Origin of the sequence: Streptomyces sp. NPDC058239, from assembly GCF_042882185.1 — a bacterium.
Classification (GTDB): Bacteria; Actinomycetota; Actinomycetes; order Streptomycetales; family Streptomycetaceae; genus Streptomyces.
The window spans coordinates 20,141-76,089 of the sequence record NZ_JBHVWS010000048.1; the positions used below are offsets into that span (position 1 = coordinate 20,141).

Consider the following 55,949-nt stretch of genomic DNA (forward strand, 5'->3'; position numbering starts at 1 on the left):
TGGGCGAGGCGGTCCCAACGGGTCGCGGTTTGGCCGGTGCGGCCCGTCCCACGGCGCGCCGGCCCGCACGGTCCTGGAGATCAGGGCTGTGGCCGGTCAGCCGTTGGGGAGGATGACCGCGCGGCCGTTGATCTTGCCGTGGTGCAGCCGCTCGTACGCCAGTGGCGCCTCGTCCAGCGTGTAGGTCTCGACGTGGACCTCGACCGATCCGGCACGGGCGAGGTCGAGTACCTCGGCGAGCTCGGAGCGCGATCCCCAGTACGGGGAGGTCACCGTCGTGCTGTACGGCAGTGAGCCGAAGCCGACCGGCAGCGCACCGCCGCCGATGCCGACGATCGTGACATCGGAGTCGATGGCGGCCACGGCCCCCGCCGTGGCGACGGTGGGAGGCGCTCCGACGAAGTCGAGGACGACCTGCGCGCCGATACCGCCGGTCAGGTCACGGACCTTCGCAGCGGCGTGTTCGTCGGAGAGCACGGTTTCGTGGGCGCCGACGGCACGGGCCAGGGCGAGCTTGTCCTCCGAGACGTCCAGGGCGATGACCCGGACGGCCGTCATGACGCGCAGCAGCTGGATCGCGACGTGGCCGAGGCCGCCGGTGCCGATGACGACTGCGGTGGCACCGGGCACCAACTTGGGCAGGGACCGCTTGATCGCGTGGTACGGGGTGAGGCCCGCGTCGGTGAGCGGCACGGCCTGGACCGGGTCGAGGTCGCCGAGCGGCACCAGGTGGCGGGGGTCGTCGACGATCATGTACTCGGCCATGGCGCCGGGCGAGCCGAGTCCGGGCGGGGTGATGCCGAGTTCCTTGGCGCGCAGACAGTAGTTCTCCTTGCCCTCGGCGCACTTGATGCACGTACCGCAGCCCCAGGGGCCGTAGACCGCGACGGATTCGCCGGTCGAGAGGCCCCTCACTCCGTCGCCGAGCGCGGCGACAGTGCCGACGCCCTCATGGCCGAGGGTGAGCGGCAGAGGGAAGGGGATCTGCTCCGCGGGCCGGCTCATCACGGCGATGTCGGAGTGACAGACACCTGCGGCGGTGACCTTCAGCAGCACCTGGCCGGGGCCGGGCTCCGGGGCGGGCACGGTGACGACTTCGGGTGCTGAGCCGACGGCACGGTACTGAACGGCCTTCATGGGGTTCTCCTCACTGCTTTCTTTGTGTTCTGTTGCTCGCCCCCGTTCCCCCGTCCGCCGATCAGGAGGCGGAGTAGCCACCGTCCACCAGGTGGTAGCTGCCGTGGATGAACGAGGCGCGGTCGGAGAGCAGGAAGGCGGCGAGTTCGGCGACTTCCTCCGCCTTGCCGAGGCGTCCGGCCGGGTGCAGCGAGATGAGGCGGTCGCGGGCCGGGCTGTCCGTGTTGCGCAGCAGCGGCGTGTCGATGAAGCCGGGGCCGACGGCGTTGACCCGGACGTTCTGTGCCGCGTATTCGAGGGCGGCCGTCTTGGTGAGGCCGACGACACCGTGCTTGGCGGCCACGTAGGCGGGCGATCCGGCGAAGCCGTTGGTGCCGAGGATCGACGACATGTTGACGACGGCGCCGCCGCCCGCCGCGACGATTGCGGGAAGCTCGTAGCGCATCGAGTGGAAGACACCGCTGAGGTTGGTGGCGACGACCCGGTTCCAGTCCTCGATCGCGTACTCACCGGTGGGGTTGCTGGGGCCGCCGATGCCCGCGTTGTTGACGGCGAGGTGCAGGGCGCCGAACGTGTCGACGGCGAATCGCACGCCCGCTTCGACGGACGCCGGGTCGGTCACATCCATGGCGACCGCGGCGGCCTTGGCTCCGGCGCTCTCCAGTTCGGCGACCGTCTTGCGGGCGCCTGCCTCGTCGTAGTCGGCGACGACGACGGACGCGCCGCCTGCGGCCAGCCGGTGGGCCAGGGCCAGTCCTATGCCGGAGGCGCCGCCGGTTACGAGGGCGGTCCGGCCGGCGAACTCCTGGTCGGCGGGGGTGAGGGGGGTGCTCATCGGGTTGTGTTTCCTTCCGTGATGCTGTGCGGCGCCGGCCCGGCGGGAAGCTGCGTGAGCAGTTGTCCGGAGAGGGCGTCGAAGGCCTGCCCGACCAGTCGGGGCAGGTTGTCCGGATGTCCGCCGCGTACCCAGGCGGCCTGGGCCGCGATGAGTGCCCCGGCGCCCGCTGCGACCGTGACGGCGGGTCGGATGTCCAGCCGCGGGTCGACTCCGAGCCGGTCCGCGACGATGGCGACCGAGTCCTCCTGGGCGTCCACCCGGATGTGGTGGAACGCGGCGTAGAGGGTCGGCTCCTGCTCGGCGAGGACCAGCAGGTCGAAGATCCGGTCGCGGCGGTGCCAGGCCTGGGCGTCGGGGTCGTCCAGCCAGGCGACAACGGCGCGGCGGTACGCGACGAGCGGGGGCTCGTCGGCGGGGCGTACTCGCAGTGCGTCGTTGATCCGGTCGCCGTCGCCCCGGAGCGAGTCCAGGACTGCGGCTTCCTTGCTGGTGAAGTACCGGCTGAAGGTCCGCCGGTCGACGTCCGCGCGTTGCGCGATCTCCTCGACCGTCACATTCTTCAGGCCTCGCTCGAGTACGAGCTCGATCGCGGCCTGCGCCAGTGTGTCCCGGGTCCTGCGGGCCTTGCGGCTCCGTCGCTCCGGGGTCTTTCGTTCCGGATTCATGAGTGCACCGTACACCTAAAAATGTCCCGACGCGACAGAAGTCTCGTCGGGACATTGGATCGGCGCTCGGCTGCCCTATCGGCCGCTGAAGGCCTCAGCGGCGCGGCGAGCACCGTGACCCGTCGCCACGGGCCGGTGGCGACTGCCTGCCGGCGCCCGACGCAGGGCGAGGGCGGCGATGTCGTCACGTCGCACACCTCCGGAGAAGGACTCCAGGTCGGCGTGGAGCGCATCCAGCACCTCGCGCGGCCCGCGCTCTGCCCAGTGGCCCAGCCGGGCGTCCAGCGGATAGAAGGCGCCCGATACGTCGCGGGCCTCGGTGACCCCGTCGGTGAAGACCAGAAGCGTCGCGCCAGGCGGGAAGTCCAGCCATTCCGCGACGCGTGCCTCCGTGCTGAGCTCCGCCATGCCCAAGGGAACAGATGTGCGCCGCAGCGGAACCGGGCAGGCCACACCGTCGTGCAGCAGCCGGGGCGGCAGATGGCCGCAGTTCACGGCCTGCACCCGGTCCTCCCCGTCGAAGCCGAGCACCAGAGCGGTGACGAAGCGTTCGATCTCGCCGGTCTGGGCGGAGAACGCGTTGTGCCGGGCGACGGCGTCCTCCAGCGCATCGACCACTCCGGTCAGGGTGGGCTCGCGGATGGCCGCTTCCCGGAACGCTCCGAGCACGGCGAAGCCTGCCCCGATCGCGGCGAGCCCCTTGCCCTGGACATCCCCGATGATCACCCGGGTTCCGTAGGGTGACTGCACGACCTCGTAGATGTCACCGCCGACCAGGCGGTCCTCCTCGATCGGCGTATAGATGCCGTGGGCGAAGATCTGCTCGGTCAGGATGGGCAACGGGCGCAGAATCTGCCGCTGGAGTGCAACGGCGGCGGAGCGCAGTCTGGCTATCTCGGCGGCATGACGGAGCCGCAGCGCACAGGAGCCGACGCCCAGGAAGCAAGCCAGCACGGTGAAGGCGACGCTGCTGGTGATGTCCCAGAACGTCCCCCCGGTCACCAGCCGGGAGCAGACGACAACGGTCATGACCGAGGTGGCCACGCCGACGGTCTGCCGGATGGTTCCGAAGACCGAGACGAGTGCGGGCACGACCACGAGAAGCGGTATGAGGCGCAGCTCGTCGCCGGTCCGGATGTCCAGGAAGCCGACCAGGGCGGTCAGCAGTGCCAGCCCGCCGAACAGTGCCCCGTTCCCGATCCGGGGGGCGAAAACGGCTGCCTCCCCCGCGTCCGTACCAGGGAGCATCGTCGCTCCACGCGTCGCCGCTCGGTGCTGGAGCCCGATCGTCACGGCCCATCCTCCCGGGATCTGCCGGCCCCACGCCGGCGTTCATTCCCAGTCCATCCGGTTCAAAGGGGGCAGCACACGAGGCTTATGGCCTCTTGGAGCGCGCCGAAGGTCCCGGAACTGGAAATGGCAGTGACCTTCGGCCCGGAAGTCGCGGGACGAAGGTCACTGTGTTGCGGTTCAGCGCACGGCTGCCGCACGGGCTTCGCCGTCGCGGCGGACGTCACCGGTTCCCGGCAGGCGTATCGCCGGGTGTTCCGGTACGAGCGCCGAGAGGAACGACGTCCGGCGACGGAGCACGAATCCCAGCGATTCGTAGAGCCGGACGGCATTGGTGTTGGAGGCGGAGGCATGCAGGAACGGTGTTTCGCCGCGCTGCCTGATCTCGTGGGCGACAGCGAGGACGAGCCCGCTGCCGAGCCCCTGCCCGCGCACGGACTCGTCCGTGCAGACGCCGCTGATCTCGCTCCAGCCGGGTGGGTGGAGGCGTTCGCCCGCCATCGCGACGAGCGTTCCTTCGCGGCGGATGCCGAGGTAGGTGCCGAGCTCGACCGTACGGGGCAGGAACGGTCCCGGGCGGGTGCGGGCGACCAGGTCGAGCATCTCGGGCACATCATCGGGTCCGAGCCGTACGGCCTGCGGATACGGGGCCGCCTCGACCCCGGCGTCGACGAGCTGGACGCCCTCGGCGTGAAAAGTGATCTCCCAGTCGTCCGGCGGCGGTTCGCGGAAAGCGGTGATGGTGACGGCGCCGCCGGGGCCGGCAAGCGCTGCTGCGTCGGCCCAGTCCTCGGCCTGCGGCGCGTCCGGGATCGCGACCCAGGGGGCCACGTCCGACGGGTAGCGCAGGATGCGGCCACGGTGCTCGGCGAAGTGGGCGTGCGGGCCGGTCAGTGCGGCGCGGACCGGGTTGTCCAGCGGGTGCGCGTCCTCCCCGGTGAGATGCGGCGCGCTCACGCGATCACCTCGATCACGATCTTTCCGCGCGCATGTCCGCTCTCCACGGCGCGCAGCGCTTCTCCCGCCTCGGCGAGCGGGAAGGCCCCGGTCACATGCGTCCGCAGGGCTCCGGTGACGACGAGGTTCGCCACCTCGTCGAGGACCGCCGCGGTGCGGGCCCGTGCGACGGCCGCCCCTCCGAGCTCCACCGCCAGTGGCTTGCCTCCGGCGCTGATCAGCGTGGCCGGGTCCGTGAGCAGCGGGGCCACGGCCCTCAGGGTGTCGCCGCCGACCAGGTCGAAGACCGCGTCGATGCCGTCGGGTGCCGCTGCCCGGACCCGGTCGGCGAGACCGGCGCCGGATTCGACGTGCACAGCGCCGAGCGACTCGATGAAGTCCTTCTTGGCCGCGCTCGCGGTACCGATGACATGGACGCCGGCGTGGCGGGCGAGCTGTGCCGCGGCCGTTCCGACTCCGCCGCCGGCCCCGGTGATCAGCAGGGTCGAACCAGGGGCGAGTCCGAGCTGGCGGACGCCGTCGTACGCGGTGGCCGGCGCGACCGGCAGCACGGCCGCGTCGGTGAACGACAGCCCGGCCGGCTTGTGCGCGGTCACGGCGACGGGCAGCAGCGTGTACTCGGCGTACCCGCCGGTCACCGGATTGCCGAAGACCTCGTCCCCGACCGCGAATCCTTCGACATCCGGGCCCACGCCCTCGACTACTCCGGCGGCCTCGCTGCCGAAGACGGTGGGAAACGGCTGCGGCTCACTGCCGGGCCTGGTGTACCCCGTACGCAGCTTCCAGTCGACCGGGTTGACCCCGGCCGCCCGGACGGCGACAAGCAGCTCGCCGGGGCCCGGCACCGGCACGTCCTGGTCGATGAGGGCCTCCACCTCCGGTCCGCCGTTGCGGGTGAACACGTACGCCTTGGGCATGAGCTCCCTCTCTCCTGGTCATGGCAGCGACGGCTCACGGCACCGACGGCCGGGCCGTTCACCGGTCGCTACAGCAGCAGGAAGGTCCTTTTCCGTGCACATATTCCCGGGCCGGTGCAGTGTTCATCGGGCCGCAATGATTCAGCGGACGCCACCCGTGACCGGGTCCACGACCTTGTTCACGAGGAGTTCGAGAAGCCTCCGGTCGTCGCCCGCCGTGCCGCGTTCGGCGGGTGTGTCCGGGTTGACGTCGAGCAGCACGTGGGTGGCGCCCAGCTCGCCGAGCTCTGTCAGATCCGTCCGGATCCGGTCGATCGTGCCGTGTCCGGCGGGGCGTTCACTGCCGAGGAGTGCGTCGGTGACGCGGATCTGCAACCGCGGTACGAGCGCGGGAGCGGGGCGCCGGACCCGTTCGGCCTCCTCCGTGATCACCGGCAGCCCGGCCCGGATCGCATCGAGCGGCAGCCGGTACGGGTGCCAGCCCTCACCGAACCGGGCGGCGCGGCGCTGGGCAGCGGCCGAGTTGCCACCGACCCAGACGGGCAGGCAGGGGGCGGATGCGGGCGCGGGCGCGGTCCGTACCCCTTGGTACGACACGCGCTCGCCCCGGAACGTCGTGGGGTCCTCGGTCCATGCGGCGCGGATGGCGGCCAGGTATTCGTCGGTGATCCGTCCCCGCTCGGCGAAGGGCACGCCCAGCGCCTCGTACTCGGCCCTGGACCAGCCGATCCCCGCGCCGAGGATGAACCCGTCGGCGTTCAGGTTGTCGATATTGGCGGCGAGCCGGGCCGTCTGCAGAGGGTGCCGGTAGGGAATCACGGTGACGGTCGTGCCGAGCACCAGACCTGGTACCCGCCCGGCGATGTGCGCGGCGAGTACGAACTGGTCGTAGAACGGGGCGGGATACGTCTCGTGCACATCGGGAGTGACCGCGATGTGATCGGAGATCATCGCGAAGGAGTACCCCAACTCACGTGCGTCCACGGCCTGTTGAAGGAGACTTGCCGGGGTGGCGCCGACACCGAAATTGAGTATGTTCACGCCGAATTTCACGATCGGAGCCTAACAACCGGAGCGATCGGCCCGGCGAAGTCGTAGCGGCGGCGGGCGGCTTCGGCGCCCTGGAGGCGCCGGCGGGTCCGGTCGCACATCCCATTCACCCTGGAATGCAGCGCCCGCTCCGCCGGCACATTGATCAGCAGGAGCGCCCATTCGGTGGCGACGCCGGACCGATCTCGACGCGTTCGTCGACAGCCTCGCGGCTCACGGGCCGACGATCACGACACCGGAGAGCATGCGCGGGACGGGCCACTGTCTCTACGCGCGGCACGCGGGCGGGGCCGAGTCCGGGTACGTCGAGTGGAGGCCCGAGCCGGTCCAGCAGATCGTCGCCCGAAGAATCCCTGCCGAATGTCCACGTCCTGGACATTTATAAGCCGTCCTTTGACGACCTCAAGGGCTTCGGATACTGTCCACGCCCAGTTGGGCAGCTTCAGTGGACAGATGCGAGATGGGTGGTTCCCGATGACATCGGAACCGGATGGCAACCTCAGCCGACGGCGACTGCTGCGCCTTGCCGGCGCGGGAATGGGCGCGCTCGCCGCGTCCGGTGTGCTCGCCGCCTGTGCGCCACAGCCGGCGAAAGGCTCCGGTGACGGCCGGGCCGGTTCGGGCGCCCGGGCCCTGGGCGCGGATGTGCCGATCAGCAGCCTCACCCTCGCCCTGCCCTCCTCCATCTCCAGCCTCGATGTGGGCCGCGAGTCGGGCGTGCTCAATTACCTGGTCGCGGTGCTGGCCCAGGAGTCCCTGCTCTCGGTCGACCCGTCCGGCAAGCTGAAGCCCGGCCTCGCATCGTCCTGGAAGCAGCCCGATGCCACGACGTACGTGTACACACTCCGCCGCGGTGTCACGTTCACCGACGGCACCCCGTTCACCGCGGACGACGTGGTGGCCTCCATCGAGGCCATCCGGGATCCGAAGAACGGCTCCACCCTCGGTTACGCCTACGCGGGTGTGCAGTCGGTGAAGGCCACCGGCGACCACGAGGTGACGATCCGGCTCAAGGCGCCCGACGCGATGTTCGCGTGGACGACGACCGCGGGCGGGCTCCTCATCAGCAGCCGTGCGTTCCTGACCCGCAATCGGGGACGGATCGGCACGGCGAAGACGCTGCTGCTCGGCACCGGTCCGTACCGGATCACGGAGTTCGCCGCCGACGACCATGTGCTGCTGGAGCGCAACGACGCCTGGTGGGGCGAGAAGCCCGCCGTCCGGAAGCTCAAGCTGTCTTTCGTCCCGGACGCCGGGACGCGGCTGGTCGCGATGAAGTCCGGCGCGGTGGACGGCGCCCTGAGCCTGGCGTCGGACGAGGCCCGCGGCTGGGAATCGACCGCGGATGTCACATACACCGGCGACCGTTCGGTGGTGTCGCTGGCGTTCGACACGGCGAAGGCCCCGTTCGACGACGTCCACGTCCGGCGTGCCATCGCCCACGCCACCGACCGCGAGGGCATGGTGAAGGGCATCCTGCACGGCAGGGCCGAGGTCGCCGATGCGCTGCCCTCGCGCGACATGTGGGGCGATCTGATGTCTGCGGACGAGGTCCGCTCCGGCTACGACGCGATCCCCACGCTGCCGTACGACCTGGACGCCGCCCGTGCGGAGCTGGCCAAGTCCTCGGCGAAGGACGGCTTCACCGCGGAACTGCACTACCCCAACAGCGGGCCTCAGCTGGGCAAGGCGGCACTCGCGCTCGCCGCTTCGCTCAAGAAGATCGGCGTCACACTGAACGTCAAGGAGATCACCCTGGAGCAGTGGGTGGCGGAGCTCGGCTCAGGCAAGCAGCCGCTGCAGTTCCTGTGGTACTTCCCCGTCACCGGCGACCCGGCCGAACTCGCCGACCCGTATCTCAATGCCGCGGCCACGGCGACGGACATCGCGCACTACGACAACGAGACCGTCAACACCGCGCTGAACACCGCGAAGGCCGCCACCGACAAGGACAAGCGCGCCCGGGAACTCATGAAGGCGGTGCAGACGGCCGGTGCCGATCTGCCGTACCTGCCCCTGTGGTGGGCGCAGACCGCGACCGCGCTCTCCAAGGAGATCGTGCTGCTGGACCAGGGGCCGTTCGCATTCATCGGACCGTGGGCGACCAGGATCCGCAAGGCCGCCTGAACCCACCGCACTCCCCCGGCTTCCGGGGCCAGTCCCAGCACAAGGAACGGACCACCATGCCCAGTACCGCCGCGCCCAGCCCGCCGCAGCGGCGCGCCGCGATCGTCGTGCGGCGTGTCCGCGAGGCGATGCTGCGGCTGGTCCATCCGGTCGAGGCCCGGATCAGTCCCGACGGGCGCGCGGTCGCCGTGGCGGCAGCCGGTCCGAAGAACGTCGGACTGGTCCTGGCTCCGGTCCCGGCCGGGCCGCAGGGCCCGGAGGAAGATGCGCAGCCCCCCGTGTTCCTCGCACCGCCGGAGCCGTCCGCGCCCACGGACCGTCACAGCCCGCGCTGGCTGCCGGACTCCCGGACGCTGCTGCACATCGCCGAAGTCGAAGGACCCACCGGTACCGAGGTGCGGCTCGCGGCTCTGGACACGGCCTCCGGAGCCGTACGCACCGTCGCCGCCGCCCCCGGTGCGGTGGAGGAGCTGCTGGTCTCCGACGACGGTAAGCAGGCGCTGCTGCTCTGTGCGCAGGACGGCGCGGAACGCGACGGCATGAATCTCGGTGTGCCGGTACGTCTCAAACCCGCACCCGCGCCCGAACGCTTCGCGCCGGGTGCCGGCCGTCGTTCGCTGCATCTCGTCGATCTCGCGGAGGGCTCGATGCACGAGGCCGGGCCGGCCGGGCTGACCGTGTGGAACGTCGCCTGGCGCGGCGGAGCCACTGCCGTCGCCACCGTCTCCGAGGACACCCTGCCCGCCGGGTACTACGCTGCGCGGTTCGCCGCCCTGGATCTCGAAGCCCGCACGGCCAGGACCGTGCACACGCCCCGGGGGCAGCTGGGCGCTCCCGCCGTCTCGGCGGACGGCCGGTCCGCTGCGGTCTGCGAAGGCATCTCCATCGTGGCCGGGCAGCCGGTGGTGGTCGATCTGACGACCGGGCACACAGAGCTCGTGCCGGGTGTCGAGGACGCGACCTGGTTGCGGTTCGACGGCTCCGCGGACACCGCACCCCGCTCGCTCTGGTTCGCGGGCTGGGACGGGACGGGCTCCCGCGTCGGACACACCGGGCGCCCCGCCGGCACGCTCTGGTCGGGCCCGGTGGCCCTCGGCGGGGCCGGCTATCAGCCCGAGCTGTCGCTCAGCGACGACGGGCGGCTGGCCGCGACCGTGCTCGACGCGCCGGGCCGCCCGGCCGAGGCCGTCGTCGCCCGCACCGAAGGACCGGACGCCTGGGACTGGGCGCCCGTCACCGCACTGAACGCTCCCGCCGACGCCACGCTCGCCGGAGTCCGTACCGAGGACACCGCCTGGTCCGCGGCCGACGGACGTACGGTGCAGGGGCTCCTTCTCTCGTACGGTGAGAGCGCAGGTCCCCGGCCCCTCGCCGTTCTCGTGCACGGCGGCCCCGCCTGGCTCTGGTCCGCCGGATACGCGCCCGGCGATGTACTGGGCCTCGCACCCGCGCTTGCCGCCGCCGGATATCTGGTCCTGCTGCCCAATCCGCGCGGCAGCAGCGGCCGAGGGCTGGAGCACGCCCGTGCCGTGGTCGGCGACATCGGCGGCGCCGACCTGGACGATGTGCTGTCCGGCGTGCGCCACCTCGTCGACGCCGGTCTCGCCGACTCGGACCGTACCGCCGTCCTGGGACACAGCTACGGCGGCTACCTCGCCGCGCTGGCCGCGGCCCGCACCGATGTCTTCCGGGCGGCGGTGGTGGTCTCCGCACCGACCGACTGGCTGAGCTTCACGCACACCAGCAACATCGGCGGCGGCTACGACCGTGCATACGGGATCGGCGGTGTGGACTCGCCCGCCGAACTCATCCGGCGCTCGGCGGTCTTCGCCCGCGGAGGCAGCGGAACCCCGACGCTCATTGTGCACGGGGCCGCGGACCGGGTCACTCCGGTCGGCCAGGCCCACGAGCTGTACCGGTCGCTGCTGCGCGCCGGACGCGCCCCCGTCGAGTTGTACGTGTACCCGGACGAGGGTCATGAGTTCACCGACGGCGCCCATCTCCTCGATGCCGCCGCCCGGGTCGAGGAGTGGCTCGGCACCCACCTGGGCCCGCGCGCCTCGGCCGCCCAACAGCCCGCCGTGCCGGGGGACGCATCCCCCGAGCCGATCCCCTGCACGGCTCCCGAGGCCGGGCCGGAAGGTGTCGCCCCCCGAACACCCTCCGCCCCGGCCACCCTCGACCCGGCCGGGGGTGACCGATGAAGCCCGCCGCCCGCTCGCGGCTGCGCGCGGCTCTCCCCCTCGGCCATGTGATGCGCCGCCTCGGCGGCACGCTCGGGCTGCTGATCGTCCTGTCCGTCGCCGTGTTCGCCCTGCTGCAGGCCGCCCCGGGCGACCCGGCCCAGACGCTCCTCGGCCCGCGCAGCGCGACTCCCCAGGCGCTGGCCGCCGTACGGGCCCGCTACCACCTCGACAGCCCGCTGGCCGTGCAGTACTGGTACTGGCTCAGCGACGCCGTCCGCTTCGATCTCGGTACGTCGATCCGCACCGGCGAGGGTGTCGCCGCGGCGCTGGGCGACCGGCTCGTGCTCACCGGACAACTGGTCGGTCTCGGATTCGCCGTGGCGCTGCTGCTCGGACTGCCTCTGGGGGTCCTGGCGGGCCTGCGGGGCCGGCGGGTCACCGACCGGGTCGTACAGAGTCTCGGCGTGGTGGCGCTGTCCACCCCCGCGTTCGCGGGCGGTCTGCTGCTCATCTATGTGTTCGCGCTGATGCTCGGCTGGTTCCCGGCGTTCGGACCCGGCGAGGGCTCGGGCACCGACCGGCTGATGCATCTGGTGCTGCCCGCTCTGGCGCTCGGCCTCGCCGTCACCGCCGTCCTTCTGAAGCTGACCAGAGCCGCGGTGATCCGCGAACTCGACCGGGAGCACGTCACGTTCGCACGTGCCCGGGGTGTCCGTGAGCGGGACATCCTGCTGCGCTACGTGCTGCGCGGCACCTTCGTCCCCGTCCTCACCGGGATCGGTCTGATCCTCGCCTATCTCCTCGCGGGGACCGTCCTGGTGGAGCAGGTCTTCGCGCTGCCCGGCCTCGGTTCCCTGCTCGTCGATTCGGTCACCTTCCGGGACATTCCCGTCGTCCAGGCCGAGGCGTTGCTCGTCGCCGCCCTCGTCTGTCTGGCGAACCTCGTCACCGATCTCGTACAGCCGCTGCTGGATCCACGGCTGCGGACCGCACCCGTGGCGAAGGCATCGCCCGTGGCCCGGTCGTCCGAAGTCCGTGAGAAGGAAGGCCGATGAAGACCCGCACACCCCGCCGCCGGTTCTCGCCGCTCACCGTCTGCTGCTCGGTCCTGCTGGTGCTGTTCGCGCTGGCCGCGGCCGTGGGCCGGCTGGTCCTGCCCGACTGGGACGCGCAGGATCTCGCCACCGGTGCCACCATGCCGGGCGGCGGGCATCCGCTCGGCACCGATGAACTCGGCCGGGACATCGTTCAGATGGTGATCGCCGGGGCACGGAGCACACTGGCCGGGGCGGCGCTGGTGGCGCTCGGGTCGATGGCCATCGGCAATGTGCTCGGGCTCCTCGCAGGCTACCGGGGCGGCTGGATCGACACCGCCGTGCGCCGCTGGGCCGATCTGCTGCTGGCGCTGCCCGCCCTTCTCGTGACGATCGTCGTCGCGGGTATCGGCGGTGGCGGTTACGCCCTGGCCGTCGGTGTCCTCGTCGTGCTGACGTCGCCCGCCGACATCCGGCTGGTGCGGTCCGCCGTGCTGGAGCAGCGGCACCGCGCCTATGTCGAGGCGGCCGAGACGCTGGGGCTGTCCCGGTTCACGGTGATGACCCGGCACATCTGGCCCAATGTGCTGCCCGTCGTGGTGGCCAATACCCTCCTCAACTTCGCCGGGGCGATCGTCGCTCTGAGCTCGCTCTCCTTCCTGGGGCTCGGTGTACCGCCGGGCGCCCCGGACTGGGGCCGGATGCTCTCCGAGAACCGCACCCTGCTGTACGACAACCCGTCCGCCGCCCTTGCACCGGCCCTGCTGATCATCGCGGCGGCCGTGGCACTCAACCTCCTCGGCGACCGGTTGTTCGAGGCATTCTCCGACCGCGGGAGGTCCTGATGGTGGCAGCGCACCCGGCAACGGACAGCCGTACCGCCGCTTTTCCGGCACCGCCCACCGGCCCGCTGCTCGCGGTGGACGGTCTGAGGGTCGCCGCGACGGCGGGTGCGGGCGCCCCGGTGCCGATCCTGGACGGCATTTCGCTGGAGGTCGGCAGGGGCGAGTGCATCGGCATCGTCGGCGAGTCCGGCAGCGGCAAGTCCCTGGCGATGCGGGCCGTGGCGGGACTGCTGCCGACAGGGACCGATGTGACGGGCGGGTCCGTACGGATCGACGGCCAGGAGGTCCTCACCCTGACACCGCGCGAGCGGCACGCCCTTCGGGGCCGGCGTGTCACGCTGCTGATGCAGGACCCGTTCACCATGCTGCACCCGCAGCTCACCTGCGGCCGGCAGATCGCCGACGGGCTGCGCGACCCCGACGGCGGTCTCCGTGGACGCAAGGGGAAGGCGGCCGGGCGTGCGGAGGTGGAGCGGCGGCTCGTCGAGGTCGGGCTCGGCCCCGATGTCGCCGACCGCTACCCGCACGAGCTGTCCGGAGGCATGCGGCAGCGGGTGGCCGCGGCTGCGGCGCTCGCGGGCGACCCGGAGCTGTTGATCGCGGATGAACCGACGACCGCGCTGGACGCCGCCAACCAGCGCGCCGTACTCGATCTGCTGCGCGGCCTCCAGCAGAGCCGGGGCATGGGCCTGGTCCTGATCACGCACGATCTGCGGGTGGCGTTCTCCGCCTGTGACCGGGTGTATGTGCTGTACGCGGGCAGTGTGCTGGAGCACGGGCGTTCCCACGAGCTGGAGTCCGGCCCGTTGCATCCGTACACGGCCGGCCTGCTGGCCTCCGAACCGTCCGTACGCGAGCGGTACGCCGAACTCCCGGCAATTCCCGGCTCCGTGCCGGCGCCGGGCACCCGGGTCGGCGGCTGCGCGTTCGCCGACCGGTGCGCCCATGCGGCCGATGTGTGCCGCACCGAACCGGTCGTACTGCTGACACCGCCGCCGCCCGCTGCCGGGGCCGGGGTATCCGCCGCGAATTCGCGCGGTACGGGGCGGATGTCCGCCTGTGTGCGGATCTCCGAGATCGGCGATGCGCTCACCGCGCCGTCGGTACGGGCCGCAGCCGTGCCCCCCGCGGTGCCCGAGCCGGGCCCGGACGGGGTGCACGGGCAGGACGCGGCACTGGTAGCCGGCTCCGTCGACCGTACGTTCCGGTCGTCGGCCGGAGATCATGCCGCGCTGCGCGATGTGAGTCTGGCGGTCCCCCGTGACAGCGTCGTGGCCCTGGTCGGCGAGTCCGGCTCGGGCAAGACGACACTCGCCAGGATCGCGGTCGGTCTTGAGACCTTCGACAGCGGCACGGTCACGGTGGGCGGCATTCCCCTGTCCGCCGGGCGTCGCCCCGGCACCGCGGACCGGCGGCGCCTGGCCGAACAGGTGCAGATCGTCTTCCAGGACCCGTACTCCTCGCTCAACCCGCTCCGTACCGTGGGCGCGACCCTGCGCGAGGCCCTGGTCGCCGCGACCGGCCGGCGGGGGCGCGACACGTCCGGGGCCGAGGTACGCACGCTGCTCGAACAGGTTGGGCTACCGGGGGCGTACGCCTCACGGCGCCCGGCCGCGCTCTCCGGCGGCGAGCGTCAACGAGTGGCCCTGGCGCGGGCGCTGGCCGCCCGGCCCCGGCTGCTGATCTGCGACGAGGCGGTGGCGGCGCTGGATGTGTCGGTCCAGGCGCAGCTGCTCAATCTGCTCGCCTCGCTCCAGCGGAGCGAGGGCTTCGCGGTACTGTTCATCACCCATGACCTCGGTGTGGTGCGGCAGATCGCCGACCGGGTGGCCGTGATGCACCAGGGGCGGATCGTCGAGCAGGGCGCGACGGCCGATGTGCTGGACGCCCCGCAACACCCCTGGACCCGGCGCATGATCGACGCGCTGCCCGAGGTCGCGGGCAGCGGCGACCAGGATCTGACCGACCGGCAGCCGCGCCGGTAGAGTGTCCCGCTGACCTGCGCATACCACCGAGAGCGAGGAGGAACGGTGTCCGAGCCGCCCGTCACCGTCGGCCCGCCCGCGCCCCCGCGTCCACCGGATGCGCAGCAGTCCGCCGCCGTCGGCGTGCGGACAGCTCTGGCCGGAAATCTCAACCGCCGTCGGCTGGCCCGTGGCTGGAGCCTGCGCGAACTGTCGGCGGCGACCGGTGTCAGCAAGGGGCTGCTGTCCCAGATCGAACGCGCCGAAGCCAATCCGACGGTCGATGTACTGGTGCGGATCGCCGACGTGCTGGACACGAATTGCACGGATCTGCTCCGTCAGCCGCTGCTGCAGCCGGAGATCGTCCGCGCAGCCTCGCTGGACGAACCCGAGGACGAGACCTCGGTCAACCTGCTGTACTCAGGCCACGAGCAGGGCCGCATCGAGATCTACCGTACCCGTCTGCATCCGCACGCCCAGAGCCAAGTCAGTTCGCACGGTGCGGACTCGGTGGAGTACGTGCTGGTGATGTCGGGCCAGGTGACACTGGTCGTGAACGATGTCCCGCATCTTCTGGAGGCGGGGGACACGGCCCGGTTCTCGGGGCTCAGCAGCCACTACTACACCACCGAGGATTCTCCCGCCGTCACGCACACCATCGTGGGCTACCCGCGCGACTGAGCAGTCAGGGCATCGGTCCGAGTCGAGGCACCGTCGATTTCGACTCAACTATCGCTGGATATACGCCGGTCGGCCCCGATGCGCCGCCGGCTGTGGCAACCTGGAGGCGATCGCCCCACCGGGCTCCCCCGTACCGGTGGGGCGATTCCGGTCTCCGGCGCGCCTCGCCTGCACGGATATCGCGCCTCGTCTGCACAGATATGGCGAGGGATCACGATGATTCCCGGCCATTGATGCCGTGTGACCTGATCAACTTCCACTTTTCCGCATGGGAGCCTCCTCCGGGGGCAGACGCATACACCTCACCTACGACCAGGGGAGCGTGACGAGATGACGGCGCACACTGCGCGGACTGCCGGTGCGGAGCGAGCGGAGAGTGCACGGTCGGCGCCGACGGGAGAGGCTGCCGGGGACATGGGCGACCTGCCGTGGATCGAGGACGCGGGGAAGATCGCCCCGCCGGATGCACGTGAACTGTCCAGGCTGTTCTTCGACCGGCTGCAGGTCCTGGAGGAGGGAACCCACGCCCATCAGTACGCGCGCAACACCCTCATCGAGATGAACCTCTCCCTTGTCCGGTTCGCCGCAGGGCGGTTCCGGAACCGGGGCGGCGGCGACATGGAGGACATCGTCCAGGTAGGCACCATCGGGCTGATCAAGGCCATCGACCGGTTCGATCTCTCTCGCGAGGTCGAGTTCACCTCCTTCGCGGTCCCTTACATCACCGGCGAGATAAAACGGTTCTTCCGTGACACCAGCTGGGCGGTGCATGTCCCGCGCCGACTCCAGGAGTTGCGGGTCGACATCGCCAGGACCAAGGAGTCCCTGGCCACGCAGCTCGACCGCGACCCCACCGTTCCGGAGCTGGCCGAACAACTGGGCCTCAGCGAGGGCGAGGTCACCGAGGGCATCGTGGCGGCCAACGGGTACACGGCGGGTTCGCTGGACATGCCGGCCGATCCGGCGGACGCGGGCCGGCGAAACGCACCGGGGCGCACCTTCGCCGATGTTCTGGGCGGACCCGATCCCGCGATGGAGACGGTCGAGAATCTGCATACGCTCGCGCCGCTGCTCGGCGATCTCGACGATCGTGAACGTCGCATCATCGGCATGCGTTTCGGCCAGGAGATGACCCAGTCCCAGATCGGCACGGAGCTCGGCATCTCGCAGATGCATGTGTCGCGGCTGATAAGCAGGATTCTGCGGAAGCTCCGTAGCGGAATGCTCGTCGAGGAGTGATCCGAGCGGACGCCGTCTCCGGCTGATGCATCAGCCGGAGTCTCCATCGCCCGCCTGCCCCGTGATCGCGCTCGTACATTGCGGCCGAATGAAATCGGGCGCCCGCATCGGGCCACTCGGTGACCCGCCTGCGGCGGTCCCGTACGGCTGCGCAATGGGTTCGTCCACGCAGGTCGGAGCCGATACGGAGACATGGCGGGCGGTACCGTGACCAGTGACTGAACCGCGTGCGACACGCCGTGCAGCCGCACTGAAGAGCGGTTGACGTCCTCCGGAGCCGCTGTCACGCTCACGCCATGCCAGCGACTGCGGTTCTTGTCTCGCGGCGCCACGTCGATCTGGGTCGCCTCGCGTCCGCGGCGTGTCGCCCGGGCCCCTGCTGCGGCCGGCGCCGTTGAGCAGCTGAGCTGCACCGGGCGCCGCACCCAGCACCACGGCGTGGACGACTCCGACAGCCACGACCGCAAGCTGCGCCGGGTCATGTTCGACGGCGACGTCCCGGTCGGGACGGACGGCCGTCGCTCCGTCCTGATCAGCCCCGACGAGGTCCCGGCACCGGGCTTCGGCATCGCATCGGGTGCCTCCACCGCCGCCCGACCTCCCCCTCCGGACAGCCGGTCCCGCCGCACGCCGCAAAGTGCGCCGCCCGCGCTCCCGCCACGGAAGCGGCAGGCCGCGCTTCCACCGACTCGTCACCGTGCGAGGAACACCATGAGCCAGCCCGTCGACGCCGTCACCGCAGGCCACACCCCCGATGACCACGACCTGCGGGACGCCGGAGCCGCCTGGGGCGTCCGGTGGCGGCGTGCGCGGCTGTGCGACGATCCGAGGAGCGGCACGAGGTGCAGGTCGTCTGACGGCTCCACGGGGTTCGGCGGTGCCGGAGCGGATTGCTCCGGCACCCTGAGCGGGCCGTCCGGCGGCAATCAGTCGCCGTCCTTCTCCTCGGCGCGGCCCGCGTAGTAGGTGGCGATCATGTCCTCGCCGCCGTGCCCTGCCGCCTCGGCACGCGCGAAACGGTCTGCCGAAGCGGCGACCAGGTCCAGGCGTACCCCCGACTTCTCCGCCGCGTCCAGGATGAGGCGGGTGTCCTTCAGCGCAGTGGACAGGGCGAAGCTCGGGGTGAGGTCACCGGAGAGAACCGCGGCGGACTTGCCCTGGAGATAGGCGGAGTCCAGCGGGCCGCCCTTCATGACGCCGAGGAACGTCTGCGGGTCGATCCCCAGTCCTTCGGCGAGGTTGAGGCATTCCGCGATGTTGTTGACCATGGTGATGACCCAGGTGTTGACCACGAGCTTCAACCGCGAGGCCGCCCCGGGGGTCTCCGCGACCCAGACCGTGCGCTGTCCGATCGCGTCCAGGACGGGGTTCACCACCGCCCGGGCGGTGGAGGGGCCGGAGACGAAGACTGTCAACGTGCCCTGCTCCGCGGGCTGTTTGGTACCGGAGACCGGTGCGTCGAGGTAGACCAGACCCGCGTCCATCGCCTGCCGGGCGAGATCGGAGGTGGCGTCGAGTCCGACGGTCGAGCTCTGGAGGAGCACCTGGCCGGTGTGCAGCCCCGGCTGCGCGGCGGTGAGCGCGGCGGCGACGGCGGGACCGTCGTTGAGCATGGTGACGATGACATCGGCGCCGCGTACGGCTTCCTCCTCCGTGTCCGTGACCGTGGCACCGTCGGCGGTGAGCGGGGCCGCCTTGGCCTGCGTGCGGTTCCAGGCACGGACGTCGAGGCCGGCCCGGAGCAGACTCCGGGCCATGCCGGATCCCATGATTCCGGTGCCGAGGACGGCGACGGTCGGCCGCTGCGGGGCGGCGTCGGCAGCGCTTGAGGTCATGAGAGGACTCCCTTCATCGGCCGCGCCCCGGTCGGCTCGCGGCGCGGTGGGTTCTCAGGATTGCCGCAGCGCACCTTCCAGGACGGCAGCGTGTACGGCCCTGGCGAGTCGCGCACCCCAGCGGGAGCGGGGTCCCGCGAAGGGTTCGCCGACGGCGGGCCCCGGGGAAGGGGCGGCGACGCAGACGGCGTCGGTGGGAGTGCCGGAGCAGTCGAGTCCCGCGTCCAGGAGTGCCTGGACCTTGGCCTCGGTCGCCGTGGCGACCGCGTTGACGAGTGCGGCGTCGGAGAGTGCCACCGGCAGGGTGACGACGATATTGACCGTGCCCGGCCGCGGCGGCGTCCCGGTGCCCTCGTCCGGGGCCGCGGCCCAGCCGCGTACGCCGAGTCCGCAGGTGGCGGTTGCCGTCACGCCCTCGTCGGCCGCGGCGGTGTACGCGGTGACATCGGCGGCCGTCATCAGTCCGGCGCCGGGTCCGGTGAGGTGTTCCGCGGCGGCGATCTCGGCGAGATGGCGGTCGGGGTCCAGGCGCGGATAGCCGCCGGGCACCTGGGCGTTGAGGATCCAGGCGCGCGGTCCGATGCCTCCGCCGAGCACGGCACTGCTGCACACCCGCCACCCCGGCCCGAGCCGCCACACCAGATGGGGAAGGTCCAGACCGTCCTCGTGCCGGGTCAGCAGTTCACCGCGCTGTTCGGGGAGCCGGATGCGTACGGAACGGATGGGGCACCCCCGGTGGCGCGGCAGGACGACGGGACGACGGTCGGCGGTTGGCCCGTCGATCATATGTGCCAGGGCCGTCAGGCCGCGCCGGGCGGGGTGCCGGGGCGCAGACGTACCGGAAGCGTCGCGGTGCTGTTGCCGACGAAGCCCGCGCGGTGGGGCAGCGCCGTCGCGGGTACGGCGAGGTCCAGGCCGGGGAATCGGGTGAACAGCCGCTCCAGGGCGATCGTGGCCTCCATCCGGGCGAGCGGCGCACCCAGGCAGTAGTGCGGTCCGTGGCCGAGCGAAAGGTGCCGGGCCGCGGTGTCCCCGGCCGGTCCGGTCACGTCGAACCGGTCGGCGTCGGGGCCGTGTGCGGCCTTGTCCCGGCCGGCGGCCGAGTATCCCGCCAGCACGGGTGTGCCCTTCGGGATGACGGTCCCGTCGAGGGTGAGGTCGCGGGTCGGATAGCGGAACGGGAAGTAGCTGACCGGGCTGTCCCAGCGCAGTGTCTCCTCCACCACGTCCGCCCAGCGTGCCCGGCCGGACCTGACCAGGGCGAGCTGGTCGGGGTGGGTGCACAGCGCGCGGACGGCGTTGGTGATGAGGTTCAGCGTGGTCTCGTGCCCCGCGATGATCATCAGGAGCAGGGTGCCGATGAGCTCGTGCTGACCGAGCCGGCCGCCGCCCTCGTCACGGGCGGCGATCAGGGCGCTGGTCAGATCCTCGCCCGGCTGCTCCGCCCGGGCGGCCGCGAGCGCCGTGAGCAGCGCCACCAGCTCCCGGTTTGCGGCCATCACCTCCTCGGGGCCGGTGTCCGTCGCGACCACCCGGCTGGACAGATGGTGCAGTCGGTCCTGGTGCTCGGCGCCGACCCCGAGGAGTTCGCAGATGACACCCATCGGCAGCGGCAGGGCGAACCGGGCGCGCAGGTCGACCGTGCCGTCGCCCTCGGCCGCGGCCCGGTCGACTCCGTCGAGCAGATCGGCGGTGACGGTCTCGATCCGCGGTCGCAGTTCTTCCACCCGCCGGGCGGTGAACGCCTTGCTGACCAGTGAGCGCAGCCGTCGGTGGTCGTCGCCGTCGGCGGTGGTCATGCCCTGCACGGTGGCGAACGTCTTCAGCGGCCAGCCGTCGGGTATGCGTCCCTCGGCCAGCTCGGTGAAGTGGCGTGCGCCCTTGGCCACATGGGGGTGGGCGAGGAACTCCTTGAGCGCGTCGTGTCCGAGCACGGCCATTCCGGCCACGTCGCCGGGAAGAACGACGGAGGCCACGGCCCCCTGGGCGAGCAGCCTGGCGTTGTCCGCGTGCGGGCAGCCGCCTGCCGGGTCCATGCGGTGCGGGGTGCTGGTCAACGGGCTCTCCTGACGGTCGTCGGCCGGTACCCGGCGGGCCGCGCGGCGGTACTCTGTCCGGGCTCGCCGATCCTATGGCCGACGGTGTCGGCAGGGAGGTGTGTCACGGGTGCTCACACGGATTTCCGCACGGTCAGGAGTTCATGCAGATACCGCTTGGTGATGCTCCCTCCGTGCCGCTCGTCGATCAGGGCCCGGATGCAGGTCAACAGACCGTGCCGCGCGTCGGGGGCGAGATCGCGGTGGCCCGAGTAGGTCATCAGCAGGTCCAGATACTGCTCGGCGGTGTACGTGATCTCCCGCGCGTGACGGCGCACCCGGACGGGCCCGTCCCACGGGGGTTGTTCCAGTTCACCGAAGACCGTGTGCACCAACGCCTCGTCCCGAAGCCGGATGTCCGGGCGGGTGGCGGGGTCCCAGCGCTCGTAGCACCGTTGTGCCTGCTCGAAGAAGTCGCCGCTGCCGCCCGCCACATGATGGGTGGTGACGATCGCCAGCGTCCCGCCGGGCCGTAGGACGTCCGCCGCTCTCGTGAAGCGCAGCACGGGGTCGATCCAGTGGATGGCGGTCGCGCACACCACGAGATCGAAGGGGGCCCTCGGGGGCGTCCACTCCTCGAACGGCGACACCTCGACATGTGCGCGGGGGAAGCCGCACAGATTGCGCCGTGCCACGGCCGCCAGCGAGGGGCCCAGTTCGACGGCCGTCAGCTCGCATCCCAGCCCCGCGAGTGCAACGGTCAACTGGCCGGTGCCCGACCCCACTTCGAGCACTCTGCTCCGCGTGCCGAGGCCGGCCACGGCCGCGAGTTCCGTGACCAGGTCCGGCGGATAGCGCGGGCGCATCCGGTCGTAGAGCTCCGCGTCCTCGTCGAACGTGCCGCGCAACGTGTTCATACCGGATACAACGCCGGACGGATCCGCGCGGTTTCATGGTGCGGTTCCATGGTGCGGCGGCCTGACCGCAGACGCCCCGCCGCATCTGCGGTCAGGCCCCCGCACGACGTCTCCCGCTGTCATGACAGGGGCGCATCACCGGTTCTTCGGCGTCGGGTGTTTCGGCCGCTCAGCCTCGGCTTCCGCGCCCGCATTCCGAATGCACATCTTCCACGATTCACCCCATCGGCCCAACGCGAGGTCGGCATGCGCACCGCCCTGGCGGGCGGCCACCGCCGAAATGCCGGGCATGTGGCGCCCGGCCTCCACGGTCAGGGAGGTTGCAGCGGCCATCCGGGTGAGGCGCGATGGGAAAAGGACGCGCCTCCCTTGATGTGGCCCAGCCACAGGACGCGCCCGGGCGAGGAGGAATCGGTCATGGGAGCCGCTGACGGTTTCACGGATTCCGGAGAGCTCGACGGCCTCACGGTGTACGACACCGCGGGCGAGAAGGTGGGCAGTGTGGGCCGGGTGTACGTCGACGACAACACCGGCCGTCCGGACTGGATCACGGTGAAAACCGGCCTGTTCGGTATGAAGGAGAGTTTCGTTCCTCTTTCCGGAGCCCGCCGAGTGGGCTCCGACCTGCACATCCCGCTTTCGAAGGACCGCGTCAAGGAAGCCCCACGAGTGGACGCGGACGCGCATCTGTCCGTGGCCGAGGAGGAGGAGCTCTACCGCCACTACGGCCTTGCCGAGAACACCACCGCCGGACTCGGCGGCCAGGCGGACACGGGAACCACCCCGGCGCCCGGGTCCGACACCGGGGGAGCGCCGCACCGAGAATGAGGTGCGGACCCGTGTCGTGCCAGGGTCCGCTCTCCCACCGCGTCAGGATCCGGGTCTCCCGCCGCGCCAGGACCCGGATCGCTCGCCCTGCCGGTCCTGCGACGGCCCGGCTCGCTACGGCAGGCGGCGCTCCGGCCGCTCCGGCAGGAAGCGCACCGAGGGCCGTCCGTCCGGGCCGTCGGGAGTGACCCGCGCCCTGACCCGGTAGACGTCGGCGATCAGCTCCTCGGTGATCACTTCCGCCGGGGTCCCGGCGGCCACCACCCGCCCCTCCTTCATGACGACGATCCGATCGCAGAACATCGCGGCCAGATTGAGGTCGTGCAGAGCGATCACACCGGTGAGGGGCAGCGAGGTGATCAGCGACAGCAGATCCAACTGGTGCTGGATGTCGAGGTGGTTCGTCGGCTCGTCCAGCAGCAGTTCACGCGGCTGCTGGGCCAGTGCGCGCGCTATCTGGACACGTTGCCGCTCGCCTCCGGAGAGGGTGTGCCAGGACTGCTCGCCGCGATCGGCGAGACCGGTCCGCTCCAGCGCTTCGCGCACCGCGTCGTCGTCCGCCCGGCCGGGTGCCGACCAAGCCCTGCGGTGCGGAATACGCCCGAGGCGTACCACGTCCAGGACGCTCAACTCGACCTGGGTGACGGCATGCTGGTCGACCACGGCGACCCGCTGGGCCACGGTTCGGCGACCGATCTCGTCGAGCCGCCGGCCGTCGAGGGTGACCACGCCCGCATCCGGGGCGAGGACTCCTGCCAGCACCCGCAACAGGGTCGACTTGCCGGAGCCGTTCGGCCCGATCAGCCCGACGGTGGCGCCGGGCGGCGGGGCGAGATGGACCCCGTCGAGGATGAGGCGGCCGCCCGCCTCCCGGCTGACCCGCTCGGCACACAGCCCCTCGGTGGCCCCACCCGTCATGTGATCCTCCGGCTGCGGTACAGGACCAGGACGAAAGCGGGCACGCCGATGAGGGCGGTGACGACTCCCACGGGCACTTCCTGCGGGTCGAGGACCGTCCTGGCGAGGGTGTCGACCCAGACCAGGAATACCGCCCCGGCCAGGGCGGTGACCGGCAGCAGCAGCCGGTGCCCGGAGCCGGCGAGCGCACGGGCGGCGTGCGGCAGGACCAGACCGACGAAGCCGATGGCACCGGCCGAGCTGACGAGCGCGGCGGTCAGCAGCGCGGTCGTGCAGAGAAGCACGATCCGGGTGCGCGCGACATGGACGCCGAGGGTGGCGGCGGCGTCCTGACCGAACGCGAAGGCGTCGAGCGTACGGGCGTGACCGAGGCAGATCAGCAGCGTCACGACGAGGACGGCGGAGCAGATCCACACATCGGTCCAGCCGACCCCGCTGAGCGAGCCGAGCAGCCAGAACAGCACCCCGCGGGTCTGCTCGGCGTCGGCGGCGGTCATCACGACGAAGGAGGTGAGCGCGGAGAACAACTGCATGGCCGCGACACCGGAGAGGACGACCCGGTCGGTCGTGCCGCCCAGGGTGTGGCTCAGCAGCAGAACGAGGGCGAACGAGCACAGTGCGCCGATGAACGCGCCGGTCGAGATCGACACCGCTCCCCCGCCGACGCCGAGGACGACAACCACGACCGCGCCGGTCGACGCTCCGGAGGAGACGCCGAGGACGAACGGGTCGGCGAGCGGGTTGCGGAGCAGGGACTGCATGACGGTTCCGCACACCGCGAGCCCGGCGCCGCACACCGCGGCGAGCAGGGTGCGCGGCATGCGCAGGTTCCAGATGATGCCGTCCCGGATCGGGGTGAGCCGTGACCGGCCCCAGCCGAGGTGGGAGGCGACCGTGGACCAGACGTCGGCGACGGAGATACGGGCGGGTCCGATGGTGACGGCGACCGCGACGGACAGCACGAGCAGTGCGATGCCACAGGCCCACAGGGCTCCGCCGCGCAGCTTCCGTATCCCCGTGCCACTGCGCACGGCTGCTTCGCAGGCCCGTGGCGCGTCCACCGCCGTGGCCCGTTCGGTGTCCGTCACCCCGCGAATCCGAATGTGCGCAGCCCGGCGGCGACGCGTTCCACACCCTCGACCGTCCGGATGGACGGGTTCATGGCCTGGCCGCTCAGCAGGACGTACCGCTTGTGCCTGACGGCGTCCATGTTCTTCGTGACGGGGTTGGACTCCAGGAATTCGATCTTCTTCGCGGCGCTCTCGGCGGTCTGTGCCTTGCGGGTCAGGTCGCCGATGACCAGGACGTCGGGGTTGCGGTCGGCGACGGTCTCCCAGCTGATCTGCGGCCATTCCTCATGGGTGTCGTCGAAGACGTTCTTCGCGCCGAGTTCCCTGGTGATGATGCCGGGCGCTCCGCAGCAGCCGGCCAGGTACGGGGCCTTGGAGTCGGAGAACCAGTAGAGGAGGGTGGCGTCGGAGGCGTCGACGCCCTCGGTCGCCTTCTTCACCCGGGCCCGCAGCTGCGCCACGAGCGTGTCGCCGCGTTTCTGCACGCCGAACACCTTAGCCAGGTCGTGCACTTCGTCGTACACACTGTCCATGGTCAGTGGCGCGGTACGGGCTCCGTCGCCGCCGCCGCTGTTGTCCTTGCCGGTGCAGTCGGCGGGCGAGACATAGGTGGGGACGCCGAGTTCCTCGAACTGTTCGCGGGGTGCGACGCCCCCCTTGGCGAGCGTCGACTCGAACGCCGCGCTGATGAAGTCGGGTTCCTGGTCGAGGACCTTCTCCGACGACGGCCGGTTGTCCGCGATCCTGGGAACCTTGGCGTTGGCCTTCTCCAGGCCCTTCATCACCGGGTCGGTCCAGGTCGAGGTGGCGGCCAGCCGGTCGGCGAGGCCGAGGGAGAGCAGGATCTCCGTCGATCCCTGGTCGACCGAGACGGCCCGGTGGGGTGCGGCTTCGACGGTGACGGTGCGTCCACAGTTCTTCAGCGTCACGGGGTATCCGTCGGCGGAGCCGGACTTCGCGGCAGAGCTGCTCGTTCCGCCCCCGCAGGCGGTCAGCAGGACGAATCCCGCCGAGAGCAGGGCGATGGTGCGGACAGGGCTGGCTATGGACGGCACGGAGTCCCTCTGCGTCTCGGGGCTCATGCGCGGAGCCCGGTGTACGGAGTCCTGCGCCCGGTACCGGGTCGCAGGTGCCAGCAGGTCTTCGGACTCGGGCTCCTACGGACGGGACGCCTTCCCAGGACACCCGCGGGTGGTCCCAGTGGCCGTGGCCCCGCCCGTCCCCCTCACCGCTGCGCGTCAGTTCCGGATTCTCACCGGATTCCCTGACCCCTACGTGGAGTTTGACTGGCTTCGGCAAGCTATCACGAGCCTCCGCGCAGCTCATGGGTGGTGTGGCCGGTGGTACGCCGGGCTGTGCGACCGTCGCACCACCTGCCCGATGCCTAAGGACGCTGCAGAGCGATCACGGCGTTGTGCCCGCCGAAGCCGAAGGAGTGGCTGACGGCGCGCCGGATGGGCTGCCGCAGAGGTCGCTCGGTGACGCAGTTGATGTCGAACTCGGGCGCCGGGGCATCCAGGTTGGCGATCGGCGGTACGACTCCGCGCTGGAGCGTCAGGACGGTCAGTCCGGCCTCGATCGCTCCGGCTGCCCCCATGCAGTGCCCGAGTACGCCCTTCGGGGCGGTGACGGGCGGCCGGTGCGGGTAGACCCGGCCGATGAGGGCGGCCTCGGTGGCGTCGTTGATCGGTGTCGCCGTGCCGTGTGCGTTGACATGCTCGACGTCCTCGGCCGCCCAGCCCGCGTCGCGCAGCGCGGCCTCGACCGCAGCCTGGGCGACCGCGCCGGAAGGGTGCGGACTTGTGGGGTGGTGGGCGTCGGTGGTGGCGCCGGTGCCCGCGAGCAGTGCCCGCGGCGCGGCGCCCCGGGCGACGGCGTCGTCCGCCCGTTCCAGCACCATGACGGCGGCGCCCTCACCCATGACCAGCCCGGCACGGTCGGCCGAGAAGGGCCGGCACCGCCTGGCCGGGTCGCCCTCCGCCCGGGCCGCGGCTCCGGACCGGGCGAATCCGGTCATGGCGACCGGGTAGACGATCGACTCGGTGGCTCCGGCGATCGCGATGTCGCACTGTCCGGTGACCAGCAGATCGCGGGCGACGGACAGTGCGGTGGCGCCGGAGGAGCAGGCGGTGCACGGTGCCAGGCTGGGACCGGTGGCCCGCAACTGGATGGCGATCTCGGCCGCGGGCATGTTCGGAATGGTGAGCAGGATGCCCGACGGCGAGGTGGCATCCGGTCCGAGCCGGTCGAGTACGACGGCCTGCTCGGTCAGTGCGGCGGAGCCTCCGCTGCTGGTGCCGACGACCACCGCGACCCTGCTGCCCTCCCACTGCGCCGGGTCGAGTCCGGCGTCGGCGACCGCCTCCCGGGCGGCGACAACGGCGAACTTGACGTACTTCCCCATCCGGAAGGACGTGCGCCCGCCGATCGCGGCGTCCAGATCGATACCGTCGACCGTGCAGGCGAAGTCGATCGCGCACCCTTCGAGTGCCGCGACGGTACGCACCGGCGAGACTCCGGCGCACACACCTTTCCAGGTGGATTCGGTGTCGTTGCCGACCGGGGTGATCATTCCCAGGCCTGTTACGGCAATCGCGGGCCTGTTCATCGGGTGTTGCTCGCCGGTGCTTCGCCGCCCATCAGCGCCCCGCTGCCGGCTGTCGCGTCGATGTACCGCGTGATGTCGGCCAGGGTGGCGTCCTTGGGGAGCTTGTCGAAGTCCCCGTCGCCGCCCATTGTCTCCCTGATGAGGACGGCGAACTCGGCGACGGCGAGGGAGTCCATCTCCAGGCTGTCCATCGTGGAATCCGGGCGGATCTCGACGACGGGCACTTTGAAGGTGTGTGTCAGAACCTCGGTGATCTTGGGATGAATCGCGCTCATGAGCTTCCTCTCCATCATTCGGTACGGCTGCCGGGGACGGCGGGGGAACCGTCCCGACGCCGAATCAACTGGGTGACATGCCTCCAGTTACGCCTTGTGCCGAACCGATTCGCCACCGCCCTGCTGCGGCTGCGTGCACCACCGGGCCAGGACGGCTGCCGTACCCCAGAAGACCAGCAGCACAACGCGGACACCGAGGGCCCCGGCCGCCTCCCGTACCCGCCGCGTCCGCACGACTGTTCCCATCCCTGTCACGGCCCTCACCGCTCCCCCGGGGCCGTCGCCCGGTCCCCGCCCGGCTGCCAGGCGGCCGCCGGATCGTCGTACGCATCGACGTAGTCGGCCCCCGCGATGGGCCAGTCGGCGAGCAGTTCCCGCGGCAGCGCGAAGGAGTCGGCGAGGGCGGGCAGATGAGCGGCGACGGCGGCGATCAGCTCTTCCAAGGCGTCCGGCAGCCCATTGACCTGATTGACCGTCAAATACCCTGCAGCCAGCAGATCACCGCTGTTCTGGGCGATCCGGTCGAGTGCGAACAACCGCTGCAGCTCGACCAGCCGCTCACGGGCGGGCCCGTCCTGCATACCTGCCACCGCGTCCGTGTACGCCTCGGCAGCCTGCCGGTGGGCGTGGGCCTCGACGCCGCGGAGGGCGGGACCGGATGCGATGTTCCACCGCTCCAGCGGGTCACCGTGCGGTGCACGGCCCAGCCTTTCCCTGGCCCGGCTGAACCAGATCCCCTCCAGCGCGGCCAGGAGCCTGCCGAGGAACCCGGGGTCGGTGAGATCACCGGGTTCGCCGCCGAAGGGAGCGCCGTACGCGGCCGGATCGGTGACGAAGAGCATTTCCGCGGCCGCCTTGGCGTGGATGGCCAGGTTGTCGCCCTCGGCGGTGATGACGCCTTCCACTCCGGTGATGAGTTCGGTCATGCCGTTGTTCTCCAGGAGCGCCTGGGCACCACACCGTTCACGGCATTCGACGATCACGGACCTGGCCTGCCAGCTGATCCATCCCTTGGCGACGGCGACCAGCCGCTCCGCCTCCTCCCGCCCCGGGCCCGAGCCGCCCTCCCGTCCCTCCCAGCGGTTCAGGGCCCTGCGGTGCAGCAGGCTCATGGCGAAGACCGTGGCCATGGCCCGGGCGAGCGGGCCGTGGTGGCTGCGGTGGGCGATCACCGGTACCTGACGCGATCCGCGGGGCCCGGAGATGTACCGATGGCTGCCGTAGCGGACGGCGACGGCGAGCGTTGCGCGCGCGGAGCCGACCGCGCAGGCACTCATGGAGATCTTGCCGGAGGTGACGCGCCCGATCGACGCGAGGAGGCGACGCCTGCGGTTGCCGACGGCGCTGCTGAACTCGCCGTCGTCACCGATCCGTCCGTGGTCCCCGCCCAGCAGCGCATCGCGCCCCACGAAGACTTGGTCGAAGGAGGTCAGACAGTGGTCCACCGGGCTCCCCATGCGTGCGGGAAGTCTGCGGACCCGTACGCCGGGCAGGGCCCGTACGGCATCGGTGAGCGGGACGAGGAAGAGGAAGACGCCGTGATCGGTGCCGTCGACGAGCAGACGCGCGGCCACAAGACCGGTCTTGGGACCGCCTGCCGGACTGGTGTTGGGCATGAACTTCTGTGCGCCTGCATGCGGTGTGTGCAGCACAAAGCCGTCGCGTTCGCGGTCGTAGGCGGCCGCGGTCTCGACGGCCGCCGCGTCGTTGCCGTGCGCCACCTCCGTACAGAGAAAGGTGCCGATGCTGCGCAGCCGGAGGAAGTCCGACAGATCGCGCCGGCTGTCGCCTTCGTGGTCGAGGAGACTGCCGAGAAAGAGGTTGTAGTGGATGCCCGCCACCGTGGTGAGGGCCGGGTCGACCGGGCCGAGCCATTCGTGCAGGGCCGCGAGGGCGCGCGGGTCGGCGGCGAGCCGGGCGCCGCTGTCGAGGCAGTCGTTGAGGATACGCAGCCGCTCGTACGCGAGACGCAGGCGTTCGTCGGGAGTGCAGCGGTCCGGGCGGCGGAAAGGTTCCGTGCTGATCATCCGCTGCCAGAAGCCGTGCTCCCGGCGGAAGTTGTCGCCGAGGAGCACACCGGTGAGAAGGTCCGTGGACCGTTCGGCGGAGGGGCTGTCGATCGTTGCGGTCATGAGACAAGAACGATCAGCCGACGGCGAGGACACCGGGGGCCGTCTTCGGCGGACCGTCCGCGTCGACGCGTTGGAAGGCGAGCGCGACGTTGTGTCCGCCGAAGCCGAAGGAGTGGCTGAGTGCCCGCTCGACGTTCTGCACACGGGGCTCCTTGACCACACAGTCGAGGTCGAACCCGTCCGGCAGCGAGTCCAGGTTGGCGATCGGCGGGACGAGACCGTGCTCCAGGGTCAGCACGGTGGCCACCGCTTCGATCGCCCCGGCCGCGGCGAGGGTGTGCCCGAGCACACCTTTCGGGGCGGTCACCGACGGCCGGTGGGGGAAGAGCCCCGAGATGAGCGCTGTCTCCATCGCGTCGTTCAGCGGGGTCGATGTGCCGTGCGCATTGATGTGGTCGACCTCGTGGGACACCCAGCCCGCCTCGTGCAGCGCCGCCTCCACCGCCCTGCGCGCACCGGATCCTTCCGGGTCCGGGGCTGTGAGGTGGTGGGCATCGGTGCCGGAACCCGCGCCGGTCAGCAGGGCGCGCGCCCGTCCGCCGCGGGCTTGCGCATCGAGTGTCCGCTCCAGCACGAGCACGGCGGCGCCCTCACCGATCACGAAACCGTCCCGGTCCGCGGCGAACGGCCGCGATGCACCCACCGGATCGCCGGTACGCAGGGAGAGCGCTCCCATTCCCGCGAAGGCGCTCACCACCAGCGGAGTCAGTACGGACTCCGCGCCGCCTGCCACCACCACATCGCACCGGCCGCTCGTCAGCAGGTCACGGGCCACGGCGATCGCGGTCGCCCCGGACGCGCAGGCCGTGGCCGGTGCCAGGCTGGGACCGTGGGCCCGCAGGGCGATGGCCACCTCCCCGGCGGCGGCATTGGGCATCATCATCGGGACCAGGAGCGGCGACACCGCCTCCGGTCCGCCGTCGTCAAGCCTGCGCAGATTGTCGACGAGCACGGAAACCCCGCCCACACCGACGCCGAGGACCACTCCCACCCGGTCGCCGTCCCACCGCTCCGGTGACAGTCCTGCGTCCGCCACCGCCTGCCGGGCTGCGACCAGCGCCATCTTCACGAACCGTGCCATGCGCCACACCGAGCGTCCGCCGACGGCCTCGTCCAGGTCGATCCCGTCCACCGGACAGGCGAAGTCGACCGGGAGCCCGGTCAGTTCCTCACAACGCCGTGCCATGGACACACCGGCGCACAGTCCCGCCCAGAAGGTGTGCTCGTCCGCGCCCGCAGGGGTCACCAGCCCCACTCCCGTAACTGCGACGCTCATGTCGACCCGCCCCATGATCCGCCCCTCCTCCGTAATCGATCACGTCTACCGGATGTCGAACGGCAGTCGCCCCGGCGAGGATGCGCTCACTGAGCCGAACGGGTCACCGATGGGCCGAGTGGGCCGAACCTCGCCGCGCGCCCGGTGAACGCGTTCACCCGTCCGCAGCAGTCCGCCGCGCTGTGGGCACCGGCAGGGCATCCCCTTGGGACATGGAAGCGGACGGTAACCAGTCTCAGTCCCCGGAAGCGCGCGCGGAACTGGAGGCGCTGCGCGCCAGGGTGGCGGTGCTGGAGGCCCGTGCCCCGGCACGGCACCGGCTGCGGGCCCGTTCGTTCTTCGCCGTGCTGCTCATTCTCGTCGCGGCCGTCCTCACGCCGCTGAGCATCGTGTCCACCTGGGCGAAGAACGAGATCGGCGACACGGACAACTATGTGGCGATGATGGCGCCGCTCGCCTCCGACCCCGATGTGCAGTCCGCGGTGACCGATCGCGTGACCGGCGCCGTCATGAAGCACCTCGATGTGAAGGCGCTGCTGGCCGACGTCGCCCCGGCGGACCGGCCGGTTGTCGACAAGGCGCTCTCGAGACTGAGCGGCCCCCTGACCACGGGGGTTTCGGACTTCGTGCACGGGACCGTGGAGAAGTTCGTCGCCAGCGATGCCTTCGAGACCATCTGGACCGACCTCAACCGGACCGCCCAGTCCGCGACGATGAAGGCGCTGTCCGGGAGCGGCGGCGGGGCGGTGAAACTCACCAACGACACCGTCACCATCGACCTGGCACCGGTGATCGACCGGGTGAAGCAGATCCTCGTCGGCCGGGGGCTGACGATCGCCGCGAAGATCCCCGACATCCACACCGACTTCACGGTGCTCACCTCCGACTCGGTCGGCAAGGCCAAGAAGTGGTTCCGGGCCCTCCAGATCATCGGTTTCTGGCTGCCGTTGGTCACTCTGGTCCTTGCCGCGGGCGGGGTGCTTCTCGCGGTACGCCACCGTCGCGCACTGGTCACGGCGGCGCTGGTGATCGCGGCGGGTGCCGCGGTGCTCGGGCTGGCCGTGTGGGTGGGCCGTGCCTTCTATCTCGACAGTCTCCCGTCCGAGGTGTCGCAGCCGGCCGCCGGTTCCGTCTTCGACGCCCTGGCCGGCCCCGTACGCGCCTTGGTCCGGCTGGTGGTCACGCTCGGTATCGTGGTGGCCCTCGCCGCCTGGCTCACCGGTGACGGCCGTGCCGCGACCCGGGTCAGCGCCATGTGGAGCGGCGGCATCGGTGCCGTACGGGACGCGGCCGGTGTCACCGGCGGCCCGGTCGGCAGGTGGGTGCACCGCGCCAGGCTCTGGCTGAACTGGACGGTGGTTGTGGTGGCCGCCGCGGTCCTGGTGGCGTGGGACCGGCCGACGGGCCTGGTCACCGTGTGGATCACGCTGTGCGCGCTGTTCGCGCTCGCGGTCATCGAGTTCCTCGACGACGACAGCACGCCGCATCTGGCGGCGCCCGGGTAATGAACCGGTGATGAGTGGTTCCTGCCGAACCTTCACGGCCGGTGGCACGGGTGACGGCCGAGGACCGGCAGCACCGTGGACTCGGTGCCCTCCGGGCCGTCCCGGCCGGCTGATGCCGCGCCGCCGGCACGACGGTGCCACCTTTCCCACGAGGGGCCGGTGGCACCGTCGTGTTCAGCCGCGGGCGAGTGCCGTCTTCAGCTCCGTCTCGTCGGGCGGATTGGCGCCGGCCCGTGCGACGGTCACGGCGGCACTGGCCACCGCGTGGCGCAGGATCTCGGTCACGGTGTCCCGGTCCAGCGAGCGCAGCCGTTCACGGCCGTCCGCACCGAGCAGCCCCTGCGAGGCGAGGGCGTGCAGGGTTCCGGACATGAAGGCGTCGCCCGCACCCACCGTGTCGACCACGTCGGCGGGCAGCGCGTCGACCGTCACCTGCCCGTCGGGAAGGACGGCCAGGGCACCGTCGCCTCCCCGGGTGACGAGGACGACGGCCGGGCCGGTGGCGAGCCACCGCTCGGCGACCCGCTGCGGCTCCTGGCCCGGATACAGCCATCGCAGGTCCTCGTCGCTGGCCTTGACGACATCGCTGAGCGCGACGCAGCGCTCGACCTTGCGGACAGCCGCTTCGTGGTCCCCCATCAGCTCGGGCCGCACGTTGGGGTCGTAGCTGACGGTCGCGGACGTCCGAAGCGACTCGACGGCGGCGAGGACGGTGGTCGCTCCGGGTTCCATCACTGTCGCGATGGATCCGGTGTGGACGTGGTGCGGAGCCCGGTCCAGGGAGACCGGGTGGAGCGTCCAGGTGATCTCGAAGGTGTACGCGGCCTGGCCGTCGTCGTCCAGGGTCACGGCGGCGGACGGGGTGACTTCCGTGGCACCGTCCGTGCGGATCTCGACCCCGGCGCCGGTCAGATGGTCCCTGATCAGCCGCCCGTTGTCGTCCGGGCCGAGCTGGGTGAGCAGGGTTGCGCCGTGCCCGAGCCGGGCCAGACCGTACGCGACGTTGGCCGGGCTGCCTCCCGGGTGGACCTGGTCGGCCGCACCCGGCAGCCGGACGATGTCGGCGACGCATTCGCCGATGACCAGCAGGTCGAGTCTGTCGAGCATGAGCTGGGGTCTCCTAGAGTGCGGTGACGAAGGTGCCCTGGTAGGCGGTGCGGCCTCCGAACACATTGAGCCCGATCCTGCCGCCTGCATAGCGGGTGTCCGTCACATCGATGACCGGACGGCCGTCGATGAACGCCTCGATCCGTCCGCCCCGGGCCCGTTCCGCAGCGCAGGAGTCACCCCGGTGCGCAGCAGCAGGGGCACTTCGGCGCGCGTACGTCAAAGCCGACGGGCGGCGACCTCCAGCGCGTCGGACACGAGTACCAGGAACCGTGCATGGGCCTGTGGACTGCAGACCGGCTCCGGATTCCAGGGCAGCACCCGGGCGGCACGCTCGATCGCCGACCACTCCTCGTTCGTCCGGAGCTCGTGCAGGGGTGTGGCGTTGGCCCGGATGTCGGCTAGCACGATGGCGGGGCGCAACGCCGCGGCGTCCGCCCAGCCGACCGTGGACCAGTTCGCGCCGGGCCCCTCGGCCGGTGCCACCAGGTCGACACCGAGCTCGGCCAGCACACGCAGCTCGGGCCACATGCGGGGGCGGGCGAGGTGCGTCCGGTCCTGCCCGGCCGGGGAAAGGGCGACCACCCTGGGCCGGTCCGGTCCGGCGGTGAGCGTGCGCAGCCGGTCCCGGGCAGCCTCCAGCTCCTGTGTCGCCGTCGTCGGTTCCTCGGCGCCGAGTGAGCGTGCCAGCCGCGCGAACCGGTCACCGATCTCCGCGAGGGTGCGCGCCTGGCCCACGTCGATGACGACGACCGGGACGTGCTCCTCCAGATGTTTGGCGGTCTCCGGGGCGAGCCCGTAGACATGACCGCCGCCGTAGCTGACGGCCACGACGAGGTCCGGCTCACCACTCAGCAGGGTGTCCACGTCCAGGGTGCTGCCCGCGCCGAGATAGCCGACGTCGGTCAGCGACAGCGATCCGGTCTTCGCCGCGTCCGGCACGGCTTGGTCATCGTGATCGGAGCCGAATATTGCGCTCGGGCGTATCCCGTGGTCCCACAGGGTCGCACCGGCCTGGACATAGGCGAGCACCCGCGTCGGGCACCGCCCGGCGGTCGACAACTGTCCACGATCGTCGGAGAACTGCCACACGGTCTGCTCCCTCACGTCACACGTCACACGTCCCTCGACACCGGTCGCTTCGCCCCGTTTTCCGGGTCGTACACCAGTACCTGCCCAGCGAATCCCCGCGACACCCCCTCCCATGGCCTGTCCGGTACAGATGACGCGAAGACGCCCGCGGGTGGCCGGGGCCGGCGCCCCCGGCAGGGATCCCGCCCCGGTCGAGGACCTCCCAGCGGCTTGTCAGCGCGTGCGTGTGGTGCTGATGCCGTGACCGGTCGATCCGACACTGTCGTCGTCCGCCGGCCGGGCCGGCGCGGTGCCACCGAGAACGGGCCGGCCCGGCTGCTGCCGGCCTACCATCTGCGGACCCGGACCGAGAAGGGCGAGGCCGTCGCCGACGCGGCCGAACTGCCCGCCCGGTACCGGGCGGCGTGCCACGACGATGTCGTACTGCCGGCGCTGAACGGTGACACCCCTGTGGGCCGTGTCGTGGTCACCGCCGCCGTCGAGGGGCGGTCGGAGATCAAGCGGCTGTGGACCGATCCGGAGTTCCGGGGACGCGGCATCGCCTCCCGTCTGATGAGCGCCGCGCCGGCGCACGCCGAACCGAGCGGAGTCGGCACGGTTCGGCTCTCCGTATGGCAGTGGCGCACGGGCGCCATCGCCCTGTACGAACGGCTCGGCTTCGAGACCAGTGAACCGTGGGACGCACGGGACGAGTTGGTTTGCATGGAGCGCATCGTGTGAGTGGGTGCCGGGCGTAGTCCCGCCGATGCCGACGGACCGCTACAGGCCCGCTTCGGTGGTGCGCCCAAGGTAGGTGACGGGTCCGGGGTCCGTCACCCGGATCTCGCCGAAGCCGAGACGGTCGTAGAAGGCCCTGGCCGGAGTGTTGGACGTGAGCATGGACAGATGTACGGCGTCGACTCCCTTGGCCCGCAGCGCAGCCAGGAACGTACGCATCAGCGCTGTGCCGTACCCCTTCCGCTGCCATGCGGGCAGCAGATCGATGTGCAAGTGCGCCGGATGGGCTGCCAGTTCGGGAAGGATCATCCGCTCCGGGTCGTGCAGGAGGGCGATCATCTCCTCGCTGGGGGTACGCGGCGGGCCGTCGAGCACCGGGAAGCGCTTCTCGACCAACGGCAGCCACTTCTCGCGGAACGCTTCGACGAACTGCGCCGTGTTCGCGGTACCCAGGATGTAGCCGACCGCTTGGCCCGTACCGTCGTCGATCACGAAGGCCAGATCGGGTTCGAGGCAGGCGTACGGCGCGGCGAAGATCGACGGCATCAGCGTCCGGTCCGGATACAGGTGCCGGGAGTCGCCGCCGTTGTCGGCCGTCCGGACGCAGATGTCCGCCAGGGCCGCACGGTCGTCGGGGTGGTAGGCCCGTGGGCCGGCAGGCTGGGTCATTGCCTCATCCTGCCGAGTCTGGGAGCGCTCCCACAAGTATCGGGGAGAAGTTCTTCTAAACACGGCCGTGTTCCGTGTCGAGCCGTTCAGCCGGCGTCGACACCGAGTCCGGTCAGGAACGCCGCAGCGGCCGGAGTGGGGCGGAAACGGCTCCAGACCAGCCGCTCCGTGCGGGCGGGCGCGTCGCGGACGGGCAGCACATGTACGCCGGTCAGTTCCGCCGCGAAGGCGGCCGGCAGCATGGCGATGCCGAGCCCGCTGCGGACCAGCCGAACGATGAAGTCGGTGCCGCTGACCTCGAAGGCCACCTCGCGGGTGAGCCCCATCGCCGCGAACGCCTCCTCCGACTGTGCCCGGGCCGCGGTGCCGTCGGGGTAGTCGACGAACATCTCCTTCGCCAGCCGTTCCAGACCCACTTCCGCCTCACCGGCCAGGGAGTGGGTGGGGGCCACGACGGCGACCAGTTCGCCCGTGGCGAGTTCGTGATCGCTCACGCCCTTCGGCCGGTAGCTCGGCAGCACACCCAGGAACGCCACGTCGAGCGCGCCGTCCCGCACCTCCTGGACCAGGTCCTTGCTCGCCCCGTCCCGCAGGACGATGTGCACCTTCGGGTAGCGGAGGTGGAACGCCCGCAACGCCGCCGGGATATCGACCGCGGCGACGGTCGGGATGGCTCCGACCGCCAGGCGCCCGCGGACCTCCCCCGCCGTGGCAGCCACTTCGGCACGGGCCCGTTCCGCCGCGTCCAGCGCCTGCCTGGCCTCCGGCAGGAACGCCTCGCCCGCCGCGGTGAGCCGCACCTGACGGCTGGTGCGGTCGAAGAGCCGGGCCCCAAGCTCCTTCTCCAGCCGCGCGATCTGATGACTCAACGCGGACTGGACGACCAGACACCTCTTCGCGGCACGGGTGAAGTTCCCCAGTTCGGCCACCGCGACGACGTACCGCATCTGCTGAAGTTCCATCCATCCATCGTGAACCACGATCGATGAAATGAAAAACATGTGTTGGACTCATGGATGGTGGATCCCCGACGCTGAGGGACATGGCTCATTCCACACACGGGACCCGAAGCCGGACCGTCCCGCGCACTCTCCCCGATTCGCCCACGCTCGGGCGCGGCCTGGTCCTGCTCATGGCCCTCGCTGCCGGACTCTCGGCCGCCGGCAACTACTTCGCACAGCCGCTGCTCGACATCATCGAGGTGAATCTGCACATCGGTGTCACCGCGGCGGGGCTGATCGTGACCGCCGCCCAGGCCGGTTACGCGCTGGGCCTGATCCTGCTCGTTCCCCTCGGGGACGTCATGGAACGCCGGCGACTCGCCGTGAGCCTGTTCGCGCTGACCGCATTCTTCCTCCTGGCCACGGCCGCCGCCCCCACCGGCCCCCTGCTGATCGCCGGGACCCTGCTCACCGCGCTGACCTCCGTCGGCGCGCAGGTCGTGGTGCCGTTCGCGGCTACGCTCGCGGCTCCGGCCGAACGCGGCAGGATCGTCGGCGTCGTCATGTCCGGTGTCCTGCTCGGCGGGCTGTTCGGGCGGATGGCCTCCGGCGCGCTGTCCGAACTCGGCGGCTGGCGGACCGCGTACTGGGTCAACGCGCTGCTCATGGCCGTCATGGCGATACTTCTGCACAACCGGCTCCCCCGGCTGCCCCGGCAACGCGACGCGGCCCCGATGTCGTACACCGGACTTCTGCGCTCCACACTGTCCCTGCTGCGGCAGGAGCCTCTGCTCCGCTGGCGGGCGGCCATCGGTGCGTTCTCCATGGCCTCGTACAGCGTGCAGCTGACCGCGCTGACGTTTCTGCTGACCCGGCCCCCTTTCCGCTGGAACGCGGCCGCCATCGGACTCTTCGGTCTGGTGGGCGTCATCGGTGTGGTGGGCATGAACTTCGCGGCCCGGTTGAGCGACCGCGGCCGGGTACAGGCGGTGTCGGGAACGGCGGCCGCGCTCCTCACGCTCTCCTGGCTGCCGCTGCTGGCCGGCGAGTCCTCCCTGCTGTGGCTGGCGGTCGGGGTGATCTCGCTGAACGTCGCTCAGCAGGCGGGGCTCAACAGCGCACAGAATGTGATCTACGCGCTCCGCCCGGAGGCCCGCAACCGGATCAACTCCGGATTCATGACGCTCTTCTTCATGGGCGGGGCGGCCGGGGCCGCACTCGCTTCGGTGGTCTGGGCGCGGGCGGGCTGGAGCGGCATCTGCATCCTGGGCGGTTCGCTGGCCGCCGGAAGCCTCGTGCTGTGGGTCCTGGAGCGCGTCCGGATGGCCTCCGCCGCACGTCCCGGATCCGTCGCCGTCACTCGTTGACGGTAGTCAGCAGCACCACGGCGTCCTCCAGCGCCAGCAGCCCGTGCCGCTCCTGCGGGATCGGATGGAGTCCTCCGGCGCTCAGTTCCACATCACCGGAGGGCGCCGTGAGGCGTACTCTGCCGCGGAGCACCTGGAGGGAGGCCGCGGCGGGTGCGTTGTGCTCGTCGAGGGCGGAGCCGGAGGTGAGGGCGATGACGGTCTGGCGCAGGGGTTCCTCATGCAGCAGGCGGTGGGCGCTGCGGCCGTGTGCTGAGGCGCGGGCCGCGGCCAGATGCTCGTCGGCGAGGGCATTCAGATCGTCCATATGCCCACTGTGCCGCAGCCCTCGTCCCCCCGCGATCCTGCCGGAGGCCCACCGCACGGAATTCCCGGTCGCCCCCGCCGGCTCCCCCCGCGGTCAGTTCCGCAGCCAGGCCGTCGTGTCCTGCGGGAGCCTCCCCTCCTCGTCCAGCGGGCCGCTGGTGAGAAGGATGTCCGTGTGTCCGGGCAGCTCGGCGGGTTCCGCCCCCAGATTGGCGACACAGATCAGTCCGCCGGTCCGGGTGAAGGCGAGCACCCCTGGTGCCGAGGGCAGCCAGGTCAGGTGCTGCGCACCGGAATCCGCCGCCACCCGGAAGCCCGGTTCGGTCCGGCGCAGCCGCAGGGCTCGGCGGTAGAGGCTGAGCATCGACTGCGGATCGGCGCTCTGCCGGTCGGCAGCGTACGAGGACCAGTCGGCCGGCTGCGGAAGCCACGGCTCCGTGGTGGAGCCGAAGCCGGCGTACGGTGCCTGCGCCGACCACGGCAGCGGCACCCGGCACCCGTCGCGTCCCGGGTCGGTGCCGCCCGAGCGGAAGTGCATGGGGTCCTGGATCCGGTCACGCGGAATATCCACCTCCGGAAGACCCAGTTCCTCGCCCTGGTAGAGGTAGGCCGCACCGGGCAGGGCCAGTGACAGCAGGGCCGCGGCGCGGGCCCGCCGGGTGCCGAGTGCCAGGTCCGTCGGTGTGCCGAAGGACTTGGCCCCGAAGTCGAATCCGGTGTCCTCGCGGCCGTACCTGGTGACGGTCCGGGTCACATCGTGGTTGCACAGGACCCAGGTGGCGGGGGCGCCGACCGAAGCGTGCTCGGCGATCGTGTCGTCGATCGCGGTGCGCAGCGGCCCGGCGTCCCAGGGGCAGGCCAGGAAGTTGAAGTTGAAGGCGGTATGCAGTTCGTCGGGGCGCAGATAGCGGGCGAAGCGCTCGCTGTCCGGGAGCCAGACCTCGCCGACGAAGACCGCCCCGTACTCGTCGGCGATGGCCCGCCAGGAGCGGTAGATGTCGTGGAGTTCGTCGCGGTCGGTGAACGGGTGGGGGTCGCGGCCCTTGACGAAGTCGGGCAGTGCGGGGTCCTTGACGAGCAGGGCCGCCGAGTCGATCCGTACACCCGACACGCCCCGCTCGAACCAGAAGCGGAGCACGTCCTCGTGTTCCTGGCGGACGGCCGGGTGTGCCCAGTTGAGGTCGGGCTGCTGGGTGGCGAACAGGTGCAGGTACCACTCGCCGTCCTCCAGCCGGGTCCACGGGACGCCGCCGAACTCGGAGACCCAGTCGTTGGGCGGGAGCTCGCCGTCCGTGCCGCGTCCGGTCCGGAAGTGGAAGAGTTCCCGCTCGGGGCTGCCGGGTCCGGCGGCGAGGGCCGCACGGAACCATGCGTGCTGGTCGGAGACATGGTTGGGGACGACGTCGACGATCGTGCGGATGCCCAGTTCGCGGGCCTCCGTGATCAGCTTCTCGGCCTCGGCGAGACTGCCGAATGCGGGGTCGATGGTGCGGTAGTCGGCCACGTCGTATCCGCCGTCGGCGAGGGGCGACAGATACCAGGGGGTGAACCAGATCGCGTCCACGCCCAGTTCGACGAGGTGGGGCAGCTTGGCCCGTACTCCCGCCAGATCGCCGGTTCCGTCACCGTCGCCATCGGCGAAGCTGCGTACATAGATCTGGTAGATGGCGGCGTCGCGCCACCAGTTCGCGGTGGCCTCGGACGGAAGGCTGGCTGCCACGTGGCGTTCCTTTCGGGCAGGTGGGACTCCGCCGCCGGCCCCGGACAGCGGGGCGCTGGATGGGAGAGAGCCGACGGCGGAGTGCTGCGGGGGGGGTGACGGCAGTTCGACGGCAGGAGCTAACCCTTGAGGCCGCCTGCGGTGAGACCGCTCATGATGTTGCGCTGGAAGAGCAGGAAGATGAGGAGCGTCGGGACGGAGGCGATGGTGAGCGCGGCGATGAGTACGTTCTCGGGCACTCCGCTCGCCAGCGAGTAGATGCCCACGTTGAGGGTCTGTTTGCCCGGATCGGGCAGGGTGAGCATCGGCCAGAGGAAGTCCTTCCACACACCGACGATCGCGAAGATGGAGACGACGCCGAGGATCGGCCGGGAGATCGGCAGGACCACCGAGCGCAGGGTGCGCAGTGGCGTGGCTCCGTCGATGGCGGCGGCGTCCAGGAGTTCGCCCGGTATCGAGTCGAAGAACCGCTTCAGCAGGAAGATGTTGAAGGCGTTGGTGACGGACGGCAGCCAGATGACCCACGGTGAGTTGAGCAGATTGCGCTGCACGATGGGCACGTCGAGGACCGTGAGGTACTGAGGTACGACGAGGACGGTGGCCGGGATCATCAGGGTGGCCAGCATCATGCCGAGGATGGCCTTGCCGAACACCGGGCGGAGTCTGGACAGCGAGTAGGCGGCGGCGACGTCGAAGAGCAGCTGGAAGGCGAGCGCGCCGAACGCGTAGTAGAGGGTGTTGAAGAGAAGTCTGGACAGGTCCATCACGGCCCAGGCCCGGGAGTAGTTCTCGGTGTGGACGGAGGTGGGGAAGGCGGTGGGCGGGCTCTGTACGGCTTCCTGGGTGGCCTTGAGTCCGCCGGTGACCATCCAGTAGAGCGGTCCCAGGAAGGCCACGGTGAACAGGATGATCACCAGGGCGAAGACGATCCAGTAGACGGCCTTGCCCCGGGGCCTGGCGAGCTGGGCCGGTGAGATCAGGGTCCGTTGGCGTCCCGGGTCGGCGGCGCGCCGCCCGGCCCTGCGCTGTCCGGGAAGGCGCCGTCGGGAGACAAGGGTGTTCGGTGCCATGGTCGGGCCCCCTACTGGTCTTCGCTGCTGCGGCTCAGTCGTACGTACACCGCGGAGAAGCCCGCGAGGACGACGAGCAGGACGAGGCCGAGTGCCGCCGCACTGCCGTAGTTGTTGAAGTTGAAGGCGTACTGATAGATGAGGTAGACGACGGTGGTGGTGGAGCCCTCGGGGCCTGCGCCGTTGGTGAGCAGGAAGGGCTCGGTGAAGACCTGCATCGTCGCGATGATCTGCATCAGCAGGAGCAGCGAGAGGATGAGCCGGGTCTGCGGGACGGTGACGTGCCAGACCTTGCGCAGCAGCCCGGCGCCGTCGAGCTCGGCCGCTTCGTACAGTTCGCCCGGGATGCCTTGGAGGGCGGCGAGATAGATCAGGGTGGCGCCGCCCATGTTCATCCAGGTGGCTGCGATGACGACCGAGAGCATGGCGGTGTCGGTGGACTGGAGCCATTGCTGGGCCGGGAGGTGGAGGAGTTCCAGGACGCGGTTGAAAAGCCCGTAGCCGGGGTCGTAGAAGTACTTGAAGAGGAGTACTGAGGCGACCGGGGGCAGCATCACCGGCAGATAGACCAGAAGTCGCAAGTAGCCCTGTCCGTGCCGGAATTCATTGAGGACGACGGCGACGACGAACGGCAGGGCGAAGCCCAGCAGGAGCGCGAGCCCGGTGAAGAGCAGGGTGTTGCGCCAGGCCTGCCAGAAGGCCGGGTCGTTGAAGACGTGGCTGAGGTTGGACCAGCCGGCCCAGGTGGTCCGTCCGTCCTCGTTCTTCTGGAAGGCCAGGATGAACTCCCGGACCATCGGGTACCAGGAGAAGAACGAGAAGCAGAGCACAGCTCCGATCAGAAAGCCGTGCGCGGAGATATTGCGGCGCAGTACTCGCCGGAACTCCTGGCGGGCAGAGTCCGTACGGGCGGGGCCCTGGTGTCCACGGCGTGGCCCGGTCGCCTTGCTGGTGGACAGGGTGGGGGCCGACATGATGTCTCCTCGGTGCCGGTGTGCTGAAGCGCAGACGGACGGCCGGATGCCGGGCCGGGGCGGTGCGCCCCGGGCCCCGCGCGTCCGTCACTGGTTCGCGAGAACCTGATTGACCTGCTGTTCGGCGGTGGAGAGCAGTTTGTCGACGTCGGCGTGTCTGTTGGTGAGGACCCCCGACATGGCGTTGTCGAGGATCTTGTAGATCTCCTGGGCCTTCGGCGGCTCGGCCTTGCCGGTGACCGGGTTGTCCATGAAGGCCTTGAAGTTCTCGACCGGCATCGTGGCGTTGGCGACCCGCTGTGCGTCGTCCTTCGTCTTGGTTGTGCCCAGGAAGAAGTTCGGCTGCGGCAGTCCGACGGGCAGCTGGTCGGCCTTGGTGCGTGCCCAGTCGAACTGGCCCTTGCCCTGGGTGAGGTTCTTGAAGTTGAGCCAGGCGATGGCGGCCTTGATCTGGTTGGGCGAACTGCCCTTCTTGATCATGTAGTTGTTGCCGCCGAAGAGGGTTCCCTCGGCGCCGGGGATCGGGCCCATGCCGAAGTTCTCGTACTTGGCACCGAGTTGCTGGACCATGTACGTGATGTCGTCGGGTGCGGCGAGGAACATACCGAGCTTGTCGCTGGCTATCTGCTTCTGCAGGTCGCCCCACTTCAGCAGCTGGGTCTGGCCCATGCTGTTGTCCTCCCAGCGCATGTCGTGCAGCTGCTGGAGGACCTGCTTGCCGGTGTCGTCGTTGAAAGCGGCCTTCTTTCCGGTGGGGTCGACCACGTCCCCGCCGAGAGAGTACTGGGCTGCGGTGAAGTGCCAGCCGCCGGTGTTGCCCGCGCTGTACTCGCCGTAGCCCGCGATGCCCTTGCCGAGTGCCGCGATCTTCCTACCGGCCTCCCGGACCGCGTCCCAGGTCGCCGGTGGCCGGTCCGGGTCGAGGCCGGCCTCGGTGAACAGCTTCCGGTTGATCATCAGACCCATGGTGTAGTTGCTGGTCGGCAGCGCGTAGAGCTTGCCGTCCTTGCGGGCCACATCGACCACCTGGGGCTGGATGTCCTTCAGCGCGGGCACCGTCCTGTCGGTGACGTACGCGGAGATGTCCTCGGCGCCGTTGTTGTCGAGCACCTGCTCCAGGTCGGTGAAGTAGGCGTAGAACACGTCGGGTTGCGACTTCGCCTTGAGCATCGCCGTGAAGCGCGGCGGCTCCAGGCACTGGCCGGGGGTGGACTTCCCGTTGATCGTGACGTTCGGGTACATCTTCTTGAACGTCTTGATGTCCTCGTTCCACTCACGCAGTTCCGCGGCCTTGGCGGCCGGCGGCATGCAGTCGATCGAGATCGTCACCTTCGCCTTCAGGTCGAGCGGGGCCGACGGATCGGACGAGCCCTCGGATCCGTCCCCCTTGCCGCCCCCGCTGCTGCTCGTGCCGCAGGAGGCGAGGGCGGTCAGGGCGAGCGCGGTGACGAGGGTGACGGCGGAGGCACGGCGTGTACGGCGGAACCCAGCACTTCTCATCGTGGTCCCCTTCGGGCATGAGCGCGGAAGGCCCTCGGCCGGCACTCTGCCGGGGCGCGGCACACTCAACCACTGCATGCAGGGGAGAGCAATATCCCGCGCACTTTTCGTAAATATTTGACATCACGATGCATGTGGCGTGCACAGATGGCAGAGGGTGCGACAGCAAGAAGCGGGGCCCTGCGGCTGCGGGCCCCGCTCGTCGTGCGCTGTCAGCCGGCCGGGATCAGAATCCGCCGGTGTTCAGAAGCCGGTTCGGCGAACCCGGGCCCAGGCAGGACAGGACGCCCTCGGTGGACCGGTCGGCGAGCCGGCACGCGATGTTCTCGGCGTGGCGCCAGGGGTTCCTCTGCTTGTGGAGGGCGGCGACACCGCCAATATGCCGACTGACCATGGAGGTTCAGTCGAGTGTGACGGAGCCGCCGCCGAGCCCGGCGGAGAAGATGTCCGCGCCGGGGGCGTGAAGCCACGCGCATGAGCCGTAGTTGCCGAAGTCCCCTGAGCGTGATCATCCGGACAGCTCGCACAAGTGGCGTGGGTGTACCCGCGCATTCGTCCCGGACGGGGCGGGCCATCAGCCGTTCGCGGTCCACCGGTACCTGACGTCCGGTTCCTTCTCCTCGTTGCGGCTGCCGTCGTCGAACCCGACCGCGGTGAAGCCGTACCGCTCATAGAACGCCCGGGCGTCGGTGTTGCGTTGGAATACGTACAGAGTGAGCTCGTCGGGGGCGATCTCGCGCGCCTTGGCCAGGAGCAGCGAGCCGATGCCCCGACGCCGTACATCGGGTCGCAGATACAGGTGTTCCAGATCGGTTCCGTCGAGGGAGGCGAACCCCAGCACGTCCCCGGTCCCGGTCTCGGCGATCCACACCGTTGTTCCGGGCAGGACGACATGGGTCATCCAGGCCAGCGTGTCCTCGTCGCTGTGCACCTTCGGCAGGTACGGCATGGCTGCGGCGCGGGAGGCGAGGAAGAGCCGGGTGAGCGGCTCCGCGTCCTCGGCGGCTGCCTCGCGCAGCAGGACACGGTCGGCCGCCGCGGACTCGTTCGATGCCATCTCGTCTCTCCCCTGTCCAGAACCCGCCCTTTGTCGCCATCGGCGGTGAACTGCTCGTCCTCCTGGACGAACATATGCCGGGCCGAGCCACTCCTCCACAGGATTTGGGCTGTTCATCGGGCCGGCCCTCCCCTCCGCGCCGGTGCGTGTCCACGGCGGGGCAGTCGCGGACCGGCGCAGGCCACCCGCGAAAATAGGGGAGGGAAGATCGCAAGGACCGACCGATACGGAGGAGTGGGCAGATGCTGCACGAACGAGCTGGAGAGCCGGCGCGGCCGGAGGATCTCACCGATGTGGCCCGGCTGGTCACCGCCTATTACACGCTGCACCCGGATCCGGCCGAGCCCGGCCAGCGGGTGGCCTTCGGTACCTCCGGCCACCGCGGGTCGTCCACGGCCACCGCGTTCAACGAGGACCACATCGCCGCCACCAGTCAGGCCATCAGCGAGTACCGGGCGCTGCAGGGCACGGACGGGCCACTCTTCCTCGGCGCCGACACCCATGCGCTGTCGGAACCGGCCCGGATCACCGCCATCGAGGTGTTCGCCGCCAATGACGTGACCGTGCTCATCGATCCAGCTGACGGCTACACCCCGACCCCGGCGGTGTCGCATGCCATCCTCACCCACAACCGGGGCCGGACCTCGCAGCTCGCCGACGGTGTGGTGGTCACTCCGTCCCACAACCCGCCCGGTGACGGCGGGTTCAAGTACAACCCGCCGAACGGCGGCCCGGCCGGCTCCGAGGCCACCGGCTGGATCCAGGAGCGGGCCAACGAGATCATCGCGGCCGGGATGAAGGACGTACGACGGCTGCCCTACGTCCGCGCACGGGCGGCATCGACCACCGGGACGTACGACTTCCTCGGCAGCTACGTCGCGGACCTGCCGTCCGTGCTCGACCTGGACGCGATCCGCTCGGCGGAAGTACGCATCGGTGCCGACCCGTTGGGCGGCGCGTCGGTCGCGTACTGGGGCCGCATCGCCGAACAGCACCGGCTCGATCTGACCGTGGTCAATCCCCTGTCCGACCCCACCTGGCGGTTCATGACGCTGGACTGGGACGGAAAGATCCGGATGGACTGCTCCTCGCCGTACGCGATGGCCTCGTTGATCGGGCAGCGCGACCGCTATCAGATCGCGACCGGGAACGACGCCGATGCCGACCGGCACGGCATCGTCACACCCGACGCCGGGCTGATGAACCCGAACCACTACCTCGCCGTCGCCATCGACTACCTGTACGCCCACCGCGAGCAGTGGCCGGCCGCAGCGGGCATCGGCAAGACGCTGGTCTCCTCGGGAATGATCGACCGGGTCGCCGCCGGCCTCGGCCGTGAGCTGGTCGAGGTGCCGGTCGGCTTCAAGTGGTTCGTGGACGGACTGGTCGACGGATCGCTCGGGTTCGGCGGCGAGGAATCGGCCGGGGCGTCCTTCCTGCGCCGAGACGGGTCGGTGTGGACGACCGACAAGGACGGCATCATCCTGGCGCTGCTCGCCTCCGAGATCCTCGCGGTGACGGGCAAGTCCCCGTCCGAGCACTATGCGGCCCTCACCGGCCGGTTCGGCGAGCCGGCCTACGCCCGGATCGACGCTCCCGCCGACCGCGAGCAGAAGGCGGTTCTCGCACGGCTCTCCCCCGAGCAGGTCACGGCCGACGCCCTGGCCGGTGAACCCGTCACGGCCGTGCTGACGGAGGCGCCCGGCAACGGCGCACCGATCGGCGGCATCAAGGTGACCACCGAGAACGCCTGGTTCGCCGCGCGTCCATCGGGCACCGAGGACGTGTACAAGATCTATGCCGAGTCGTTCCTGGGCGCCGGCCATCTCGGCCGGGTGCAGGAGGAGGCCAAGGCCGTGGTTTCCGCGGCGCTGGACGCCTGAGTCCGGCCGGGGCCGCCTCGGGGGCCCCGGCCGTTCGGCGGGCTCAGCGCACGATGTCCACGAAGACCGGGTTGGTGTAGAACCAGGTGTCGAGCCATGGGTTTCCCTTGCCGGGCTCGTGCGGGAGCGGGCCGTGCGGGTCGATCGACGCGCCGAGGAATCCCTTTCCGTGGCGCTTGCCGTCGCTGCCGCGCAGCCGCAGGTAGAACGGCTCGTCCGCGCGCCCGACCGGGATGCGCAGCGTGTATGTGCCGCGTCGGCCCGAGACATCGGCGGTGTGGGCGAGCCTCGTGTCCGGGGCGTGCCAGTCGTCGCGGTCGGCGGCCGCACCGCGGACCGCGCCGCGGATGACGTCGACGTGCTCCAGGCGCGGCAGCACACCGTACGGATTGCGGCGGGAGGCGGCCGTCACCGTGACGGTGAGGGTGAGCTTCTCGCCGCGCCGGGCGCGCAGTCGGCCACCGAGTGTGGCGCTGTTGCCGTGCTCGCCGCGCACCTTGACGTCGATGCCGTCGATGAGATGGCCGTGGTCGACCCAGACCCGGCCGGCCCGCAGTCCCTCCATCACGTGCCGGTAGCCGTACCGGGTGACGCCGACATGCGTACGGCTGAACTGGCCCGGCCAGAAGTCGCCACCGGGCTGCGGCTCGGTGGTGTTGTACGGGTCGGGGACATGGCCCGTGTTGTCGAAGTTCTGGCCCGGCGGCCAGGCGCCGTTGACCCAGGTGTCCTGGGCGACGCGGTGGACGTCGGAGTTGGAGGTGATCGTGAAGAGCTTGCCCTCCGCCAGCATCGCGTCCCACAGACCGCCGACGGTCGCAGTCGCCCAGTCGAAGCCCCCGTAGGTGACGTACGCCTCGCGCGGGTAGCCGGGCCAGGAGTCGGCGGAGGGTGAATTCGTGTACTCGCCGCGGATGTTGGTGTCCGGGTGCCAGCCCGGGATCGCCCCGGCCTGGGCGCCCGGGGCGCCCTCCATGCCGATCATGATCTCGGGGGCCGCGTCGCGCCAGCCTCGCATCTCGTGCGGGGAGTCGATGCCGAGCCGCATGGGGTGGTTGGCGAGGACGAGGACGTCGTCGACGTACCGGGTGCGGCGCTGTTCGGCCAGCCACTTGAGGGCCTTGACCGCGTGCGCCTCGTTCCGAGGGGTGTCGGGGTGTGTGGGGGCACCGGCGGTGTAGCCGAGCAGCTTGCCGTCGAAGGCTTCTTCGAAACGGGTGAGGAGGTCGACTTCATGCCGTCCGGGCGGCGAGAAGACGGTGCAGTGCTCGGCACCGGGGATGTACCACTCCAGGCCCTGGAAGATCAGCATGCGCTCGTTGTCGGCGCGGGCCCTGAGGATCTCCCGGTGCTCCTGAGCGGCGCCGAGTTCGGCATGGCCGATGTTGCTGTGCTCGGTGAAGACCATCCAGTCGAGGCCGAACTTCTGTCCTGCCGAGGCCAGCTGGGAGAAGGTGTACTTGGCATCATGGCTGTAGACGGAGTGGTTGTGGTGATCGCCGACCAGATAGACCAGGTCAGGGGCGTGTCCGCGACCGAGTCCCTGGGACTGCCCTCCCCGGCTGTCGGCCAGCGCGGGCAGCGGCAGCGACGCGGCGGCGAAGGCCGCACCGAACAGACCGGCTCGGCGCATCAGTCCTCGGCGGCTGAGACCCTGCGGGTCGAGTGACTCCGCGGGAACCTGGGGGTCGGCCCATTCGGGCACGGGGTGGGACATGGCGCGACGTTCTCCTTAGTGCAGAGCGGCAACGGCCCGAGGCCCGGATCGCAGCGCCGCCGTGACAAGGGTTTCCTGATTCCGGAAATGTCGGGTGAACCTGGCCTGAAGGGTGGGGGTCGCACCTGTGGCGCGCCGGATGCGGCGGCTGCGGACCTGCTGGGCTGAGTCCGTTCAGCGCGATACACCGGGCATATAACGGCATGCATCGCTACAATTTGGGCATGGGAGAACGGCCTGTAGCGCCGACTGCGCCCGAACTCGTTCTCGAAACCGACGCAGGACCGACTGTGATGAGTCCGAGCCGGGATTACCACGTCGGGCGCGATCCCCTGAGCGACATCGTCATCGACGACGAACGGGTTTCGTGGCACCACGCGGTGCTGCGGCCCGTGGCCGACCACTGGTCACTGGAGGACGAGGACAGTACGAACGGCACGTACACGGAGGGCAGGCGCATCCATGAGTCGGGCGTGGGCCCCGGCAGCGTCATCCGGTTCGGTCACCCCGCGGACGGGCCGTGCGCAGTTCTGGTCGGCCAGGGCCCCCCGACCGCCGCTCTGCATCCGGCCGACCGCCCGTCCGCCGTCTCCATGCCCGCGGCCACCGGTACGTTCCGGCAGCCGACCACCGTGCGACCGCGGCCCGTCCATAACGTACGCATCGGCCGCAGCCCCGACAACGACCTCGTCGTCGACGACCTGACCGTCTCGCACCGGCACGCCGAACTGCGGGCACATCCGGACGGCACGTACGAGATCGTCGACCTCGGCTCGCACAACGGCACATATCTCAACGGCCAGCTGGTCGGCCGCGCCCCGGTCGCCGCGGGTGACATCGTCGGCATCGGTCACTCCGAGTTCTCTCTGATCGGCGACGTGCTGCAGGAGTTCGTCGACACCGGTGAGGTCTCGCTCGATGTGCAGGACCTGGCGGTCACCGTGGACCGGGGCAGCAAGACCCTGCTCGACCATGTCTCCTTCCCGGTGGGCGAGAAGTGTCTGCTCGGCGTGGTGGGTCCGAGCGGCTCCGGTAAGTCCACCCTGCTCAACGCGCTGACCGGCCTGCGCCCGGCCGACGAGGGCAACGTCCTCTACGACGGCCGCGACCTCTACCACGACTACGCCGAGCTGCGCCATCGCATCGGGCTCGTCCCGCAGGACGACATCCTGCACTCCCAGCTGACCGTGCGCCGCGCCCTCGGATACGCCGCCGAGCTCCGCTTCCCGCACGACGCCGCCCCGTCCGAACGCCGGGCCCGGGTCGCCGAGGTGATACGTGAGCTGGCTCTGGAAAAGCGGACGGAGCAGCCGATTCACAGCCTCTCCGGCGGTCAGCGCAAGCGCGTCAGCGTTGCGCTGGAGCTGCTGACGAAGCCGTCGCTGCTCTTCCTCGACGAGCCGACCTCGGGCCTCGACCCCGGCATGGACCGCTCGGTCATGCATATGCTCCGGGGGCTCGCCGACGACGGGCGTACGGTCATCGTCGTCACGCACAGTGTGCTCAGCCTCGATGTCTGCGACCGACTGCTGGTCCTCGCCCCCGGCGGGAAGACCGCCTTCTACGGGCCGCCGGACGACGCACTCGCCTTCCTCGGGTTCGAGCACTGGCCGGAGGCGTTCGAGGCGTTCGAGAACGACCGGGACCGGCAATGGTCGGCGGAGTACCGCGCGTCCCCCTTCCACCGGCAGTACATCGCGAACTCCACCGCGCAGCCCCGGCTGCCGCACGCCGAGGTCGCCCCGGTCGCGCCGCCGCCGAAGACCCGGAGCGGGGGCGCTCAGCTCCGGACGCTCGTCCGCCGCTATGCCGCCGCGCTGAGCGCCGACCGGACCTTCCTGGCCATCATGGTCGCTCTGCCGTTCGTGATGGGCGCGATGACCCGGGCCCTGGCCGGCAGCCGACTGACCCAGGACACGGCGATCAACGCGCTGCTGATCCTCTGTGTGGGCGGCGTGCTGACCGGCGCCGCCAACGCCGTACGGGAACTGGTCAAGGAACGGGCGATCTACCAGCGGGAGAGGGCTGTCGGGCTGTCCAGATCGGCGTATCTGATGTCCAAAGTGGTTGTCCTGGGCACCATTACGGTGCTGCAGGCCGTGGTCCTGACCCTCGTCGGTCTGGTGGGCGTCGATCTGAACGCCCCGGGCGGCAAGGGCGTTCTCCTGCCACCGCTGGTCGAGATCACGCTGGCCGTGGCCCTGCTGTCGTTCTCGGCGATGATGCTCGGTCTGGTCGTCTCGGCGCTGGTGCGCAAGGAGGAGGTCACCATGCCGCTGCTGGTGCTCCTCGCCATCGTCCAGGTCGTCTTCTGTGGTGCGCTGCTGAAACTGCACGGGGTGCCCGGGCTGGAGCAGCTGGCATGGCTGGTGCCGTCCCGGTGGGCGCTCGCGGCGATGGGCGGGACCATCGGGCTCGGCAGGATCGTGCCGGGAAAGGTGAGCGCGGATCCGCTGTTCGAGCACTCCGCAGCCGTGTGGCTGCTGAACATGGGGATGCTGGTGGTGCTGTCGGTCGTCTTCGGACTGGTGGTCTTGCGGCTGCTGCGCAGGCATGAACCCGCCATTATGCGGAAGAAGTAGCGGAAGCAGGTGACGCACGGCCCCCGGAGACCGAGCCACCGCCCGGGCGGCCGCGGTGCTGGTGTTCCCCGGGCTCCGGCGGTGGGCGCGGTGGTCAGCCGGCCATTTCGCCGCGCCGGATGACCCGGGAGCCGAGCAGGCCGCCGAGGAACCCGGTGACCAGCCCCCAGAGTGCGGCCAGAGCAAGTGCGCCGCCCATGTGCGGGCGCAGGGTGACCTGCCCGCCGAGGCCGCCGTCGACCTCCCCGAGGCCCAGCAGTGACAGTCCGTAGTGCGCGGAGACGGGGACAGTCAGGCAGATCGTCAGCACGGTGAGTACGAGCCCCACCGCCATGTGCACGGCGTGCTGCCAGGGCGGCATCCGAGCGGGCGAGCGAATCGTCATGAGGAGCGCGGCGGACAGGGTCAGGACCGCGGCGACGACCACCAGCCACCAGGACCGCGCGTCGGCATCGGCCAGAGTGGTGACGTCGAGGGTGGAGACGTCGGGGGTACGGAGTACGGAGTCGAGCACATGCGGCACGGGCAGCCCGAACGGGCCGTCCACCTGTCCCTCCCACGACGCCCCGAGGCCCAGCGTGAAGGCGAGCCACACAAGGTTCGGCAGCCCCAGGAGAATCACGGCGAACGTCTCGGCCGGGTGACCGCGGGTCACCGCGACGACGAGCCCGACGACCAGTCCCAGTCCGACGTACACGAGCAGCAGCACCACCATGGCGTACGCGGCCGGGCGCACCGACTCCTGGAAGCGCACCAGCCGGGCGGGGAGCGGCGCCGCCCGCGATACGAGGAGAGCGAGGACGAGAACCCCTGCCAGCCAGATCAGGCCGAGGACCAGGGTGAGGAGGACATCGGCCCGGAATCCGACCTCGGGGGATGCGTCGAACACGTCGCTGATGACTGTGCCGGTCGGGCCCCCGACCGCGACGGCGAACGTCTGGCGAGCGAGCAGCGAGAGGCCGATGAGCACCAGCGCCCAGAGCACTGCCACCCGGGCGACCCAGCCCGCCAATTCTCGGGTGCCCGCGACGGCCCGGTGACGCAGCGGACGCAGGAAGCCCGCGGCAATTACCAACGCTCCGGCGAGGGTCACCGAGAGCGGCAGCAGCGAAAGGTCCGCGTGGGTCTTCGCGAGGTCCCCGGCGTCCCCGGAGAGGTCGACCGTGCCGCCCGCCGCCATCACGACGACGGCCGCGACGACGCGCGGGAACGCACCGTCCGGCAGAGCGGTCGCGCCGGCCGCCCAGAGTCCGAGCGCGGCCGTGACGGCCATGGCCACCAGCCCGGCGAGCACCGCGACGAGGGCGTCACCCCAGCCGTGCGCAGCGCTGTGTGCGTTGCCGATCCGGTCCCCGGCTCCCTGTTCGCTCACGGGGCCACGCTAGGCACGGCGCCGGGCACTCCGCCCCTTGGGAGAGCCGGTCGGCGTCGGCTTGCGGGCCTCGCGAGCTCGCCGCAGGCTCCGGTGCCCCCGTCCACCGGAGCGCCGCCCCCACCGCCGGCGTCCGAGTCCGTGGCGACGCCCGCCCGGCCGGCCTCCGGCGGCACCCCGTCGGCCGGCGGGCGCCCAGGAGGGGATGCGGAGCGGCGTGGGCCGTCGATCTTCCGTGATCCCGGAGCGGTTAATCCGTCTGCCACTGAGCGGTGGCGAAGCGCGGAGGGGGCGTCGACGCTTGTCCCTACCCACCGATTCGCGAGGTGGGCGGAGCCTGATGGGGGTGAATCCGTGTCGGACGCCGGTGCACAGGACCCCGCGTCGACTCCGGGCGACGGTATGGGGGCGGCGGTCCTCCACACCCTGTTCGCCCAGTCCGCAGTGGGCCTGCATGTTCTGGACACGCAGTTGCGGGTGGTCCGGGCGAACCCCCTTTCCGACGTCGTCCCCGCCGAGCCCCTCGCAGGGCGTCACTTCACCGACGCGTACCACCTCGAACGGCCGGACAAAGCGGAGCGGATACTGCGCGAAGTGCTGGACACCGGCGTGGCCTCGCACGACCACGTGATCCGCGGCCGCCTCCAGGACGCCCCCGGCCCCAGTCGCAGCCTCAAGGTGTCCGTCTACCGTCTGGACGATGCGGACGGTCACGCCCTCGGGCTGCTGGTCACGGTCGTCGATGTCAACGAGCAGGAGAAGGCACGCACCCGGGCAGCGTGTCTCGCCGCGGTGCGCACGCAGGTGGGCAGGTCACTCGATGTGGCAGCCACCTGCGAGGGGCTCGTCGAGGCCGTCGTTCCGGTGTTCGCCGACTTCGCCGTGGTCGAGGTGGTGGATGAGGTACTGCGCGGTTCGGATCCGCCGACCGGACCCCTGGGGCACGATGTCCCACTGCGCCGCGCGGCGGTCCGAGGCGTCGGCCCCGACGGTCACCGGGACGGCCTGGTCGGAGAGATGCGCAGGCTGCCCGCCCGTACCCCCTACGCTCTGGCCGCATTGGATCTCCGGCCCCGTCTCGTCCAGATCGGTCCCCGGACACCATGGCTGGACGCGGACCCCGACAGCGCCCGGGTGATCGAAGCGACCCGGGCTCAGTCCTTGATCGTGGTCCCGTTGAAGCTGCACGGCACGGTCCTCGGTCTTGTGAGTCTCTACCGGTGCCGGGGGACGGAGCCCTATGAGGAGAACGACATCCCGCTCGCTCTGACCGCAGCCGCTCATGTCGCGCTGAGCGTCGACAACGCACGGCGCTACGAGCACGACCATGTGATCGCGTCGACGGTCCAGCGCCGGCTCCTCCCCCAGCACGACGGTGACCGGATCGCCGTGGAGACGGCACACGTCCTGCTGCCCGGGCACAACAGCGGCTGCTGGTTCGACACCATCAGTCTCTCCGGCGCGCGCACCGCTCTGATCATCGGCAATGTCGAGGGTCCCGGCCTGCAGGCGGCCATCACCATGGGGCAGTTGCGGACCGTCATCCACGCGCTGGCCGGTCTCGACCTGGAGCCGGACGAAGTGCTTGCCCGGCTGAGCGACACCGCCGGCCGCCTGGCCGTCGAACGGGCATCCCTTCCGCCCGGCGACCGGCTGCGCCGGGAATCGCTCAGGGCAACCTGCATGTACGCGGTCTACGACCCGTTCTCCCGTGCCTGCACAATCGCACGGGCGGGGCACCCGGCGCCGGTCCTCGTCACGCCCGACGGCACCACGACCGCCCTGGACGTACCCGAAGGGCCCCCGCTCTTCTCCACCGACAGTTCGCCGTTCGCCACCGCCGCCTTCGAGCTCGACGAAGGCAGCGTTCTGGCATTCTTCACCGGCACCCTCCTGACCGGCCACGGGTCCACGAACCGGGTACGGGAGGCGCTCGCGCAGCCCGGCCGGAGTCTGCAGGACCTGTGCGACGAGGTCGTCTACACCCTTCCGGCCGAGGACTGTCCCGAGGGCGCCGCCCTTCTCCTCGCACGTACCGGCGTCGTCCCGGCCGAACGGGTCGCGACCTGGGAGCTGGCCCACGACCGGACCACGCCCGCCATCGCCCGTACGCTCGTGCGCGACCGGCTCGACGGCTGGAACCTCGACGAGGAGACGACCGAGGCGACCGAACTCATCGTGAGCGAGCTGATCACCAACGCCGTCCGCTACGGCACCCCTCCGCTGCAACTGCGGCTGATCCTGGACCGCTCGCTCACCTGCGAGGTGCACGACAGCAGTCGGGTGTCACCGCATCTGCGCCATGCGCGCACCGTCGACGAGGGCGGACGCGGACTGTTCATCGTCTCCCAGCTCGCCACCCACTGGGGCACCCGGTACAGCAACGACGGCAAGGCCCTGTGGACCGAGCAGGAGATCCCGTCCGTGGCGGATGAGTCCTGACCTCGGCGGGCGGCACCCGCTGCGCACGGCCTCCTTCCTCGTGGCGGCCGTGTGCACACTGGTGATGGCGGTGGCCGCGACGGCGCGCAGCACCGTGGTGTCCCCGTCGTTCTACCAGTCGGTACTCGACGACGAAGGGGCCTAAGACCGGCTCTTCGACCAGGTGCTCGTGGATCCCCGGGCATCGGGCGTCACCAGGAATCTCCTCGCGCGGCTGCCGGTCCCGGAGGCGGTGGTGACCTCCGACATCGAGGTCGTGCTGGAGCCGGAGACCGTCCGGGAAATGACCCACCGGCAGATCGACAGCGTCGTCGGGTATCTCCGCGGCGACCAGAACACCCTGCGGCTGACGGTGGACATCACGCCGGTGGTGAACAACCTCGCCGATCTCTCCCAGATCTACTTCGGTGACCTGGTGGCCTCGCTCCAGCAGAAGCCCGAGCCGGACTTCGCACAGTTCTCGGCCGACCTGGACCAGACGCTCGACAGTCTGATCTCCGGGCAGGTCCCGAGCGGGTTGCCCGCCCTGCCCCTTTCTCCCGGCCAGGCGGCGCAGGCCACCGATGCGCTGCTGCAGGCGGTGCCCGCAAAGAGCCGGGCGGCGCTGCACCCCGAGGTCTCGGTCGCGCCGGCGGAGGGCGATGTCGCCACCGCACTGGCAGCCGTGGCCCCGGCGGCGGTCTCGGACCGGACCCGTGCCGCCGCGGCCGAGCTGCGTGCCACGCCGGCGGCGGCACCTGGGACACCCGGCGGGGCGACCACCATTACGCCGGTGGCCAGACGCGCCACCAGCACAGCCCACCGTCGCGGGCGGGAGCAGGATCGACGCGGGCAAGGTCAACGCCCGTGACTGGGTGCTCGACCGTGCGCACCGGTGCGAGCAGCAGCGGGGCAGTCCGGTGTATTTCGTCGCCGTCGACTACACGACGATCAAACACGCCCGCGGGGCGGTCGACGCGCTGCGGAGCGCCCCGCTCGACGGTCCGACGATCACTGACAAGTGCGGCGCCCCGCGGGCGGGGTTGGCGCGGCGGGCCCCAGGGAGGGGGGGGGGGGGCGGTGCCGGGGCGGGGGGGGGGGGCGCGGGGGGGGCGGGGCGACCC

51 protein-coding genes, 1 pseudogene and 1 riboswitch are annotated in these 55,949 nt (G+C 70.7%); of the genes and pseudogenes, 18 read left to right on the forward strand and 34 right to left on the reverse strand.

Annotated elements, in window-relative coordinates:
* Window positions 1-96: 96 nt before the first annotated feature.
* The 7 genes from ACFVYE_RS35940 to ACFVYE_RS35970 form a co-directional block, all read right to left on the reverse strand.
* Window positions 97-1,137, reverse strand: a complete 1,041-nt coding sequence (locus tag ACFVYE_RS35940) for an NAD(P)-dependent alcohol dehydrogenase (RefSeq protein WP_389608257.1) — start codon at window positions 1,135-1,137, stop codon at window positions 97-99.
* A gap of 61 nt (window positions 1,138-1,198) precedes the next feature.
* The gene (locus tag ACFVYE_RS35945; protein ID WP_389608258.1) at window positions 1,199-1,972 is read right to left on the reverse strand and encodes an SDR family NAD(P)-dependent oxidoreductase; all 774 of its coding nucleotides are present in this window, start codon (window positions 1,970-1,972) and stop codon (window positions 1,199-1,201) included.
* Window positions 1,969-2,640: a TetR family transcriptional regulator gene (locus ACFVYE_RS35950; protein ID WP_389608259.1), complete on the reverse strand. Its 672-nt coding sequence runs from the start codon at window positions 2,638-2,640 to the stop codon at window positions 1,969-1,971. The genes ACFVYE_RS35945 and ACFVYE_RS35950 overlap by 4 nt, the downstream gene beginning before the upstream one ends.
* Window positions 2,641-2,715: 75 nt before the next feature.
* Window positions 2,716-3,933, reverse strand: a complete 1,218-nt coding sequence (locus tag ACFVYE_RS35955; RefSeq protein WP_389608260.1) for a PP2C family protein-serine/threonine phosphatase — start codon at window positions 3,931-3,933, stop codon at window positions 2,716-2,718.
* A gap of 177 nt (window positions 3,934-4,110) precedes the next feature.
* Window positions 4,111-4,887 carry a GNAT family N-acetyltransferase gene (locus ACFVYE_RS35960; RefSeq protein ID WP_383969835.1) on the reverse strand — a complete coding sequence of 259 codons (777 nt, stop codon included), beginning with the start codon at window positions 4,885-4,887 and terminating at the stop codon, window positions 4,111-4,113.
* Window positions 4,884-5,804, reverse strand: coding sequence for an NADP-dependent oxidoreductase (locus ACFVYE_RS35965; protein WP_389608261.1), 921 nt, complete (start codon window positions 5,802-5,804; stop codon window positions 4,884-4,886). Before ACFVYE_RS35965 ends, ACFVYE_RS35960 begins: the two co-directional genes overlap by 4 nt.
* 141 nt (window positions 5,805-5,945) lie before the next feature.
* Window positions 5,946-6,845 carry a TIGR03619 family F420-dependent LLM class oxidoreductase gene (locus ACFVYE_RS35970; protein WP_389608262.1) on the reverse strand — a complete coding sequence of 300 codons (900 nt, stop codon included), beginning with the start codon at window positions 6,843-6,845 and terminating at the stop codon, window positions 5,946-5,948.
* A 483-nt stretch (window positions 6,846-7,328) separates the two neighbouring features.
* On the opposite strand from ACFVYE_RS35970, the gene ACFVYE_RS35975 reads away from it, so the two are divergent.
* From ACFVYE_RS35975 to ACFVYE_RS36015, 9 genes are all read left to right on the forward strand, one after another.
* A complete protein-coding gene (locus tag ACFVYE_RS35975; RefSeq protein WP_389608263.1) occupies window positions 7,329-8,981 on the forward strand; it encodes an ABC transporter substrate-binding protein in 1,653 nt (550 codons plus the stop codon).
* Window positions 8,982-9,037: 56 nt separating this feature from the next.
* Window positions 9,038-11,185, forward strand: a complete 2,148-nt coding sequence (locus ACFVYE_RS35980) for an alpha/beta hydrolase family protein (RefSeq protein ID WP_383969846.1) — start codon at window positions 9,038-9,040, stop codon at window positions 11,183-11,185.
* Window positions 11,182-12,222, forward strand: a complete 1,041-nt coding sequence (locus tag ACFVYE_RS35985; protein ID WP_383969849.1) for an ABC transporter permease — start codon at window positions 11,182-11,184, stop codon at window positions 12,220-12,222. The genes ACFVYE_RS35980 and ACFVYE_RS35985 overlap by 4 nt, the downstream gene beginning before the upstream one ends.
* Window positions 12,219-13,046 carry an ABC transporter permease gene (locus ACFVYE_RS35990; RefSeq protein WP_383969852.1) on the forward strand — a complete coding sequence of 276 codons (828 nt, stop codon included), beginning with the start codon at window positions 12,219-12,221 and terminating at the stop codon, window positions 13,044-13,046. The genes ACFVYE_RS35985 and ACFVYE_RS35990 overlap by 4 nt, the downstream gene beginning before the upstream one ends.
* Window positions 13,046-15,031: a dipeptide ABC transporter ATP-binding protein gene (locus ACFVYE_RS35995; RefSeq protein ID WP_389608264.1), complete on the forward strand. Its 1,986-nt coding sequence runs from the start codon at window positions 13,046-13,048 to the stop codon at window positions 15,029-15,031. The genes ACFVYE_RS35990 and ACFVYE_RS35995 overlap by 1 nt, the downstream gene beginning before the upstream one ends.
* A gap of 45 nt (window positions 15,032-15,076) precedes the next feature.
* Window positions 15,077-15,691: a helix-turn-helix domain-containing protein gene (locus ACFVYE_RS36000; protein ID WP_389608265.1), complete on the forward strand. Its 615-nt coding sequence runs from the start codon at window positions 15,077-15,079 to the stop codon at window positions 15,689-15,691.
* A gap of 330 nt (window positions 15,692-16,021) precedes the next feature.
* On the forward strand, window positions 16,022-16,930 hold the full coding sequence (locus ACFVYE_RS36005; protein ID WP_389608266.1) for an RNA polymerase sigma factor SigF: 909 nt from the start codon (window positions 16,022-16,024) through the stop codon (window positions 16,928-16,930).
* Between the two features lie 296 nt (window positions 16,931-17,226).
* Window positions 17,227-17,328, forward strand: a complete 102-nt coding sequence (locus tag ACFVYE_RS36010) for a putative leader peptide (RefSeq protein WP_383969863.1) — start codon at window positions 17,227-17,229, stop codon at window positions 17,326-17,328.
* A gap of 40 nt (window positions 17,329-17,368) precedes the next feature.
* Window positions 17,369-17,893 carry a hypothetical protein gene (locus ACFVYE_RS36015; protein WP_383969866.1) on the forward strand — a complete coding sequence of 175 codons (525 nt, stop codon included), beginning with the start codon at window positions 17,369-17,371 and terminating at the stop codon, window positions 17,891-17,893.
* Here the strand turns inward: ACFVYE_RS36015 and ACFVYE_RS36020 are convergent.
* From ACFVYE_RS36020 to ACFVYE_RS36040, 5 genes are all read right to left on the reverse strand, one after another.
* On the reverse strand, window positions 17,857-18,765 hold the full coding sequence (locus ACFVYE_RS36020; protein WP_389608267.1) for an NAD(P)-dependent oxidoreductase: 909 nt from the start codon (window positions 18,763-18,765) through the stop codon (window positions 17,857-17,859). The genes ACFVYE_RS36015 and ACFVYE_RS36020 overlap by 37 nt on opposite strands.
* Before the next feature lie 54 nt (window positions 18,766-18,819).
* Window positions 18,820-19,551, reverse strand: coding sequence for an adenosylcobinamide amidohydrolase (locus ACFVYE_RS36025; RefSeq protein WP_389608268.1), 732 nt, complete (start codon window positions 19,549-19,551; stop codon window positions 18,820-18,822).
* Window positions 19,552-19,565: 14 nt separating this feature from the next.
* On the reverse strand, window positions 19,566-20,801 hold the full coding sequence (locus tag ACFVYE_RS36030; protein ID WP_383969902.1) for a cytochrome P450: 1,236 nt from the start codon (window positions 20,799-20,801) through the stop codon (window positions 19,566-19,568).
* Between the two features lie 134 nt (window positions 20,802-20,935).
* Entirely contained in the window at window positions 20,936-21,718 is a 783-nt protein-coding gene (locus ACFVYE_RS36035; RefSeq protein WP_389608269.1) for a class I SAM-dependent methyltransferase, read from the reverse strand.
* A gap of 135 nt (window positions 21,719-21,853) precedes the next feature.
* Complete coding sequence (locus ACFVYE_RS36040; RefSeq protein WP_389608270.1) at window positions 21,854-22,051, reverse strand: hypothetical protein; 198 nt, start codon at window positions 22,049-22,051, stop codon at window positions 21,854-21,856.
* A gap of 84 nt (window positions 22,052-22,135) precedes the next feature.
* On the opposite strand from ACFVYE_RS36040, the pseudogene ACFVYE_RS36045 reads away from it, so the two are divergent.
* A pseudogene (locus ACFVYE_RS36045) lies at window positions 22,136-22,531 on the forward strand (PRC-barrel domain-containing protein); the annotation flags it as partial.
* A 129-nt stretch (window positions 22,532-22,660) separates the two neighbouring features.
* Here the strand turns inward: ACFVYE_RS36045 and ACFVYE_RS36050 are convergent.
* The 8 genes from ACFVYE_RS36050 to ACFVYE_RS36085 all read right to left on the reverse strand — a co-directional run bounded on the left by ACFVYE_RS36050 (window position 22,661) and on the right by ACFVYE_RS36085 (window position 30,825).
* Entirely contained in the window at window positions 22,661-23,464 is an 804-nt protein-coding gene (locus tag ACFVYE_RS36050) for an ABC transporter ATP-binding protein (RefSeq protein ID WP_383969878.1), read from the reverse strand.
* Window positions 23,461-24,495 (reverse strand): FecCD family ABC transporter permease, encoded by a 1,035-nt coding sequence (locus ACFVYE_RS36055; RefSeq protein WP_383969905.1) that lies wholly within the window; start codon window positions 24,493-24,495, stop codon window positions 23,461-23,463. The genes ACFVYE_RS36050 and ACFVYE_RS36055 overlap by 4 nt, the downstream gene beginning before the upstream one ends.
* A 53-nt stretch (window positions 24,496-24,548) precedes the next feature.
* The gene (locus ACFVYE_RS36060; RefSeq protein ID WP_389608271.1) at window positions 24,549-25,616 is read right to left on the reverse strand and encodes an ABC transporter substrate-binding protein; all 1,068 of its coding nucleotides are present in this window, start codon (window positions 25,614-25,616) and stop codon (window positions 24,549-24,551) included.
* A 34-nt stretch (window positions 25,617-25,650) separates the two neighbouring features.
* A riboswitch (cobalamin riboswitch) is annotated at window positions 25,651-25,840 on the reverse strand.
* A gap of 78 nt (window positions 25,841-25,918) precedes the next feature.
* A complete protein-coding gene (locus ACFVYE_RS36065; protein ID WP_383969884.1) occupies window positions 25,919-27,142 on the reverse strand; it encodes a beta-ketoacyl-[acyl-carrier-protein] synthase family protein in 1,224 nt (407 codons plus the stop codon).
* The gene (locus ACFVYE_RS36070) at window positions 27,139-27,417 is read right to left on the reverse strand and encodes an acyl carrier protein (protein ID WP_383969887.1); all 279 of its coding nucleotides are present in this window, start codon (window positions 27,415-27,417) and stop codon (window positions 27,139-27,141) included. Before ACFVYE_RS36070 ends, ACFVYE_RS36065 begins: the two co-directional genes overlap by 4 nt.
* Before the next feature lie 87 nt (window positions 27,418-27,504).
* A complete protein-coding gene (locus ACFVYE_RS36075; RefSeq protein WP_383969890.1) occupies window positions 27,505-27,663 on the reverse strand; it encodes a hypothetical protein in 159 nt (52 codons plus the stop codon).
* Between the two features lie 14 nt (window positions 27,664-27,677).
* On the reverse strand, window positions 27,678-29,549 hold the full coding sequence (locus ACFVYE_RS36080) for an acyl-CoA dehydrogenase (RefSeq protein WP_383969893.1): 1,872 nt from the start codon (window positions 29,547-29,549) through the stop codon (window positions 27,678-27,680).
* Between the two features lie 13 nt (window positions 29,550-29,562).
* On the reverse strand, window positions 29,563-30,825 hold the full coding sequence (locus ACFVYE_RS36085) for a beta-ketoacyl-[acyl-carrier-protein] synthase family protein (RefSeq protein WP_383969896.1): 1,263 nt from the start codon (window positions 30,823-30,825) through the stop codon (window positions 29,563-29,565).
* Between the two features lie 212 nt (window positions 30,826-31,037).
* Between ACFVYE_RS36085 and ACFVYE_RS36090 the strand changes: the two genes are divergently transcribed.
* Window positions 31,038-32,330: a hypothetical protein gene (locus ACFVYE_RS36090; protein ID WP_383969899.1), complete on the forward strand. Its 1,293-nt coding sequence runs from the start codon at window positions 31,038-31,040 to the stop codon at window positions 32,328-32,330.
* A gap of 174 nt (window positions 32,331-32,504) precedes the next feature.
* Here the strand turns inward: ACFVYE_RS36090 and ACFVYE_RS36095 are convergent, their stop codons facing one another.
* From ACFVYE_RS36095 to ACFVYE_RS36105, 3 genes are read right to left on the reverse strand one after another with little or no spacing between them, the layout of a single operon-like run.
* Window positions 32,505-33,437: a carbohydrate kinase gene (locus tag ACFVYE_RS36095; protein WP_389608272.1), complete on the reverse strand. Its 933-nt coding sequence runs from the start codon at window positions 33,435-33,437 to the stop codon at window positions 32,505-32,507.
* A gap of 13 nt (window positions 33,438-33,450) precedes the next feature.
* Window positions 33,451-33,660 carry a hypothetical protein gene (locus ACFVYE_RS36100; RefSeq protein WP_383972690.1) on the reverse strand — a complete coding sequence of 70 codons (210 nt, stop codon included), beginning with the start codon at window positions 33,658-33,660 and terminating at the stop codon, window positions 33,451-33,453.
* Window positions 33,657-34,544, reverse strand: coding sequence for an ABC transporter substrate-binding protein (locus tag ACFVYE_RS36105; RefSeq protein WP_383972688.1), 888 nt, complete (start codon window positions 34,542-34,544; stop codon window positions 33,657-33,659). The genes ACFVYE_RS36100 and ACFVYE_RS36105 overlap by 4 nt, the downstream gene beginning before the upstream one ends.
* Window positions 34,545-34,769: 225 nt before the next feature.
* On the opposite strand from ACFVYE_RS36105, the gene ACFVYE_RS36110 reads away from it, so the two are divergent.
* On the forward strand, window positions 34,770-35,249 hold the full coding sequence (locus tag ACFVYE_RS36110) for a GNAT family N-acetyltransferase (protein ID WP_383972686.1): 480 nt from the start codon (window positions 34,770-34,772) through the stop codon (window positions 35,247-35,249).
* Window positions 35,250-35,288: 39 nt separating this feature from the next.
* On the opposite strand, the gene ACFVYE_RS36115 is transcribed toward ACFVYE_RS36110, so the two are convergent.
* Window positions 35,289-35,915 (reverse strand): GNAT family N-acetyltransferase, encoded by a 627-nt coding sequence (locus tag ACFVYE_RS36115; RefSeq protein WP_383972684.1) that lies wholly within the window; start codon window positions 35,913-35,915, stop codon window positions 35,289-35,291.
* Between the two features lie 86 nt (window positions 35,916-36,001).
* A complete protein-coding gene (locus ACFVYE_RS36120) occupies window positions 36,002-36,877 on the reverse strand; it encodes a LysR family transcriptional regulator (protein ID WP_383972683.1) in 876 nt (291 codons plus the stop codon).
* Between the two features lie 80 nt (window positions 36,878-36,957).
* Here ACFVYE_RS36120 and ACFVYE_RS36125 point away from each other — a divergent pair, with 80 nt between their 5' ends.
* Window positions 36,958-38,223: an MFS transporter gene (locus ACFVYE_RS36125; RefSeq protein WP_383972681.1), complete on the forward strand. Its 1,266-nt coding sequence runs from the start codon at window positions 36,958-36,960 to the stop codon at window positions 38,221-38,223.
* Here the strand turns inward: ACFVYE_RS36125 and ACFVYE_RS36130 are convergent.
* The 7 genes from ACFVYE_RS36130 to ACFVYE_RS36160 form a co-directional block, all read right to left on the reverse strand.
* Window positions 38,213-38,530 (reverse strand): cupin, encoded by a 318-nt coding sequence (locus tag ACFVYE_RS36130; protein ID WP_383972679.1) that lies wholly within the window; start codon window positions 38,528-38,530, stop codon window positions 38,213-38,215. The two genes, ACFVYE_RS36125 and ACFVYE_RS36130, sit on opposite strands and share 11 nt — an antisense overlap.
* Before the next feature lie 93 nt (window positions 38,531-38,623).
* Window positions 38,624-40,249, reverse strand: coding sequence for a glycoside hydrolase family 13 protein (locus ACFVYE_RS36135; protein ID WP_383972678.1), 1,626 nt, complete (start codon window positions 40,247-40,249; stop codon window positions 38,624-38,626).
* Between the two features lie 119 nt (window positions 40,250-40,368).
* Window positions 40,369-41,319, reverse strand: coding sequence for a carbohydrate ABC transporter permease (locus ACFVYE_RS36140; RefSeq protein WP_383972676.1), 951 nt, complete (start codon window positions 41,317-41,319; stop codon window positions 40,369-40,371).
* An 11-nt stretch (window positions 41,320-41,330) separates the two neighbouring features.
* Window positions 41,331-42,293, reverse strand: coding sequence for a carbohydrate ABC transporter permease (locus ACFVYE_RS36145; RefSeq protein ID WP_383972674.1), 963 nt, complete (start codon window positions 42,291-42,293; stop codon window positions 41,331-41,333).
* A gap of 87 nt (window positions 42,294-42,380) precedes the next feature.
* The gene (locus ACFVYE_RS36150) at window positions 42,381-43,793 is read right to left on the reverse strand and encodes an extracellular solute-binding protein (RefSeq protein WP_389608273.1); all 1,413 of its coding nucleotides are present in this window, start codon (window positions 43,791-43,793) and stop codon (window positions 42,381-42,383) included.
* 226 nt (window positions 43,794-44,019) lie between these two features.
* Window positions 44,020-44,187, reverse strand: a complete 168-nt coding sequence (locus ACFVYE_RS36155; RefSeq protein WP_383972670.1) for a hypothetical protein — start codon at window positions 44,185-44,187, stop codon at window positions 44,020-44,022.
* A 180-nt stretch (window positions 44,188-44,367) separates the two neighbouring features.
* Window positions 44,368-44,850 carry a GNAT family N-acetyltransferase gene (locus tag ACFVYE_RS36160; protein ID WP_383972668.1) on the reverse strand — a complete coding sequence of 161 codons (483 nt, stop codon included), beginning with the start codon at window positions 44,848-44,850 and terminating at the stop codon, window positions 44,368-44,370.
* Window positions 44,851-45,092: 242 nt separating this feature from the next.
* Here ACFVYE_RS36160 and pgm point away from each other — a divergent pair, with 242 nt between their 5' ends.
* On the forward strand, window positions 45,093-46,733 hold the full coding sequence (pgm, locus tag ACFVYE_RS36165) for a phosphoglucomutase (alpha-D-glucose-1,6-bisphosphate-dependent) (protein ID WP_383972666.1): 1,641 nt from the start codon (window positions 45,093-45,095) through the stop codon (window positions 46,731-46,733).
* 43 nt (window positions 46,734-46,776) lie between these two features.
* Here pgm and ACFVYE_RS36170 read toward each other — a convergent pair whose 3' ends face one another.
* Entirely contained in the window at window positions 46,777-48,450 is a 1,674-nt protein-coding gene (locus ACFVYE_RS36170) for a PHP domain-containing protein (RefSeq protein WP_389608274.1), read from the reverse strand.
* 224 nt (window positions 48,451-48,674) lie between these two features.
* Between ACFVYE_RS36170 and ACFVYE_RS36175 the strand changes: the two genes are divergently transcribed.
* A complete protein-coding gene (locus tag ACFVYE_RS36175) occupies window positions 48,675-51,032 on the forward strand; it encodes an FHA domain-containing protein (protein WP_383972662.1) in 2,358 nt (785 codons plus the stop codon).
* Between the two features lie 94 nt (window positions 51,033-51,126).
* Here ACFVYE_RS36175 and ACFVYE_RS36180 read toward each other — a convergent pair whose 3' ends face one another.
* Window positions 51,127-52,404, reverse strand: coding sequence for a streptophobe family protein (locus ACFVYE_RS36180; RefSeq protein WP_389608275.1), 1,278 nt, complete (start codon window positions 52,402-52,404; stop codon window positions 51,127-51,129).
* A 354-nt stretch (window positions 52,405-52,758) separates the two neighbouring features.
* On the opposite strand from ACFVYE_RS36180, the gene ACFVYE_RS36185 reads away from it, so the two are divergent.
* The 3 genes from ACFVYE_RS36185 to ACFVYE_RS36195 are packed head-to-tail and all read left to right on the forward strand — an operon-like array spanning window position 52,759 to window position 55,696.
* Window positions 52,759-54,846, forward strand: coding sequence for a SpoIIE family protein phosphatase (locus ACFVYE_RS36185; RefSeq protein WP_383972659.1), 2,088 nt, complete (start codon window positions 52,759-52,761; stop codon window positions 54,844-54,846).
* Window positions 54,836-54,991, forward strand: a complete 156-nt coding sequence (locus tag ACFVYE_RS36190) for a hypothetical protein (RefSeq protein WP_389608276.1) — start codon at window positions 54,836-54,838, stop codon at window positions 54,989-54,991. The genes ACFVYE_RS36185 and ACFVYE_RS36190 overlap by 11 nt, the downstream gene beginning before the upstream one ends.
* A gap of 24 nt (window positions 54,992-55,015) precedes the next feature.
* On the forward strand, window positions 55,016-55,696 hold the full coding sequence (locus ACFVYE_RS36195) for a hypothetical protein (RefSeq protein WP_389608277.1): 681 nt from the start codon (window positions 55,016-55,018) through the stop codon (window positions 55,694-55,696).
* Window positions 55,697-55,949 lie beyond the last annotated feature (253 nt).

Coding starts and splice junctions, on each gene's coding strand:
- ACFVYE_RS35995 (WP_389608264.1), top strand. CDS start 13,046: ATGGTGGCAGCGCACCCGGCAACGGACAGCCGTACCGCCGCTTTTCCG.
- ACFVYE_RS36140 (WP_383972676.1), bottom strand. CDS start 41,319: ATGGCACCGAACACCCTTGTCTCCCGACGGCGCCTTCCCGGACAGCGC.
- ACFVYE_RS35965 (WP_389608261.1), bottom strand. CDS start 5,804: ATGCCCAAGGCGTACGTGTTCACCCGCAACGGCGGACCGGAGGTGGAG.
- ACFVYE_RS36010 (WP_383969863.1), top strand. CDS start 17,227: ATGCCAGCGACTGCGGTTCTTGTCTCGCGGCGCCACGTCGATCTGGGT.
- ACFVYE_RS35950 (WP_389608259.1), bottom strand. CDS start 2,640: ATGAATCCGGAACGAAAGACCCCGGAGCGACGGAGCCGCAAGGCCCGC.
- ACFVYE_RS36080 (WP_383969893.1), bottom strand. CDS start 29,549: ATGACCGCAACGATCGACAGCCCCTCCGCCGAACGGTCCACGGACCTT.
- ACFVYE_RS36130 (WP_383972679.1), bottom strand. CDS start 38,530: ATGGACGATCTGAATGCCCTCGCCGACGAGCATCTGGCCGCGGCCCGC.
- ACFVYE_RS36050 (WP_383969878.1), bottom strand. CDS start 23,464: ATGACGGGTGGGGCCACCGAGGGGCTGTGTGCCGAGCGGGTCAGCCGG.
- ACFVYE_RS36060 (WP_389608271.1), bottom strand. CDS start 25,616: ATGAGCCCCGAGACGCAGAGGGACTCCGTGCCGTCCATAGCCAGCCCT.
- ACFVYE_RS36090 (WP_383969899.1), top strand. CDS start 31,038: ATGGAAGCGGACGGTAACCAGTCTCAGTCCCCGGAAGCGCGCGCGGAA.
- ACFVYE_RS36025 (WP_389608268.1), bottom strand. CDS start 19,551: ATGATCGACGGGCCAACCGCCGACCGTCGTCCCGTCGTCCTGCCGCGC.
- ACFVYE_RS35980 (WP_383969846.1), top strand. CDS start 9,038: ATGCCCAGTACCGCCGCGCCCAGCCCGCCGCAGCGGCGCGCCGCGATC.
- ACFVYE_RS36145 (WP_383972674.1), bottom strand. CDS start 42,293: ATGTCGGCCCCCACCCTGTCCACCAGCAAGGCGACCGGGCCACGCCGT.
- ACFVYE_RS36155 (WP_383972670.1), bottom strand. CDS start 44,187: ATGGTCAGTCGGCATATTGGCGGTGTCGCCGCCCTCCACAAGCAGAGG.
- ACFVYE_RS36120 (WP_383972683.1), bottom strand. CDS start 36,877: ATGGAACTTCAGCAGATGCGGTACGTCGTCGCGGTGGCCGAACTGGGG.
- ACFVYE_RS36030 (WP_383969902.1), bottom strand. CDS start 20,801: ATGGACCCGGCAGGCGGCTGCCCGCACGCGGACAACGCCAGGCTGCTC.
- ACFVYE_RS36190 (WP_389608276.1), top strand. CDS start 54,836: ATGAGTCCTGACCTCGGCGGGCGGCACCCGCTGCGCACGGCCTCCTTC.
- ACFVYE_RS35945 (WP_389608258.1), bottom strand. CDS start 1,972: ATGAGCACCCCCCTCACCCCCGCCGACCAGGAGTTCGCCGGCCGGACC.
- ACFVYE_RS36095 (WP_389608272.1), bottom strand. CDS start 33,437: ATGCTCGACAGACTCGACCTGCTGGTCATCGGCGAATGCGTCGCCGAC.
- ACFVYE_RS36115 (WP_383972684.1), bottom strand. CDS start 35,915: ATGACCCAGCCTGCCGGCCCACGGGCCTACCACCCCGACGACCGTGCG.
- ACFVYE_RS36085 (WP_383969896.1), bottom strand. CDS start 30,825: ATGAGCGTCGCAGTTACGGGAGTGGGGCTGGTGACCCCTGCGGGCGCG.
- ACFVYE_RS36170 (WP_389608274.1), bottom strand. CDS start 48,450: ATGTCCCACCCCGTGCCCGAATGGGCCGACCCCCAGGTTCCCGCGGAG.
- ACFVYE_RS35990 (WP_383969852.1), top strand. CDS start 12,219: ATGAAGACCCGCACACCCCGCCGCCGGTTCTCGCCGCTCACCGTCTGC.
- ACFVYE_RS36020 (WP_389608267.1), bottom strand. CDS start 18,765: ATGACCTCAAGCGCTGCCGACGCCGCCCCGCAGCGGCCGACCGTCGCC.
- ACFVYE_RS36040 (WP_389608270.1), bottom strand. CDS start 22,051: ATGGCCGCTGCAACCTCCCTGACCGTGGAGGCCGGGCGCCACATGCCC.
- ACFVYE_RS35985 (WP_383969849.1), top strand. CDS start 11,182: ATGAAGCCCGCCGCCCGCTCGCGGCTGCGCGCGGCTCTCCCCCTCGGC.
- pgm (WP_383972666.1), top strand. CDS start 45,093: ATGCTGCACGAACGAGCTGGAGAGCCGGCGCGGCCGGAGGATCTCACC.
- ACFVYE_RS36150 (WP_389608273.1), bottom strand. CDS start 43,793: ATGAGAAGTGCTGGGTTCCGCCGTACACGCCGTGCCTCCGCCGTCACC.
- ACFVYE_RS36075 (WP_383969890.1), bottom strand. CDS start 27,663: ATGGGAACAGTCGTGCGGACGCGGCGGGTACGGGAGGCGGCCGGGGCC.
- ACFVYE_RS36005 (WP_389608266.1), top strand. CDS start 16,022: ATGACGGCGCACACTGCGCGGACTGCCGGTGCGGAGCGAGCGGAGAGT.
- ACFVYE_RS36065 (WP_383969884.1), bottom strand. CDS start 27,142: ATGAACAGGCCCGCGATTGCCGTAACAGGCCTGGGAATGATCACCCCG.
- ACFVYE_RS36125 (WP_383972681.1), top strand. CDS start 36,958: ATGGCTCATTCCACACACGGGACCCGAAGCCGGACCGTCCCGCGCACT.
- ACFVYE_RS36070 (WP_383969887.1), bottom strand. CDS start 27,417: ATGAGCGCGATTCATCCCAAGATCACCGAGGTTCTGACACACACCTTC.
- ACFVYE_RS36175 (WP_383972662.1), top strand. CDS start 48,675: ATGGGAGAACGGCCTGTAGCGCCGACTGCGCCCGAACTCGTTCTCGAA.
- ACFVYE_RS36035 (WP_389608269.1), bottom strand. CDS start 21,718: ATGAACACGTTGCGCGGCACGTTCGACGAGGACGCGGAGCTCTACGAC.
- ACFVYE_RS36160 (WP_383972668.1), bottom strand. CDS start 44,850: ATGGCATCGAACGAGTCCGCGGCGGCCGACCGTGTCCTGCTGCGCGAG.
- ACFVYE_RS35975 (WP_389608263.1), top strand. CDS start 7,329: ATGACATCGGAACCGGATGGCAACCTCAGCCGACGGCGACTGCTGCGC.
- ACFVYE_RS35940 (WP_389608257.1), bottom strand. CDS start 1,137: ATGAAGGCCGTTCAGTACCGTGCCGTCGGCTCAGCACCCGAAGTCGTC.